Source organism: Streptomyces sp. NBC_00210 (assembly GCF_045160975.1).
Lineage (GTDB): Bacteria > Actinomycetota > Actinomycetes > Streptomycetales > Streptomycetaceae > Streptomyces.
This window is the reverse complement of the sequence record NZ_CP108120.1, coordinates 6,143,171-6,200,841: the sequence shown is the minus strand read 5'-3', so window position 1 is coordinate 6,200,841 and position 57,671 is coordinate 6,143,171. Positions and strand designations below refer to the sequence as shown.

The window sequence follows — 57,671 nt, the reverse complement described above, 5'->3', positions numbered from 1 at the left end:
CCGGGCGAGCGCGCAGACGACGTTGTTCGCCCAGTCCGGATGGACCTCGAAGAAGTCGCCGTCGTCCACGACCTCCTCGATCACCCGCCGGATGTCGTACGACTGCCGGGGAGCGGCCGGCACCAGATCCACGAGGGATTCGGTGCGCCGGTCCACCGGGTCGGTGGCCGGTTCGTGCGGGGGCAGCTCGCGGTTGTTGGACGGCAGGAGCGACAGCAGATGCCGTACGTCCGCCAGGCAGCTCTCCTCGTCGTCGTACGCGAAGGTCGCCACTCCGGACACGCCCGCGTGCACGTCGGCGCCGCCGAGGGCGTCCTTGGAGACCTTCTCTCCGGTGACGGTCTGCACCACGTCGGGTCCGGTCAGAAACAGCTGGGAGGTGCCGCGCACCATGAAGACGAAGTCGGTGAGGGCGGGGCTGTAGGCGGCGCCGCCCGCACAGGGGCCGAGCACCACGCTGATCTGCGGGATGACCCCGGACGCCTTGGTGTTGCGCCGGAAGATGCCGCCATAGCCGGCCAGCGCGGTGACGCCTTCCTGGATGCGGGCGCCCGCGCCGTCGTTCAGGGACACCAGCGGCGCCCCGGTCGCGATGGCCATGTCCATGATCTTGTGGATCTTCGTGGCGTGGGCCTCGCCCAGCGCGCCGCCGAAGATGCGGAAGTCATGGGCGTAGACGAAGACCGTACGGCCTTCCACTGTGCCCCAGCCGGTGATGACACCGTCGGTGTACGGCTTCTTGGCGTCCAGGCCGAAGCCGGTTGCCCGGTGTCGGCGCAACTGCTCGACCTCGTTGAACGACCCCTTGTCGAGGAGCAGCGCGATGCGCTCACGCGCCGTCAACTTTGCCTTGGTCTGTTGGCGTTCGGTGCCAGCCGGGTCTCCCTTGCGTATCTCGGCCTTGAGTGCGACGAGTTCCTCGACCCGTTCCTTCGTGGTCACTCATGCCTCCTGGTGAGCGCGTGCCGTGATGGCGTCCAGCAGACGGTGCACATGCGCCAGTTCCCGCCGCGTAGTCCCGCTGGCGGCGACATAACCGTCGGGACGCAGGAGCATGAAGCCCTTGGCCGGGCCGCCCGGGAGCCTGCCGTGCACCACGAGATCCGGTCGTTCGGCGGCGATCCGGCTTGCCCGCACGGCCAGTTCGCCGTCCTCGGCGCCCGATGTGCACAGCTGGAAGACGTCCCTCGGCCCGGCGGCGGGCCCGGCCAGGTGGTGCGGTGTCCGCTCGCCGGGCCGGGCGAGGCGGGCCGCGCGCACGGCGAGGGCGCGGGCCACACCGCCGGGCGGGTCCGCTCCGTACAGGGACTGCGGGTAGTGGATGCGCCGGCCGGCGATCAGCGGCGCGAACCAGCGGCGCAGCACGCCCGTCGACTCCAGGCCCCGCCAGACGGCGTTGCGGGCGACGGCCGCCCAGGGCGGCAGAGTGAACATCCGGACGAACTGCTGGGTGTTGTGCACGATCTGCTCGGCCGCCGACCGCCGTTCGGTCTCGTAGCTTGCGAGCACGCAGCGGCTGAGCCTGCCGTCCAGCACCCCGGCCAGCTTCCAGGCGAGATTGCGTATGTCCTGAAGCCCGAGGTTGAGTCCCTGGCCGCCGACCGCCGCATGCGTGTGGGCGGCGTCCCCGACCAGGAAGCAGCGGCCCTGCCGGAACCGCACGGCGATCCGCTCCTGGCTGGCGAACTTCGAGATCGCCGTGAGCCCGGTCAGCCGCAGCCCGGGCGCGCACCGCTCGTCCAGGAGTTCCTGCACGGCTTGGGCGCTCGGTTCGAAGTCGTCCGACACGGGAAAGCCCGCACGCGCCAGGCCGTTGTTCATCGGGGCGAACACCAGGGAGCCGGTGCGGCCGAAGTAGTAGTGGACGTCGCCCGGTGCGTAGTCGCCGTCGAAGTTGCCCTCGGCGATGAGGAAGGGGCTGCGCACGGGCGAGCCGGGAAAGTCGATGCCGAGCGCGTCGCGGACCGTGCTGCGCACCCCGTCCGCCGCGATCAGCCAGTCGGCTTCGATGAGCTGAATCTCGCCGTCCGCGTCCTGCGCCTTGACGATGACGCCGTCGTCCGTCACGGCCACACCGATGACGGTGACGGAGCGCTCGACGGTGCCGCCGAGTTGCCCGAGACGTTCCTCGAGGAGTGCGTTGGTCTGCTCCTGCGGCAGGAGCAGAGGTTCGTTGGGACGGCCGAGCCGGACGCGCAGTCCCCGGCCGCCCGCCAGGTGGTAGATCATCTCCCTGACCCGGGTTCCGCGGCGCTCCGCCTCCTCGAGCACGCCGAGTTCCGCGAGTACGTCAAGTGCCGGGGGCCACAGCTGGAGGGCTCGCGACCCGGTGGCCGGGTCCGCGCCGGCGTCCACCAGCCGCACCTCGACGCCGCGCATCCGCAATGCGCAGGCCGCGGCCAGGCCGCACGGGCCCGCTCCCACGATCAGCACGGGAGTCCTACGCCTCATCACACACGCTCCTTCGCCGTAGCCGAACTCTTCGTCCTCCGTCCGCGATTCCGGGCCGGAGGCTCACGTCGGGTGGTGGGGGTTCGAGGCATCGAGCCAGTCCCGCACGGCGCGGGCGGTGTGCTCGGCGCTCTGCTCGATCATGGTGAAGTGGTCCGCCGGCACCTCGACGGCGTCATGCGTCCGTTCCCAGACGGCCCGCCAGGCCTCGCCGCCGGGCTGGCCGGGCACCGGGACACCGGCCCTGACCAGCAGGGTGGGTGCCTCGACCGGGACGTACCGCCACTCCTCGAGGAGACCGAGGTAGCTGCCCATCGCGGTCAGGCGCGCGTCGTCGAGTGGGGTGAGTTCGCTCGCCCGCGCCGCCATCCCCGCGAGCACCACGGGCGCGACCTGGACCGGCTCGCCGGGCAGCGGCGCGGAGGTGTCCAGGAGCACCACGGCGGAAACCTTCGCCTCGTCGCTCTCCAGGCGGCGCGCCACGAGGTGCGCGAGCAGTCCGCCGGAGGAGTAGCCGACCAGGCCGTACGCTTCCTCGCCCGCCCGGCGCCGCACGGCCTCGGCCAAGGCGTCCACCAGGGCGTCCAGCGAAGCCGGCAGTCGCTCATCGGCCGTGAACCCGGGCAACGGCACGGCGTGGACGCTCCGTTCTCCGCGGAAGGGTGCGGCGAACCGGGCGTACTGGTGAGCGCCCATGGTGGCCATCACCGTGGGCAGGCAGAACAGCACGGGGCGCCCGCTGCCGCCCGACGCGAGCGGAACGGGTTCGGGGATGTCGCCGGGCCCTGGCGTGGTGAAGGAGGGACGGCTTCGGCCCAGTTCGACGAGCCGCCGGGTGAACTCACCGGTGACGCCTCGCTGTACGGCGTCGAGGAGCTGGTCCCGCAAGGAGGACGCCGACGAGAGCGCGGGCGACGGGTGGGAGGGGGGTGGGGTGTCGCGGGTGGCCCGGGCGCCGGACGTCGCCGAGGTGCCGGAAGCCTCCGGGTTCTCGGGTTCGCTGCCCGCGAATTGCTCGTACAGATGGCCCGCCAGGGCCTCCGGGGTGCGGTGGTCGAGAATCGCGCGGGCCTTCAGTGGCAGTCCCGTCGCGGCGGCGAGACGGTTGCGGAGTTCGACCGTGGTGAGGGAGTCCAGGCCGAGTTCCAGGAAACCTCGGTGCGGTTCGACCGCCGCGGCGTCGGCGTGGCCGAGCACCACGGCGACCTCGGAACGGACGAGGTCGCGCAGGGCGGGGAGACGCTCGCTGTGCTCCAGCGCCGCCAGCCGTTCCGGGGACACCGCCGCGGCCGTCGTACCCGTCGCGGCCGCCGCCCTGAGGCGTACGACGTCGGGGACCGAGCCGATCAGGGGGTCGGGACGGGTCGCGTCGAAGGCGCGCAGATAGCGCTCCCAGTCCAGGGCCGCGACGACCGCCGTCGGCTCGTCCCGGCCCAGGACGTCGAGCAGAGCGTCCGCCGCCGACCGCGGATCCATCGGAGGGATGCCACGCCCGGTCAGCCGCTCCCGCCGCACGGGCTCGGCGTCCGGCTCCTCCCAGGGGCCCCAGGCCACGGACGTGGCCGGCAGCCCCGCGCCGCGCCGGTGTGCGGCGAGCGCGTCGAGGTAGGCGCTCGCGGCCGCGTGGCCGCCCAGACCGGCCCCGGTGCCGAGCGTGGCCGCGAGGGAGGAGAACAGCACAAAGGCCGCGGGCCGGTGCTCCAGGGTGAGCCGGTGCAGGTTCCACGCGGCCCGGGCCTTGCGGTCGAGCAGGAGCTCCAACTGCCCCGGCTCCAGCCGGTCGAGCGGGATCTCGGCGCGGATCTCCGCGGTGTGCACGACGGCGCTCAGCTTCCGCCCCTCGGGGACGGTCCGCAGCAGCGCGGCCACCGCATCCGCGTCACCCGGGTCGCAGTCGGCCACGGTCACCAGCGCTCCGAGCTCCCCCAACTCCCGCTTCAGTGCGTCGAGTTGTGCATGCGGCGGAGCCGCGGCCTGGGTGAGCAGCAGATGGCCCGCGCCGAGAGCGGCAAGCCGCCGGGCCACCTCGGCCCCGGGGCCCGACGTGCCGTCCGTGACGAGTACGGTCCCCTCCGGCGGCGACCACGCGGGCTCCTGGCCCGGCGCGCCCGCAGCCAGGGGGACGAGCCTGGGAACGTAGACCCCGGAGGCACGGACGGCGAACCGGTCCTCCGGGCCCGCCCCGGCAAGCAGCCGGACGAGCCGCGAGGCGGTCCGTTCGTCGATCACGGCCGGCAGGTCGACGAGGCCGCCCCAGATCTTGGGGCTCTCCAGCGCAGCCGCCCGGCCCAGGCCCCACACCGGGGCCTGCTGCGGGCGGGTCAGCGGATCGGAGTCCGCCACGGAGACGGCCCCGCTGGTCACCGACCACAGCGGCGCCTGCACACCGACGTCGGCCAGTGCCTGGAGCAGGGCCAGCGTGGCGGCGGTGCCCGGGTGGCCGAAAGCGTCGTCGGCGTCGGCCGCCCTCTCCTCGAGCGGCAGCAGCGACAGCACTCCCGTCGCGGCGGCCTCCGCCCGCTGTGCCGCCTGCCGCAGCAGGGCTGCCAGCCGCTCCCGCCGGGTGCCCGGCCCGGACGACACGTCCACCGCGATCCGTACAACGCGCGCGCCCCGGGCCTCCAGCGCCCGGACGAGCACGGCGGCCGTACCGTCCGCGCCGCCGTCCCGGCCGTCGCGCACGCCCTCGTTGCCCTCCTGGGCCGCAACGACCAGCAGCCACACCCCCGACAGGGCGCCCGCCGCGAGCTCCCCCACCGGCTGCCAGCGCACCCGGTGGTGCCAGGAGCCGGCCTCGGAGCGCGCGGCCCGGCGACGCCTCCAGGTGGCCAGCGCCGAGCGCAACCCGTCGAGCGCACCGCCGGGTTCGATCCCCGTGAGCCGGGCGAGGTCCGCACCGTCCGCGCTCTGCACGGCAGCCCAGAACTCGGCGTCGGCCGCGTCGCCGGACACCGGCGCCTCGTGCTGGGCCGGGTCCGCCCAGTAGCGACGACGCTGGAAGGCGTACGTCGGAAGCTCCACCGCCGGTCCGGCCGCACCGCGCAGGAGCGGGGTCCAGTCCACCGGCAGGCCGCGTGCGTACGCGCTCCCCAGCGCGGTGCAGAAGCGTTCGAGGCCGCCCTCCCCGCGGCGCAGCGTCCCAAGGACCAGCGCCGAGCTGTCGCCCTCCAGGGTCTCGGCCACGGCAAAGGTCAGTACCGGGTGCGGGCTGATCTCGCAGAAGGCCCGGTGCCCGTCGTCGGCGAGGGCGCGGGCGGCCCGGTCGAAGCGCACGGTGTGCCGCAGATTGCGGTACCAGTAGCCGGCGTCGAGGCCCGCGGTGTCCACGGCGCCGCCCTCGACCGACGAATAGAACGGGATCGTCGAGGGCTTCGGCCCGAGATCGCGCAGCGCATCGGTCAACGTGGCGCGGACCGCCTCCACATGAGCCGAGTGGCCGGCCTGAGCCGCAGGCAGCCGCCGGGCGCGGACCCCCTCGCTCTCGCACTCGGCGAGCAGTTCGTCGCAGGCGTCCGCGGCGCCGGAGACCACCACGGACGAGGGGGCGTTGACCACGGCGATGTCCAGGCGCCCGTTCCAGCGTTCAAGGCGCGCGGCCGTCCGCTCGGCGGACTGGGCGACGGACACCATCCCGCCGGAGGGCAGCGACGCCAGCGCGCGGCTGCGGGCGGCCACCACCCGCGCCCCTTCCTCCAGGGTCAGCGCGCCGACGACGCACGCCGCCGCGACCTCGCCCTGGCTGTGTCCGACCACGGCGGCCGGCTCCACTCCGTGCGCGCGCCAGAGCGCGGCCAGGGACACCATGACGGCCCACAGCACGGGCTGGACGACCTCGACCCGTTCCAGGAGCGCGGCGTCCGTGAGGGCCTCTCGGGGCGAGAAGTCCACGAAGGGGGCGAGGGCCGTAGCGCACTCCTCGAAGGCGGCGCGGAAGACCGGGGAGGAAGCGAGGAGCGACTCGGCCATGCCCACCCACTGCGACCCGTGCCCGGGAAAGACGAACACCGCGCCGTCCCGGTGCTGCGCCGCTCCTTGGACCACCTGGGCGGAGGGTTCGCCGGCGGCGAGTGCTTCGAGGCCCGCGGCCAGTTCGTCCCGGTCCTTGCCGAGCACAACCGCGCGGTGCTCGAGCGCCGACCGACTCATCGCCAGCGCATACGCCACCTCCGCCGGCGTCTGCTCAGGATGCGCCGCCAGATGCGCCAGCAACCGCCCGGCCTGCCCCCGCAACCCCGCCTCACCGGCCGCCGACACCAACAACGGCACCACCGCCGGCGCACCCGACTCCCCCTGCTGCAAAGCCTCTTCAGCAGGCGCCTGCTCCAAAATCACATGCGCGTTCGTGCCGCTCATGCCGAAGGCGGACACCGCAGCCCGCCGCACCCGCCCACTCTGCGGCCACTCCCGCTGCTCGGTCAGCAGTGCGACACTGCCCGCCTCCCAGTCCACGAACGACGACGGCGCGTCGACATGCAACGTCCGCGGCAAAACCCCCTCCCGCAGCGCCATCACCATCTTGATCACACCGGCCATCCCGGCGGCGGCGAGCGTGTGGCCCACGTTGGACTTCACCGAGCCCAGCCACAACGGCTCGCCCGCGGGCCGCTCCTGTCCGTACGTCGCCAGCAGCGCCTGTGCCTCGATCGGATCACCCAGCCGCGTCCCCGTCCCGTGCGCCTCCACCGCATCCACGTCCGCCGCGCCGAGCCGGGCATCCCCGAGTGCCGCGCGGACGACCCGGCGCTGGGCCGAACCGCTGGGCGCGGTCAGCCCGTTGCTGGCGCCGTCCTGGTTGAGGGCGCTGCCCCGCACCACCGCCAGCACCCGGTGCCCGTTGCGCCGCGCGTCGCTGAGGCGCTCGACGACCAGCACCCCGACGCCCTCAGCGAAGCTCGTGCCGTCGGCTGCCTGGGCGAAGGCCTTGACCCGGGCATCGGGCGCGAAGCCGCGCTGCCTGCTGAAGTCGACGAACGACGACGGGGTGCTCATGACCGACACCCCGCCGACGAGTGCGAGCGAGCACTCGTCACCGCGCAGGGCGCGCACGGCCAGGTGCAGGGCGCTCAGCGAGGACGAGCAGGCGGTGTCGACGGTGACGGCGGGCCCTTCCAGACCGAAGGTGTACGCCACCCGGCCCGAGAGCACACTGCCCGAGACGCCGGTGAGCCGATAAGGCTCGATCTCCGCGGGGACCGTGTGCAGCAGGGCCTGGTAGTCGGTGGCGGCGCAGCCCGCGTAGACGCCGGTGCGGCTGCCGCGCAGCTCCGCTGGATCGATACCGGCCCGCTCCAGCGCCTCCCACGACGTCTCCAGGAACAGCCGCTGCTGCGGATCCATGGCCAACGCCTCCCGCGGACTGACCCGGAAGAACTCGGCGTCGAACTCCCCCGCGTCGTAAAGGAATCCGCCCTCCCGCACATACGACGTTCCCGCCCTGTCCGGGTCGGGGTCGAAGAGGCCTTCCAGATCCCAGCCGCGGTCCTCCGGAAACCCGGACACCGCGTCCCCGCCCGACACCACCAGCTCCCACAGGTCCTCCGGCGAGCGCACCCCGCCCGGGAACCGGCAGCTCATCCCGACGATCGCCACCGGCTCACCGGTGCGCTCCTCGGCTTCGCGCAGTCGGCGACGCGCGTCGTGCAGTTCGACCGTGGCGCGCTTGAGGTAGTCACGGAGCTTGTGTTCGTCAGACATTGCGGTCCTTGTCGGTCTGGGTGCCGAGTGCGTTGTCTATGAGGGCGAAGAAGTCGTCGTCCGACGCGGTCTCCAGGCGCTCGGCGAGGTCGTCGGCCTCCGGGGCCTCGGCCGGAGCGGGCGCGCTCTCCTCCTGCTCGTCGCCATCGGTCGTGAGGAGGGTGCGCAGATGGTCGGCGAGGGCGGCCGGAGTCGGATGATCGAAGATCACCGTGGCCGGCAGGTCGAGCCCGGTGGCGCGGCCGAGCCGGTTGCGCAGCTTGACCGTGGCGAGCGAATCGAAGCCCAGGTCCTTCAGCGCCCGCTTGGCCTGGACGGACTCCGTCGTGGGGTGGGCGAGGACGGCCGCGATCTCGGTGCGGACGAGGTCCAGGATGCGGCGGCCGCGGTCGGGCTCGGGCAGGTCCGCGAGCCGCGGCTGCTCGGGGGCGGTTTCGTCCGCTTCCGGTGCGGCGGTGGTCTGCGGGCCCGCGGCCGCGTCCGGGCGGTGCAGCCAGTAGCGACGCCGCTGGAAGGCGTACGTGGGCAGTTCCACCGGCCGACCGCCGGGGCCGCCGAGCAGCCGGGCCCAGTCGAGCGGCGCCCCGTGCGCGGCGGCCTCGGTGAGCGCCCGGAGCAGCGAGGAGTCCTCCGGGTGACCGCGGCGCAGCAGCGGGGCGAGCACCGGTTCGGCGTCCCGCGTGCCCGGCGCCGTCAGGCAGTCCTGCCCCATGGCCGCGAGCACGGCGTCGGGCCCGAGCTCCAGGTGGACGGTGACGCCTTCGGACTCCAGGAACCGCATGCCGTCGAGGAAGCGGACGGTCTGCCTGACCTGCCGCGCCCAGTAGTCGGGGGAAGCGATCTCCTCGGCCGTGAGCAGACGTCCGGTGACGTTGGAGACCACGGGGATGTGCGGTGCGCCGAAGTCGAGCTTGCCGACGACGCGGCGGAACTCGGCGAGCATGGGCTCCATGAGGGGGGAGTGGAAGGCATGGCTGACCGCAAGCCGGCGCGTCTTGTGTCCTCGCCCGGCGAGCACGTCCGCGGCCCGGGTCACCACCTCCTCGTCGCCGGACAGCACCACGGAGGCGGGTCCGTTGACCGCGGCGACCGAGGCCCGGTCCTCGTGTCCGGCCAGTACGCCGACGACCTCGTCCGCGCCGGCGCGCACCGACACCATGGCGCCGCCCGGCGGCAGCGCCTGCATGAGCCTGCCGCGCGCGGCGACCAGGGTGCAGGCGTCCCGCAGGGACAGGGCACCGGAGACATGGGCCGCCACGATCTCCCCGACGGAGTGGCCGAGCAGGAAGTCGGGGCGTACTCCCCAGGAGGAGATCAGCCGGAAGAGCGCGACCTCCAGGGCGAACAGCGCCGCCTGGGTGTACGCGGTGGCGTCGAGCGCCTCGGCCGCCTCGGTGCCGGGCCGGGCGAACAGCACGTCGAGCAGGGGCCGCTCCAACTCCGGGTCCAGGGCCGCGCACACCTCGTCGAGCGCCGCGGCGAAGGCCGGGAATGCCTCGTACAACTCCCGTCCCATGCCTGGCCGTTGGCTGCCCTGGCCGGTGAACAGGAGGGCGAGTCTGCCGTCGGGGTCGGCATCGCCGCGCAGCACGCCCGGGGAGGGTTCGCCGGCGGTGAGTGCTTCGAGGCCCGCGGCCAGTTCGTCCCGGTCCTTGCCGAGCACGACCGCGCGGTGCTCGAGCGCCGACCGACTGATCGCCAGTGCGTACGCCACCTCCGCCGGCGTCTGCTCAGGACGCGCCGCCAGATGCGCCAGCAACCGCCCGGCCTGCCCCCGCAACCCCGCCTCACCGGCCGCCGACACCAACAACGGCACCACGGCCGCACCTGACTCCCGCTGCTGCAAAGCCTCTTCAGCAGGCGCCTGCTCCAAAATCACATGCGCGTTCGTGCCGCTGATCCCGAAGGCGGACACCGCAGCCCGCCGCACCCGCCCACTCTGCGGCCACTCCCGCTGCTCGGTCAGCAGCGCGACACTGCCCGCCTCCCAGTCCACGAACGACGACGGCGCGTCGACATGCAACGTCCGCGGCAAAACCCCCTCCCGCAGCGCCATCACCATCTTGATCACACCGGCGACGCCCGCCGCGGCCTGGGTGTGGCCGAGGTTGGACTTCACCGAGCCGAGCCACAGCGGCTCGCCCGCGGGCCGCTCCTGTCCGTACGTCGCGAGCAGCGCCTGTGCCTCGATCGGATCACCCAGCCGCGTCCCCGTCCCGTGCGCCTCCACCGCATCCACGTCCGCCGCGCCGAGGCGCGCGCCTGCGAGGGCCTGCCGGATCAGGCGCTGTTGGGCGGGGCCGTTGGGGGCGGTCAGCCCGTTGCTGGCGCCGTCCTGGTTGAGGGCGCTGCCCCGCACCACCGCCAGCACCCGGTGCCCGTTGCGCCGCGCGTCGCTGAGGCGCTCGACGACCAGCACCCCGACGCCCTCCGACCAGCCGGTGCCGTCGGCGGCCTGGGCGAAGGACTTGCAGCGGCCGTCGCCGGCGAGGCCCTGCTGGCGGCTGAACTCGACGAAGGTGCCGGGCATGGCCATCACCGTGACACCGCCGGCCAGGGCGAGCGTGCAGTCGCCCTGACGCAGTGCCTGCACGGCGAGATGCAGGGTGACGAGCGAGGACGAGCAGGCGGTGTCGACGGTGACGGCGGGCCCTTCCAGACCGAAGCTGTACGCCACCCGGCCCGAGAGCACACTGGACTGGCTGCCGGTGAGACGGTAGCCCTCCACGCCTTGGGTGGCGGCGTGCAGCGGCGGGCCGTAGTCGTGGTAGAAGGACGCGGCGTAGACGCCGGTGCGGCTGCCGCGCAACTCCGCTGGATCGATGCCGGCCCGCTCCAGCGCCTCCCACGACGTCTCCAGGAACAGCCGCTGCTGCGGATCCATGGCCAACGCCTCCCGCGGACTGACCCGGAAGAACTCGGCATCGAACTCCCCCGCGTCGTAAAGGAATCCACCGCTTCGCGTATAGGAGGTCCCGGGTCGTTCCGGGTCGGGGTCGAAGAGGCCTTCCAGATCCCAGCCGCGGTCCTCCGGAAACCCGGACACCGCGTCCCCGCCCGACACCACCAGCTCCCACAGGTCCTCCGGCGAGCGCACCCCGCCCGGGAACCGGCAGCTCATCCCGACGATGGCCACCGGCTCCTCGGCGGACGCGCGCAACTCCTGGTTCTCCTGCCGCAGCCTGGCGGTCTCCTTGAGCGCTTCTCGCAGCGCCTGGACCACTGCTTCCGGGGACGTGCCCGTCATGCTCTTCCCTTCCTGTGCGTTCACCGAACTCACCGTCCGTGCCGCGCCGTCGGCCGCCGTCACGTCCCCAGTCCCTCGCGGGCCAGGCGGATCAGGTCATCGACGTCGAGGCCGTCGATGAGGTCCGCCGTCGGTCCGGCGGTCTCCCCGTCCGGCTGCCGGGTCTCCTGCGCCGGTCCGTGCCCGCCGCTGTCAGCGGACGGGTCCTGTGCGTGCCGCGTCGCCGCTTCCTCCTGCTCCTGCTCCTGCTGCGCCGGCAACTCGGCGCCGATCCGGTGCGCGAGTGTCTGCGGCGTCGGGTGGTCGAACACCAGCGTCGCGGGCAGGCGCAGGCCGGTCGCGCGGGCGAGCCGGTTGCGCAGCTCGACCGCGGTCAGCGAATCGAAGCCGAGTTCCTTGAACTCCCGCCTGCTGCCGATGTCCTGGGGGCTGTCGTGGTCCAGAACGGCCGCGGCCTCGGCGCGGACGAGGTCGACGAGCGCCTTCTCCCGCTCGGCCGCGGTCAGTCCGGCCAGGCGCCGGGCCAGCGGGTTTCCCTCGTCGGCCGCGGTGGCCACGGCGGCGGTCCGCCGGGGTTTCGGCCGTACGAGTGCGCGCAGCGGGGCGGGCAGCTCCGCGGCCGCGCGGCTGCGCAGCGAAGCGAGGTTCAGCCGGGCCGGTACGGCGCCGGACCGTCCGGTGGACAGAGCGGCGTCGAGGAGCTCCATGCCCTCCTCGCCGGTCAGGGCCGTCATGCCCGAGGTGCGGGCGAGCCTGGCGCGGTCGGCCTCGCTGAGGGCGGCTTCCATTCCTCCCTGCGCCCACAGGCCCCATGCCAGCGAGGTGGCGGCCAGGCCGCCTGCCCGGCGGTGCTGGGCGAGGGCGTCGAGGTAGGCGCTGGCCGCCGCGTAGTTGGCCTGGCCGGGGCCGCCGAGCAGGCCCTGGACAGAGGAGAACGACACGAAGGCCGTGAGCCCCAGGTCCCGGGTGAGTTCGTGCAGCCACCAGGCGGCCTCGGCCTTGGGGCGCAGCACGGCCGCGATCTGCTCGGGGGTCTGCGCGGCGAGCACCCCGTCGTCGAGCACGCCGGCGGTGTGCACCACGGCCGTCAGGGGCTGGGACGCCGGAATGTCCGCGAGCAGCCGGCGCAGTGCCTGGGGGTCCGCGACGTCGCAGGCCACGATCTCCGCGTCGGCGCCCAGCGCGGCGAGTTCCCCCTTGAGGTCGGCGGCGCCCTCGGCGGCCGGTCCCGAGCGGCTGGTCAGCAGCAGCCGCCGTACGCCGTGTTCGGCGGCCAGGTGCCGGGCCGTGAGCCTGCCGAGGGCGCCGGTGCCACCGGTGATCAGCACGGTGCCGTCCGGGTTCCAGGGCGCGGCGTCCGCGCCGGGCGACGCCCGGACGAGCCGGGGCACGGCAGCCCTGCCCTCACGCAACGCGATCTGGGGTTCTTCGCCGCCTGCCGCCGCCGACAGCGCGGCCCACGACGCGGCCGTGCCGTCCACGTCGAGGAGCGTGAAGCGGTCCGGGTGCTCGGACTGCGCCGACCGCAACAGGCCCCATACGGCGGCGCGCGGCAGGTCGGTCACGTCCTCGTGGTCGGCCGTGGCGACCGCTCCACGGGTGACGACGACCAGGCGTGCCGAGGCGCGGCGTTCGTCGGCGAGCCAGGACTGGAGCAGGGCGAGGGTGGAGGTGACCGCCCTCCGCAGGGCCTCGGCCTCGTCGTGCCCTCCAGCGGCGGCGTCGCCGCCGCACACCGCGAAGGCGAGCTCCGTGTCGGCAGGCAGCTCGTCGAGCCCGGCGTGCCCGGCCACGTGCGCACCGGTCGCCGCAACGGCCTCGGCGAGGCCCAGGCCGTCCGGTCCGACGACCGCCCAGCGCCCGCCGTCCGTGGCCGGCGGCACGGACAGGGGCACCCAGTCCAGCCGGAACAGGGCGTCGCTCACCGTGGAACGGCTCAGCTGCTCCGCCGAAACGGGCCGCCGCGCCATCGACGCGACCCGCGCGAGCGGGTTGCCCGCAGCGTCCGCGAGGTGCAGCGAGACGCTGGACGGCCCTGCCGCGGCCAACCGCAGGCGGGCCCGGGTCCCGCCGGTGGCGTACAGCCGCACCCCGCTCCAGGCGAACGGCAGTTGGGTGTCCCCGGTGCTGGGCAGCGCACCGAGCTCGATGGCGTGCAGGGCGGAGTCGAGCAGCGCGGGGTGCAGCCCGAACCGGGCCGCCCGCTCGGTCTCCCCGTCGGGCAGCGCGAGTTCCGCGAAGACCTCGCCGCCGCGCCGCCACACGGAGCGCAGCCCCTGGAAAGCGGGGCCGTACTCGTATCCGCCGGCGGCGAGCGCCTCGTACCAGCCGTCGAGCGGGACCGGCTCGGCACCGCGCGGTGGCCACTGACGCAGCTCGGCGATCCCTTCGGCGTCCGCCTCGTCCGGGCCGCCGGGCGCGAGGACTCCGGTCGCGTGCCGGGTCCAGGGCAGCTCCGGTGCGTCCGCGTCGGGGCGGGTGTGCACGCTCAGCGGGCGGCACCCGGACCCGTCGGCGGCGCCCACCGTGATCTGCAGGTGGAGGGCGCCGTCGGCCGGGAGCACCACGGGCGTCTCCAGGGTGAGTTCGTCGAGCAGGGCGCACTCCGCCCGGTCGCCGGCCTGCAGGGCCAGTTCCACGAGTGCCGCGCCCGGCAGCAGAACCGTGCCGAGCGCCGCGTGGTCGGCCAGCCAGGGGTGGTCGTCCAGGGACAGCCGCCCGGTCAGCACCATGCCCTCGGCCTCGGCGAGCGGGACGACCGCACTCAGCATCGGGTGGTCGGCCGCCGCGAGCCCGAGCCCGGCCGCCGACGCCGGGGCGGCGGACTCCTGGGCCCAGAAGCGCTTGCGCTGAAAGGCATAGGTCGGCAGCGCAACCCGGCCGGCCTGCGCGCCGGGGAACGCCGGGCCCCAGTCGACGTCCACGCCGTGGGCCCATGCCTCACCGAGCGAGGTGAGTAGCCGGCTCTTCCCGCCCTCGTCGCGACGCAGGGTGCCGACCACCGCCACGCTCACGCCCTCGGCGTCCGCCGTTTCCTCGGCGCTCATGGTCAGCACGGGGTGCGCACTGGTCTCGACGAACACCCGGAACCCGTCGGTGAGCAGGGTGCGCACGGCCGACAGGAAGCCGACGGGACGGCGGCAGTTCTCGTACCAGTACTCGGCCGTCAGCTCGGGTCCCTTGACCACGTCGCCGGTGACCGTGGAGTAGAGCGGGACGGTGCCGAGCCGGGGGCGCACGAAGGAGAGCAGGTCCAGGATCCGCTCCCGCAGCGGTTCCACCTGGGGACTGTGCGAGGCCACCGTGGCGGGCACCACCCGGGCGCGCTCGCCCTGTTCCCGGAGCGCGGCGACCAGTTCTTCGAGCGCCTCGGTGTCGCCCGCGACGGTGACCGTCCCCGGGCTGTTCTCGCCCGCGACAGACAGCCGTGCGCCGTACGGAGCCAGCCAGGGCTCGGCCGCCGCGCGGGGCAGCGCCACGGAGGCCACCGCGCCGCGGCCGGTGAGCTCGTCCGCGAAGAGCTGCGAGCGCAGGACGACGATGCGTGCGGCGTCCGCCACGCTCAGCGCGCCCGAGACGCAGGCGGCGGCGATCTCGCCCTGCGAGTGGCCCACGACGGCGTCCGGGGTCACCCCGTGCGCCTGCCACAGTCCGGCCAGCGCGACGTGCACGGCGAACAGGACCGGCTGGACGACCTCGATCCGCTCCAGCGACGGGGCGCCCTCCTCCTCCCTCAGCACGGCGGCCACGGACCACGGCACATGGGCCTCGACGGCGGCCGCGGACCGGGCGAGCTGCCGGGCGAACTCCGGTGATTCGTCGAGGAGCCGGGCGGCCATCCCGGCCCACTGCGAGCCCTGTCCGGGGAAGACGAAGACGGTCCGGCCGGCGGCGTCGGCGGTGGCCTGCACGACCGAGGCGGCGGACTGCTCCTGCGCCAGCGCGTCCAGGCCCGCGAGGAACCCTTCCCGGTCCTCGGCGACCACGACCGCCCGGTGCCGGAAGGCGGACCGCGTGGTCGCGAGGGCCGTGGCGGTGTCCGCGAGCGGCAGGTCGGCGTCGGCCAGCCGGGTGCGCAGCCTGCGGGCCTGCTCCCGGAGCGCCGCGGGGTGCTGCGCGGAGAGCACCCACGGCTGGGGGCCGTCGGGCACGGCCGCCCGAGGACCGGGATCGTCCGCCGGGGCCTGCTCCAGAATCACGTGCGCATTGGTGCCGCTGATGCCGAACGAGGAGACGCCCGCCCGGCGCGGCCGCCCGAGGTCCGGCCACGGCATCCGCCGGGTCAGCAGCGAGACGGCGCCGGAGGCCCAGTCGATGTGCGGCGACGGCTCGTCGGCGTGCAGGGTCTGCGGCAGTTCGCCGTGGCGCATCGCCTCCACCATCTTGATCACCCCGGCCACGCCCGCCGCCGCCTGGGTGTGGCCGAAGTTGGACTTCACGGAGCCCAGCCACAGCGGCTCGCCCGCGGGCCGCTCCTGTCCGTACGTCGCCAGGAGCGCATGGGCCTCGATGGGGTCGCCGAGCCGGGTGCCGGTGCCGTGCGCCTCGGCCGCGTCGACGTCCGAGGCGGAGATTCCCGCGTTGGCCAGGGCCCGCCGGATGACCCGCTGCTGGGCGGGTCCGCTCGGCGCGGTCAGGCCGTTGCTCGCTCCGTCCTGGTTGGTGGCCGAGCCCTTGACGACGGCGAGGACCGGGTGGCCGTTGCGCCGGGCGTCGGAGAGCCGCTCCAGCAGGAGCATGCCCGCGCCCTCCGCCCAGCCGGTGCCGTCGGCCGCCGCGGAGAACGCCTTGCAGCGACCGTCGGGCGACAGGGCGCGCTGCCGGGTGAGCTCGACGAAGATGCCCTGCGTGGACATCACCGTCACCCCGCCGGCGAGCGCCAGCGTGGACTCGCCCTGGCGCAGCGACTGGCAGGCCAGGTGCAGGGCCACCAGGGAGGCGGAGCAGGCGGTGTCCACGGTGACGGCGGGCCCTTCGAATCCGAAGGTGTAGGCCACACGCCCGGAGACGACGCTGGGGGTGCTGCCGGTCATGAGGTAGCCCTCAGTGGCCGGTGTCCCTTCGTCGAGGCGCGGCCCGTAGTCCTGGAAGGTGGTGCCGACGAACACTCCGGTCGGCGTGCCGGCCAGGTTCTGTGGGGTGAGGCCGCCGCGCTCCAAGGCCTCCCAGGCGATCTCCAGGACGAGTCGCTGCTGCGGGTCCATCGCGGCGGCCTCGCGGGGCGATATCCCGAAGAAGGCCTCGTCGAACTCCGTGGCCCCGTGCAGGAATCCGCCTTCGCGCACATAGTGCTTGCCCGGTTCGTTGCCCTCGGGGTCGTAGCTGCCCTTGAGGTCCCAGCCGCGGTCCGCGGGGAAGGGCCCCACGACGTCGCGTCCCTCGGCGACGACCTGCCACAGGTCCTCGGGCGAGGCGATGCCACCGGGGTACCGGCAGCTCATCGCGATGATGGCTATGGGGTCGTCCGATGCGGCGGCCGCCGGCAGGGGACGTGCCGCCTCGGCCGTCGCGTCGGCGGACCCGAGGAGTTCGCCGCGCAGGCGGCCGACCACCGACTCGCCCGTCGGGTGGTCGAAGACGAGCGTGGACGGCAGCTTCAGACCGGTGGCCGCGGCGAGCCGGTCGCGGAACTCCACTCCCATCAGCGAGTCGAATCCGAGGTCCTTGAAGCTCTGGGCGAGGTCGAGGGTGTCCGGGGTGGCGTGCTCCAGGACGGTCGCGGCGTGTGCGCGCACCACCTGCGCGAGCAGTCCGTCGCGTTCGCCCTCGGGCAGGCCGAGCAGCTGCGCCGCGAACCCGGTGGCGGCGGGCTCCTCGGCCGCGCCGGGCGCGGCGGCCCGCCGGGGCAGCCTGCGCACCAGCCCGCTCAGCAGCGCCGGCGGCTCCTCGCGCACCGGGGTCCGGTCGATGTGGGTGAGCAGCAGCGCCGGCGCCTCGGCGGCCCGTGCCGCGTCGAGCCATGCCGGTACGGCGTACGGCAGTCGCGCCGGGGCGTCGTGGCCCGCGCCGGCCTCGGCGAAGGCCGGGGCCGGTACGGCCAGGGTGAGTGCGGGCAGCCCCTCGGCGCGCCGCCGCTGGGACAGCGCGGCGAGGAACGCGCCGAGCACCGCACGGTCCGCGGGTCCGTCCAGGATTCCGGCGTGCGAGGACAGCAGCACGAAGTCCGACAGGTGGCTGTCCCGGGTGAGTTCGTGCAGGTGCAGCGCCGCGTCCATGACCTGCTCGGCCGATGTGTCCGGCGGTTCCCACGCGTGGACGACACCGGTGAGCGGGTATTCGGCGGGCACCGCCGCCAGCAGCCGCTCCACCTGTTCGCGTACGGCGGGGTCGCAGTCCGCGACCACCGCCTGCACGCCGAGCCCCGACAGTTCGTCCACGAGCGCCCGCGCCGCCTCGTCATCCTCGGCGCCGGGACCGGCGAGCAGCAGCCGGCGCACGGTGCGCGTGCCGGCCAGGTGGCGGGCGACGGCCGCGCCGAGGCCCCGGGTGCCACCGGTGATCAGCATGCTTCCGCCGGACTCCCAGGGCGCTGTGCGCAGGGCGGCCCGGTCCACGGCGGTGAGCCGGGGCACGCTCACCCGGCCGCCCCGCAGGGCGAGCTCGGGCTCGTCGTACGACGCGACCGTGGCCAGCATCCGCAGCGAGCCGCGCCCGGCGCCGAGGTCGAGCAGGGTCAGCCGGCCCGAGTGCGCGGCCTGGTGGGCGCGGGCGGCTCCCCAGACCGCGGCCTGCGCCGGGTCGGCCGGGTTGTCCGCGGGGTCCACGGCCACGGCGCCCCGGGTGACGAGCACGAGGCGGGAGCGGGCCGAGGCCTCGGCGGCGAACCAGGCGTCGAGCACTTCCGTCGCCTCTCGGACGGCGGCGGAGGCGGGGTGGTGTTCGTCCCCTGGGGGAAGAGGGACGAACACCAGACCGGGGGCGGGCCGTTCGGGCGCCGCGGCGAGGAGGGAGGCCAGGTCGGTGTGGTGCTGCACGCCCCGGGTGCCGGAGGTGAGTGCCCCGGCCAGCCCCCAGGGATCGGTTCCGACAACGGCCCAGCGTTCCCCGGGCCCGGCGGGCGCCGGCTCGCCGTCGGCCGGGGCGAGTTCCTGCCACTGCACCTGGTACAGGTCGCCGTCCTGTACGGCGGCCGTGGCCAACTCCTGGGCGGAGTAGTTGCCGTGGGCCAGCGACTCGGCGGTCAGCACCGCCCGGCCCGCGGCGTCAAAGGCCGCGAGGGCGAACCCGTCGCCGTCGCCCCGCGGTGTCAGTCGTACCCGCAGCTGTTCGGCTCCGAAAGCGAGGAGCCGGACACCGCCCCAGACCATGGGCATCGTGGGTTGGTCGGGGGCGGTGCCGGACACTGTGGGGCGGCGGGCCGCAACGGCGGGGCGCAGCGCCGCGTCGAGCAGCGCGGGGTGCAGGGCGAACCGGCCCGCCTGCGTGCGCGGTTCGCCGTCGAGCGCGACCTCGGCGAAGAGTTCGCCGTCGCGCTGCCAGGCGGTGGTCGGTCCCTGGAAGGCAGAGCCGTGGTCGAGACCGCGCCGGGCGTTTTCCTCCGCCGCCGCGGTGAGGTCGAGGGCCTGCGCGTTCCGCGGTGGCCAGGGGCCGAGTTCGGGCTCGGCCGCGTCCTGCGCCGGGGCGAGCACACCGATGGCGTGCCGGGTCCACGGCGCCCCGGCGGGAGCACGGTCCGCGGCCTCGGGACGGGAGTGCACCGTCAGCCGGCGGTGCCCCGAACCGTCCGGGGCGCCCACGGCGACCTGGAGCTGGACCGCTCCGTCCGCCGGCAGGGCGAGCGGTGCCTCCAGGCGCAGCTCCGCCACGCGCTCGGCGCCGCTCTCCGCGCCCGCCCGCAGGGCGAGCTCGAGGTGTGTGGTCGGCGGTGCGACCACCGTGCCGTGCAGCCGCTGGTCGGCGAGCCACGGCTGGGTGAGCGCGGACAGCCTGCCGGTGAGCAGCAGTTCGCCCGCGTCGGCCCGGGCGACGACGGCGCCGAGCAGCGGGTGGTCGACGGGGCCCAGGCCCGCGGCGCCCAGGTCCCTGGAACCGGTGGGCGCGGTGAGCCAGTACCGCTCGCGCCGGAAGGCGTACGGGGGCAGCGGCACCCGGCGTCCGCCCGGGTCGGCGCAGACGCGTCGCCAGTCCACGGGGACACCGCGCACATGCAGTTCACCGAGGGCGGAGGTCAGGGTGCGCGGCTCCGCCTTGCCGGCGCGGGCGGCCGGTACGAACAGGCTGCCGTCCGTCGTCACACTGTCCCGGCCCATGGTGGACAGCACCCCGTCGGGGCCGATTTCGAGGTACACGCGTACGCCGTGCTCCTCCAGGGCCCGCATGCCGTCGAGGAAGCGGACCTCGCGCCGGGCGTGGCGGACCCAGTAGTCGGGCCCGGCCATCTCGTCGCCCGTCGCGATCCGGCCCAGCACGTTGGAGACCAGGGGGATGCGGGGGGTCAGGTAGGTGAGTCCGGCGGCCACGGCACGGAACTCGTCGAGCATCGGTTCCATGTGCGGCGAATGGAAGGCGTGGCTCACCCGGAGCCGTTTCGTCTTGCGGCCGTGTTCCCGCCACCGCTCGGCGAGGCCGACGACCGCGTCCTCGTCGCCCGCGACGACGACGGAGGCGGGCCCGTTGACGGCGGCGATCTCGACGCGTCCGGCGAGCGCTGCGAGGTCGGCGCGAAGCTCGTCCTCGGTGGCCTGCACCGACACCATGGCGCCGCCCGCGGGCAGTTGCTGCATCAGCCGGCCGCGGGCGGCGACCAGCGCCGCGCCGTCGGCGAGCGACAGGATGCCGGCCGCGTGGGCCGCGGCGAGTTCGCCGACCGAGTGCCCGAGGAGCACGGCGGGGGTGACGCCCCAGGCTTCGAGAAGGCGGAACAGGGCTGTCTCGTAGGCGAACAGGGAGGTCTGCGTGTAGACCGTCCGGTCGAGTACGCCGTCGTCCGCGCCGTCCGCCGCGCTGTCCGGGTCGAGCACCAGAGCACGTACGGACCGCTCGAGGTGCTTGTCGAGTTCCACGCAGGCCGCGTCGAAGGCGTCGGCGAAGACGGGGAAGTGCCGGTGGAGTGCCCGGCCCATGCCGGGGTGCTGGCTGCCCTGGCCGGTGAAGAGGAAGGCGAGTTGACCGCCCCGCCCGGTTTCCGCGCCCCGCCCGGCGCCAGGCGCGGCACGTTCGGCGAGCGCCGCCAGCAGCCCGGCGCGATCCCTGGCGGGCAGGGCGGCGCGGTGCGCGAAGTGGGTGCGCCCGGTGGCGAGGGTGTGCGCGGTGTCCGCGAGGGTGGTGCCGGGGTGGTCGGCGAGATGGCGGCGGAGCCTCTCCGCCTGCGCGCGCAGCACGGTCTCGTCCCGTCCGGAGAGCAGCACGGGGAGGGACACGGCGTCCGTGTCCTCGACGCTGACGGCGGTGGGACCCTCGGTGAGCACCACATGGCAGTTGGTGCCGCCCATCCCGAAGGAGCTCACCCCAGCGGTCAGCGCGCGGCCGGCGTCCGCGGCGAGCGGTCGCAGGGTGTCGTTGACCCGGAGCCGCAGGGCGTCCAGGGGGATGTCCGGGTGCGGTGTCGCGTAGTTGAGGCTGGGCGCGAGGCTGCGTTCGCGCAGGCACAGGATCGCCTTGAGCAGGCCGGCGATGCCCGCCGCGCCCTCCAGGTGCCCGATGTTGGTCTTGACCGAACCGACCAGCAGGGGCGAGTCCGCGTCCCGGTCACGACCGAGCACCGCGCCGAGCGCCGCGGCCTCGACGGGGTCGCCGACCGGGGTTCCGGTGCCGTGCAGCTCCACGAAGTCGACCGTGGCGGGGTCCACCCGGGCCTGCTCGTAGGCCCTGCGCAGGACGTCTTGCTGGGCCTCGCCGCGGGGCGAGGTGAGGTTCTCTCCCCCGCCGTCGTTGTTGACGGCGCTGCCGCGGATGACGGCGTGGACGGTGTCCCCGTCGGCGAGGGCCCGGGACAGCGGCTTGAGCACGACGAATCCGCCGCCTTCTCCGCGTACGTAGCCGTTGGCGCGCGCGTCGAAGGTGCGGGCGCGGCCGTCCGGCGAGAGTGCGCCGAAGCGTTCGGCGACGGTGAAGCCCTCGGGCGCGATGTTGAGGCTCACTCCGCCCGCCAGGGCCAGCGTGGATTCGCCGCTGCGCAGGCTCTCGCAGGCGAGGTGGACGGCGACCAGGGAGGACGACTGGGCCGAGTCGACGACCAGGCTGGGGCCGCGCAGTCCCAGGAAGTAGGAGAGCCGGTTGGCGATGATGCCGCGACTGAGACCGGTGATGGAGGTGTGGGTGACGGCCTGGTCGCCGTTCTGGTGGGCGATCTTGGCGTAGTCGTCCCAGATGGCTCCGACGAAGACGCCGCTGTCGGACTCCCGCAGGTCGGCGGGGACGATGCCGGCGTACTCGAGGGCCTCCCAGGCGAGTTCCAGCGCGAGCCGCTGCTGCGGGTCGATGCCCGCCGCCTCGCGCGGCGAGATCCCGAAGAACGCTGGGTCGAACTCGTCTATCCGGTCCAGGAATCCGGCACGCCGACGGTGTCCGTCGGCCGTGAGTCCGGGACGCCCGGCCGGCACCTCCGTGACGGCGTCCGTGCCGTTGGTCAGCAACCGCAGAAAGGCGTCCGGATCCGGTGCTCCCGGCAGGCGGCATGCGAGGCCGACAACGGCGATTGACTGATCGGACACCGCCCGTGCGGCCGCACCGGACCCGGCTTCGATGTTCATGTTTTCCTCTCGGTCTGTCTGGGGGATCTCGGTCTTTCCGGGTGAGGGAGCACGCGCAGGCGGCCTGCCCCCCGCGGGCGTCAGGTCACGTGTGCACGTGGAAGCGGCGGCCGGTCGTGCGGCCCAGGTCGCCTCGGTCGAGCGAGTCGGCGATGCGCTTGCGGCCCGTCACCGGCGAGGCGGGGCGGGGCGGGAGACGACGACGCGTACGTCCAGTCCCGCCTTGGCGCGGACCTCGGCGATGCCCGAGGCCATGAGGCCACTGCCGACGACGCCGACCCGGGTGATCGCCGCGGTCATGCCGTCACCGCCCGGCGCGGCAGTCCGGCGCCGAAGGCCATGCGCCGCCGAATCCGGCGAGCAGGACGAGATCAGGGTGCGATGTGGCCGCCGCGGTGCGCGTCGTCGATCGTGAGCGCGACGGAGGCGCTGCCGACATTGTGAGGACGGCGGTGCGGCGGCGTCTGAAGGTCCGGCCGGTTCGAATGCCGAAGGATTTACTGGCCTTCGATGACACAGGTCGGCCTTTCCCAGGAGGGTTGCGCGGAATGGAGTCACGCGGACTTTCGCCATGGCATCGGCGCTGTCAGACGACCGAGGCCACCATGCGTGCCTTTTCACCTACCGGTCGCAGGGGGTTGAGGCGTTGTTCGCCGATATGTTCACGGAGTTCCTGATCCGTGACACCGAGGCCTTCTTTGGGTGCCATGCAGAGAACGCCCACCTTTCCGGTGTGCTGATTCAGCTGCACGAGCCGTGCCGCCTCACCGACTTCGGCCAGCGGATACACCGAGGAAAGCACCGGCACCAGCTTGCCGAGTTCAAAGAGCCGATTGCACTCGGCCTTCTCCTGGAGGTTCGCCACGTGGCTGCCGATGATGCGTTTCAGGTTCATCCACAAATAGCGGTTGTCGAACTGGTGCTGATACCCCGTGCTCGACCCGCAGGTCACCACCACACCACCACGCCGGACCACGAACACCGACATCCCGAACGTGGCCTGCCCGATGTAGTCGAACGCCACGTGCGGATCCTCACCGACCTCACGCCGGATGGCCCGGCCGAGCCGCTTGCCCATCTCGATCGTCTGATCCGGGCTCGCCACGCCCCCGCCCAGACCGATCTCCGACCGGTCGATCACCACATCACAGCCCAGCTCCCGCACCAGCTGCGCCTTCTCCGGTGAACTCACCACCCCCACCGAGATACCACCGGCATTCCGCACCAACTGCACCGCGAAAGCACCAAGACCACCCGCCGCGCCCCAGATCAGCACCACATCACCCTGCTTGATCCGCGCCCCGTTCGCGCCCACCAGCATCCGGTACGACGTACCGGCACACAGAGTGATGGAGGCGGCCTCCTCCCAGGTGAGGTGAGCGGGCTTGGTGAGCAGCTGACTGGCCCGCACCACCGCGTAGTGGGCCAGGCCGCCGAAGTTCGTCTCGAACCCCCAGGCCAGTTGACTGGAGCTCAGCATGCTGTCGGAGTGGGTGGCGGGATCCTCGGAGTCCACATAGGCGCCGCTCATGACGACGTGGTCGCCGGCCTTCCAGCGCCGTACGCCGGCACCTGCCCGCACCACCACACCCGCACCGTCGGAACCCACCACGTGATACGGCCGGTCATGCCGCGCCGCAAAACCACCCTGCTTGCCCATCCGCGCCAGAAAATTGAACGTCGGCAGCGGCTCGAACATCGCCGACCACACCGTGTTGTAATTGATCGAACTCGCCATCACCGCGACCAGAACCTCATCCGGCGCCAGCTCCGGCATCTCCACCGGCCCCACCCGTAAAGAACTCCGCACATCCTTGTCCGAAGCCCCCCCGAACATACCGACGTCCTCCACCCGCAAATGCGCGGCAAGATACTCGGACGGCACCTCCGTGCGCATCAGCTCATCCGCTGGAGCGCCAGCCAGAACGGCATCGGACAACGAATCCACGATGAGCCTCCATTGCAGAGTGAGGACATGAAGTCGGCGACAGCCTAGGAAGGGATTACCCCTAGTCCCAACCCCAGGAATGGGTCACGGCACCCCTAACCTCGATTTTTCATGACGGCTCGTCAGCTCGGCGGCCACGTTCAGGGAGCTCAAGGAGGTGGGCAGTATTCCAAGCCGACCGCGAGCCGATCGGCACCAGCACGGTGGTGCGCCGGAAGTCGCGGTCTGCGACGCCCCGGGCCGAAGTGCGTGGCGATCGGCGGCACACGGCAGACGGCAGACGAGTCGGGCTGTACGCCGGGTTCTGTCGCCCGGTCGCCTCGCGGCGGCCGGGGAGACGGCCATCCATCTAGGACCGGCGTTGCCGCCGGCCTCGTGCGGTCTACCCGCGGACTCGGGCGGGCAGCCCTCGAACGTCCGCGCAGGGCCGCGTTTTACCGCGACCCCTCTTGACCTTGCTCCAGGTGGGGTTTACCTAGCCGCCTGGGTCACCCCAGGCGCTGGTGGTCTCTTACACCACCGTTTCACCCTTACCGAGGACCGAGGTCCCCGGCGGTCTGTTTTCTGTGGCACTGTCCCGCGGGTCACCCCGGGTGGGCGTTACCCACCACCTTGCCCTGTGGAGCCCGGACGTTCCTCGAGGAGATCCAGAAGATCTCCACGCGGCCGTCCGCCCGGCTCGTCTGCCGTGGTGACCATGCTACCTGGCAGGCCTGGGGTCGAGGCTCACGGTGCCGGTCGACCAGACTCCGCGCCCGGGCGAACCCGTCCCGGCCCGGCCGACTCACGCGGGCGCGAACAGCACCTTCGCCGAACCCGGGTCCGCCTGGGTGAGCCTGACCCGCAGCCGCTCCCCCAGCGGCAGTTCCGCCCCGCCGCCCTCGATCCGTGCCACCACCGCCGGATCCTCCAGGTGCACGGTGCCGACCGCCGGTTCGTTCTCCTTCACATCCACCACGAACCCTTCGAAGACATCGCCGACCCGCTCCCTCAGCAGCGCCGCCTCGACGATGTCGATGCACTCCCGCTCCACCGTGTTGGCGCGCTGCGAGCCCGCCGCCATCTCCTTCGGCAGCACCTCCAGCGCGGCCAGGGCCCACTGTGGCGGCTCCTGGCCCGCCACCGCCGCCACGCACAGTTCGCCCGCGTACCGGTCGACGAGCCGCCGCAGCGGCGCGGTGCAGTGTGTGTACTCGTGGGCCACCGCCGCATGGACCGCGGGTGAGGGCAGCTCGCCGCCCGTGAAGGCGCTGTAGCCCGCGCTGCGCAGCAGGGTGGTGCAGTCCTGCAGGAAGGCGGCATGGCGGGGGTTGTCCGGGTCCAGGGAGCGGACCAGCTGGGAGTACGAGACATGGTGCGGCCAGTCGATCCGCAGGGCCTCGGCCGAACGGCGCAGCCGCGCCACGGCGCCGCCCGGGGCGGTGGGCAGCGTACGCAGGATGCCGGTCCCGGCCGCGATCATGAGGTCGGCCGCGGCCATGCCTGTGAGCAGCGAGATCTGGGCGTTCCAGCCGTCGGCGGGGAGCGGGGCGCGGTATTCGAGGCAGTACACGCCGTCCCGCTCGACGATCTCCTGCTCGGGGACGTTGAGCGAGATCCCGCCGCGCTCGATCTCCAACTGCTCCCGCAGCAGCCCGATGTCCTTGAGCAGCGCCGGCGACTCCTCGGCGGTGCCCGCGTCGATCTGCCGCTGCACCCCCGCGTAGTCGAGCTTGGCCCGGCTGCGTACCAGCGCCCGCCGCACCTCGGTCGCGACCGTGCGGCCTTCGGCGTCGAGGTCGAACTGCCAGAGCAGCGCGGGTGCGGTCCGGTCGGGCAGCAGGCTGGCCGCGGCCTCGCAGAGCACGGCCGGATGGAGCGGGACCTTCTCGTCCGGGAAGTACAGCGTCTGTACGCGGCGGTGTGCCTCGGCGTCGAGCGCGCCGCCGGGTGCGACGAAGGCGGCGACGTCGGCGATCGCGTAGTGCACCCGGTAGCCCCGGCCGCGGCGGGCGAGGTGCATCGCCTGGTCGAGGTCGACGGAGCCCGGCGGGTCGATGGTGAAGAACGGGATGTCGGTGGCGTCGGCCTCGGGCAGGCGCGGGGCCCTGGCGGCGGCTTCCGCCTCGGCGAGGACCTCGGGCGGGAAGTCCTCCGGCACGTCGAGCGTCGTACGCAGCTCCCGGAGGGCGGCCCGCAGTGGAGCCTCGGCTGCGCCGGTCATGTGCACATGGCGGCGGGGCATGGACCGAGCGTATGGCGGGGTGGGGACCTTGGCACCCCGTACGCTGGCGCGGGGGCCGCACCCCCTGCCCCCGTACGTACGAAGGAGACTTGCCGTGCTCGTGCTGTTGCCGCCGTCGGAGGGTAAGGCCGCTTCCGGGCGCGGCGCTCCGCTGAAGCCGGAGTCCCTGTCGCTGCCGGGTCTTGCCGGAGCGCGCGCCGCGGTGCTGGACGAACTGGTCGAGCTGTGTGCCGCCGACGAGGACAAGGCGCGCGAGGTCCTCGGGCTGAGCGATGGGCTGCGCGGCGAGATCGCGAAGAACGTGGAGCTGCGGACCGCGGGAACCCGGCCTGCCGGGGAGATCTACACGGGTGTGCTGTACGACGCGCTCGGCCTGGCCACCCTGGAGCCGGACGCGCGCCGCCGGGCCCGGCAGTGGCTGCTGGTCTTCTCGGGGCTCTGGGGCGCGGTGCGGATCGGCGACCGGATTCCCTCCTACCGCTGCTCGATGGGGGTGAAGCTGCCCGGTCTGGGCGCGCTGGGTGCGTACTGGCGTGAGCCGATGGCGGCCGTCCTGCCCCAGGCGGCCGGTGACGGTCTCGTACTCGATCTGCGTTCCTCCGCGTACGCGGCGGCGTGGAAGCCGAAGGGGGACGTGGCGGGGCGTACGGCGACGGTCCGGGTGCTGCACTCGCAGCTGGTCGACGGGGTCGAGAAGCGGTCGGTGGTCAGCCACTTCAACAAGGCGACAAAGGGCCGGATCGTACGGAGCCTGCTGGAGGCGGGGGCCGCGCCGAAGTCGCCGGAGGCGCTGGTGGAGGCGCTGCGGGAACTGGGCTATGTCGTCGAGGCGCAGGCACCCGTGAAGGCCGGGAAGGCATGGGCGCTCGACGTCGTCGTCTCGGAGATTCACTAACGCGTTGCAGGGAGTGCAACGCTCGTTGCGTGATGCGCAGAGGGACCGGCAGGATGGGGGCATGACCTCCGTGCCCTCTGTCCTGGACCTTGCGCCCGTCGTTCCGGTCGTCGTCATCGAGGACGCCGCCGATGCCGTACCGCTCGCGCGGGCCCTGGTCGCGGGCGGTCTGCCCGCGATCGAGGTGACGCTGCGGACGCCGGCCGCGCTGGATGCGATCCGCGCGATCGCGGCGGACGTGCCGGACGCTGTCATCGGCGCGGGCACGGTCATCTCCGCCGAGGGCGTCGACGCGGCGGTGGCGGCAGGGGCGCGGTTCCTGGTGAGCCCCGGGTGGACGGAGCGGCTGCTGGACGCGATGACGGCGTCGGGCGTGCCGTTTCTGCCCGGGATCTCGACGAGCTCGGAGGTCGTGGCGCTGCTGGAGCGCGGGGTGGGCGAAATGAAGTTCTTCCCGGCCGAGGCGGCGGGCGGCACGGCATATCTCAAGTCCCTGGCGGGACCGCTGCCTCAGGCCCGCTTCTGCCCGACGGGCGGGATCTCGCTCGCCTCCGCGCCCGCGTATCTGGCGCTGCGGAACGTGGGCTGCGTGGGCGGTACGTGGATGCTGCCGGCGGACGCGATAGCGGCCGGGGACTGGGCGCGGGTCGAGACGCTGGCGGCGGAAGCGGCCGCGCTCAGGTGACGTCCGGGTCCCCGTGGTCCGTGAGCGGCCGGCATGCTCACCGTTCGCTGGGGGATGCGTTCTCCGGCGGCCACGGAGCCTTGGTGCTCTCGGCGCTGAGGCTGCCCAGCAGCGAAAGGGCCTGCTCGGACGGGCTGCCGGGGGCGGCCTGGTAGACGACCAGTTGCTGGCCCGGGGCGCTGTTGACGGTCAGCGACTCGTAGTCCAGCGTCAGCTCCCCGACCAAGGGGTGCCGCAAGCACTTGGTCTCGCGGGTCTTCTGGCGGATGTCGTGGCGGGCCCACAGCCGGCGGAACTCCTCGCTCTTCAGCGACAGTTCGCCGACCGTTTCGATCAGCCGGGCGTCGTCGTAGTCGGCACCGGCCGCCGACCGCAGTCCGGCGACGGTGTTGACCGCCACCCGCTCCCAGTCCGGATAGAACTCTTTCGCGTCCGGGTCGAGGAACACCAGCCGCACCAGATCCCCGCTGTAGGCGTGACCGTCGAACAAGGCGCGGCCCAGGGTGTTGTGGGCCAGCACGGTCAGGCAGCGTCCCAGCACCACCGCCGGAGTGCGGTGCCAGCCCTCCATCATGCGCACCAGGGTCGGACTGACCCGCTCTCGCCGTGTGCCCGGACGGCGTCGGCCGGAGGCTGGGCGCGCCAGCCGGTGCAGATGCGCCACCGCTTCCTCGTCCAGACCCAGCGCCCGGGCCAGCGCATCGACCACCTGCGCCGACGGATTCCGTTCCCGGCCCTGCTCCAGACGCATGTAGTAGTCGGTGCTGACCCCCGCCAGCAGCGCGACTTCTTCCCGACGCAGCCCCGCCACCCGGCGACGGCTTCCGGCCGGCAGCCCTGAGTCCTCGGGCCGCACGAGTGCACGGCGGGCACGCAGGAACTGCCCGAGCAGGTTCTCGCTGTCCATGTCCTTGACACTAGATCCGGTGCAAGGGGTACGGAAGCGCGGAAGGTGGGCGCGATACTCCTACGATCGCCGCGGAGGTGGCCCGGCGCGGGCTGCGCGCCGGGCCGTCCCGCTCAGCGCAGGTGCGACGCGCCGTCCCGCTCAGCGCACGTGCGACGCGTCGTCCCGCTCAGCGCAGGTGCGACGTGTCGTTCAGCAGGCGCAGCGACGCGGTGCCGTCCCGGTAGTACGCCACCGCCGAGATCGACGCCGCCGAGAGCTCCATCCGGAACAGGGATTCCGGCGGGGCGCCCAGTGCCAGGCGGACAAAGGTCTTGACCGGTGTGACATGGGTGACCAGCAGGACCGTACGGCCCGCGTAGCGGGCGATCAGCTTGTCGCGGGCCGCCGCCACCCGGCGCGCGACGGTGGCGAAGCTCTCGCCGCCTCCCGACGGCGCCACCTTCGGGGAGGCGAGCCACGCGGTCAGGTCGTCGGGGTACCGCTCCTGCACCTCCGCGAACGTCAGCCCTTCCCAGGCGCCGAAGTCCGCCTCGCGCAGACCGTCCTCGATACGGACGTCGAGGTTCAGCCGGGCCGCGACGGCCTCCGCGGTCTCACGGCAGCGCTTCAGCGGGGAGCTGACGATGTCCTGGATCGTGCCGCGCGCGGCGAGCGCGGACGCGACGGCCTCCGCCTGGTGGCGGCCGACCGGGGAGAGGGAGGGGTCGGTGCCGCCGCTGCCCGAGAAGCGCTTCTCGGGGGTGAGCGGGGTCTCGCCGTGCCGCAGGAGTACGAAGGTGGCGGGGGTGCCGAGGTCGGCGGGTCCCCAGCCGACGGCCGTGCTCTCCTCGGTGGCTTCGGCCGCCGCGGATCCTATTTCGGTCTCGGCCAGGGCCGATCGCCCGGCGCCCGGAACAGACGCGGATCCGGCCTCAGTCAGGGCCGTTCGCCCGCTGGCCGGCGCAGACGCTCCCGCGCCCACGGTCTCAGCCGCGTCGCCCAGCCGCGCGGACCCGGCGGACGGACGGCCCAGCGCCGCCCTCGCCTTCGCCGCGCCCGCCGCCGCGTCGCCCACCACACGCGCCGCCTCGGCATCACGCGTGTCGAGCTCCGCCGTGGAGCGCGACGGCTCCCACTGCTTGCCCTTCTTGCCCGCGTCCATCGCCTCGTTGGCGAGCCGGTCCGCGTGCTTGTTCCTCTCGCGCGGGATCCACTCGTACGTCACCCGGTCCCGCGGGAAGATCCGCCCCGCCTCCGCCGCCAGCGGCTTCATGTCCGGGTGCTTGATCTTCCAGCGGCCCGACATCTGCTCGACGACCAGCTTGGAGTCCATCCGCACCCGGACCGACGCCTCGGGGTCGAGCTCCTTCGCCGCCTTCAGCCCGGCGATGAGGCCCTTGTACTCGGCGACGTTGTTCGTCGCGATGCCGATGTACTCCGCCGTCTCCGCCAGCGTCTGGCCCGTCTTCGGGTCGAGCACGACCGCGCCGTATCCGGCCGGTCCCGGATTCCCCCGGGAACCGCCGTCGGCCTCGACGACGAACTCCCGCAGTACAGGCACTACAGCCCCGATTCGGAGGTACGGACCAGAATCCGGCGGCAGTTCTCGCAGCGCAGCACCGCGTCGGGAGCCGCCGCGCGGACCTCGTTCACCTCAGTGATGTTGAGCTCCAACTGGCAGCCCTCGCAGCGCCGCTGGTAGAGGCGGGCCGCGCCCACCCCGCCCTGCTGGACGCGCAGCTTCTCGTACAGCTTCAGCAGATCCGCCGGTACCGAGCCCGCCACGACCTCGCGCTCCTTGGTGGCCGACGCGACCTGGGCGTCGATCTCCTCCTGCGCGGCGTCCCGGCGGGCGGTCGCGTCGTCGACCTTGGCCTGCACGGAGGAGACCCGCTCGGTCAGCTCGGCGACCCGCTCCTGCGCGGACTCGCGGCGCTCCATGACCTCAAGGACGACGTCCTCCAGGTCGCCCTGGCGCTTGGCGAGCGAGACGATCTCGTGCTGCAGGTTCTCCAGGTCCTTGGGCGAGGTGACCGCGCCCGAGTCGAGGCGCTGCTGGTCGCGCACGGAGCGCTGGCGCACCTGGTCGACGTCCTGCTCCGCCTTGGTCTGCTCGCGGGCGGTGTCGCTCTCCTCGGTCTGCGCGGCGACCAGCAGGTCGCGCAGCTGCGTGAGGTCCTTGTTGAGCGACTCGATCTCGGCGTGCTCGGGCAGTGACCTGCGCTTGTGGGCAAGCTGCGACAGTCGTACGTCGAGTGCCTGGACGTCGAGAAGTCGGATCTGGTCGGCGGGCGCGGCGTTCAGTTGGGGGCTCCAGAGGAAGAGTGGTGGGAAGACCAGGGGTCGGTGACCGTGCGCGAGACATGGACCCGAAGGCCCCAGCCGTGCCGGTCGGAAATCTCGTCGAGCTGGGCGGCGGCCTGCTCGCACCAGGGCCACTCGGTGGCCCAGTGGGCGGCGTCGACCAGGCCCAGCGGTGAGTGCTGGGTGGCCTCGGAGGCCGGGTGGTGGCGCAGGTCGGCGGTGAGGAAGGCGTCCACGCCCGCGGCCCGTACGACGTCGAAGAGGCCGTCGCCGGAGCCGCCGCTGACCGCGACGGTACGCACCACGGCGTCCGGGTCACCCGCCATGCGGATGCCCTGCGCGGTAGGAGGCAGCCGCTTGGCGGCGCGTGCAGCGAACTCGCGGAGCGTCTCGGGGTGGTCGAGCTCGCAGATCCGGCCGAGGCCGGTTTCGGGTACGAGAGGGCCGGTGACCCGCAGGTCCAGCGCGCCCGCGAGGGCGTCGGACACGCCGGGGTCGGCGGTGTCCGCGTTGGTGTGCGCCACGTGCAGCGCGATGTCGTGCTTGATCAGGGTGTGCACGACCCGGCCCTTGAAGTGGGAGGCGGCGACCGTCGTCGTACCGCGCAGATAGAGCGGGTGGTGCGTCACGATCAGCTGGGCGCCGAGCTTGATCGCCTCGTCGGCGATCTGCTGGACCGGGTCGACGGCGATCAGTACGCGGCTGACCTCGGCGTCGAGGTCGCCGCAGACCGTGCCGACGGCGTCCCACTGTTCGGCCCGCTCGGGGGGCCACAGGGCATCGAGCGCGGCGATGACTTCAGACAGACGGGGCACGGAGGAAAGGCTACCTGTCCCCCGCGCCCCGGTGGCCTGGGCACCTGGGCCGGCTTCTTGACCAGGCCCCCCGAGCACAGTCGCCCGCTCCGCCTCAGGCGAACGCCGTCATGGACACCCGTATGTGTGAAGTGACGGTTCTTCTGTTGTTCGGCAGGAAGTGCGAAACCTAGCTTCGTCGCCGGAGGTGACCAGTCGATGACAGCCTGTGCCATTGAGACCGCCACGGAGGACGGAGCCGTGGGGAAGACGGGGATCACGGCGACTACGCGGCTCACGATCACCGCGAACGGCGCATACGCGGCCCGGCTCACCGGGGTCGGTGAGGCCCTGTACCCGGAACGGTGGACGCTCGACGGGCCCGAGCCCTATGCGGTGCCGCTGCCGCTGGACCAGCCCGAAGAACGCGACACCGAGGTGCTGCCGCTGGCCGACGGGAGGGTGCTGATCCGGCGGCGGGTGGCGGGACGGCACGCCTTCTCGCTGCTGTATCCGACCGGGCCGGGGACGGGTGAACTGCCGCTCGGCGAAATCGAGTCGGCCGGGCTGACGCTGCTTCCGCCGTCGCCGGACGGCGTACGTGCGTACGCGCTGGCGCCGGGTGCGACGTCGACCTCGATCTGGCTGGTGGCGGGCGGGACGTTCGGCCCCGAGTACGTCGCCGAGGTGCCGGGCCGCTGCTCCGGCGGGGTGTGGCTGGACCGTACGGGACGGATGCTGGCCCTCGACGGGCAGGTGGACGGCGGCCCGGTGAAGGCGGTGGCCGTCGATCTGGAGCGGGGCGGGGAGGTCACGCCGCTGCTCCAGATCACCGAGGAGAGCGACGACCGGCTGCTGCTGGCCGACGCAGACAGCGGGCTGCTGCTGATCCGCTCCAACGCGGCAGGACACGACCGGCTGGGCTGGGGCGTGCTGGGGAGTCGGCGGCCGGTGCGCTTTGCGGAGTGCCTGCGGCTCCCGGACTGCGCGGTGACACCGTTCGCGGTGCAGCCCGGCCAGGTACTGATGCCGGAGAGCTGCGCGGTGGCGCTGCGGATCGACGGGGCGGCGGGAAGCTGGCTGGGCGTATGGCGTCCCTCGGCGAAGAAGCTGCATCAACTGGCCGCGCCGGACGGATGGCTGGCGGGGGCGGGGCTGTGGAGCCGCGAAGGGGTGCTGCAACTGCCGTACGCGACGCGGGCGGTGCCGTGCGGGGTGGCGAGGATCGACGGACACGACATGATCACCGAAGGGAAGGACGTGATCACGGAACCGGCACCTGCGGAATGCGCAGGTGGGGAACCGTCGGAGGGTTCCGGGGCTGCCGCTGTGTGCAGACCGGTTCCTTTGCAGCAGGCGCCTTTCACCGGCCGTGCTGCCCCTGGTTAAACTCTCGGCTTTGCCACACGTAACTCAGCGATCTCAACGGGGGACTTCTCACATGTCTGAGGCTCGAACCGACACCATCGACGAGCGGCCGCAGAGGGCGATCGAGGCGGGCGGTGCCGGGAGGCACCGGGGTGGTGCGGCCAAGGAGAATGCGGCGACGCAGGTGCACGGCCGCCATCGCCGCCCTGCGGAGTCCGCGGCGGCCTGACCCACCGGGGCTCCGCCGCGAACCCCACTCCTCAATCGCCGGAGGGGCTGAATTTGCCCGTCCGGCGGTTGAGGACATGCGGCCGAAGGTCGCATATGGGCCCTAGTCTCGCTTCAGGGCCAGCACCTCCGTCGCCCCGAACGTCTCGTTCTCCGCGCGGCCCGCATAGTGCGACGTGAGCAGCCCGTCCAGCTCCTCGTAACTGAACGCCTCCTTCGAGGTGTCGAACTTCGCCGCCACCCTGGGCCGTTCGACGATCGCCACCATCCCGCCGTGCACAACCAGCAGCTGGCCGTTCACCCTGGCCGCCGCGGGCGAGGCCAGGTAGCCCACCAGCGGGGACACATGCTCCGGTGCCAGTGGGTCGAGACCGCCGTTCACCGGTTCGGCGAAGCCCGCGAAGACGTCCTCGGTCATCCGGGTCCTGGCGCGCGGGCAGATCACATTGGCGGTGACCCCGTACTTGGCCAGCGCCAGCGCCGTCGAGGTGGTGAGGCCGACGATGCCGCCCTTGGCCGCCGCGTAGTTCGGCTGGCCCGCCGAGCCCGCGAGGAAGGCCTCCGAGGAGGTATTGACGATCCGCCCGTAGACCGGCCCGCCCGCGGCCTTGGAGCGCTCGCGCCAGTGCACGGATGCGAAGTGGGTCGTATTGAAGTGGCCCTTGAGGTGGACGCGGATGACCGAGTCCCATTCGCTCTCGGTCATCGAGAAGACCATCCGGTCCCTGAGGATGCCCGCGTTGTTGACGAGGATGTCCAGCTTTCCGTAACTGGTGACGGCGAGTTCGACGAGTCCACGGGCGGACGCGAAGTCGGAGACGTCCCCGTGGTGGGCCACGGCGGAGCCGCCCGCCGTACGGATCTGAGAGGCGACCTCCTCGGCCGGGGTCGCCGACGCCTCCCCCGAGCCGTCGCGGCCCGGCCGTCCGTAGTCGTTGACGACAACGCTCGCGCCCAGGCGGGCGAGTTCGAGCGCTTCGGCGCGCCCGAGGCCACGGCCCGCCCCCGTGACGATCGCGGACAGGCCGTCGAGTGGCAGTGACATCGGAGCCCTCTCAGATCTCGATGCAGGTGCGCAGCGCCTCGCCCGTACGCATCTGCGCCAGCGCGTCGTTGATCTCGGCGAGCTGCACCCGGTGGGTGATCAGCCCTTCGAGGTCGATACGGCCCGCGCGCCACAGCGCGATGGCCCGTTCGTACGAGGTGAGCACGTCGCCGCCGCCGTACATGGACGGCAGGATCCGCTTCTCGTCGAAGAACAGCTCGAACATGTTGAGCTGGAGGAAGTCGTCCATGGCGCCCGCGCCGACGATGCACAGGGTGCCGCCGCGCCGGGTCGCCTCGTATGCCGTGCGGGCGGTGGCGGACCTGCCGACGACCTCGAAGACGTAGTCGAAGCCCTCGCCCGCGGTGATGCGCTGCTTGGCGTCGGCCAGCTCGTCGGGCGCGACGGCCTCCGTGGCTCCGAACCTCAAGCCGGCCTCGCGCCGGTTCGCGACGGGGTCCACCGCGACGATCTGGGCCGCGCCCTTGAGCCGCGCGCCCTGGATCGCGGAGATGCCGACGCCGCCGCAGCCGATGACGGCGACCGAAGAACCGGCGGTCACGTCCGCGGTGTTGATGGCGGCGCCGAGGCCCGTGGTCACTCCGCAGCCGATCAGCGCGGCGATGTCGAAGGGAACGTCGTCCGGGATCGGGACGGCGCACCCGGCGTCGACGACGACCTCCTCGGTGAAGGTGCCGGTGCCGGCGAAGCCGAACACGTCACCGCCGGGGCGTTTGAAGTTGGGGGTGCCCGCGTTCATGAAACCGGCCAGGCAGAGCTCGGTCTGACCGCGCTTGCAGGCGGGACAGACGCGGCAGGCGGGCAGCCAGCACAGCAGCACCCGGTCGCCCTGCTTGAGGGTGCTCACGCCGTCGCCGACGTCGACGATCTCCCCGGCGCCCTCGTGTCCGGGGACGAACGGCGCTGGCTGAGGCAGCACGCCGTTCATCGCCGAGATGTCGGAGTGGCACAGTCCGGTGGACCGTACCCGTATCTTCACCTTCCCCGGGCCGAAGCCCACCGCCTCGACATCGTCGAGGACTTCGAGCTTGTCCTGCCCTATTTCGTGCAGTACGGCTGCGCGCATGGTGCGGCTCCAATCACGAATGTTCGACGATGGTGTCGGCGAGCACCGGTGCGTCGTCCCGCTCGACCGCGGTGACCGACACCTGCACCTTGCTGCCCAGCCGCCACATCCGGATACGCAGGGTCTCGCCGGGGAAGACCACCCCGGCGAAGCGTGTGGTGTACGAGCGGACACGGTCGACGTCCCCGCCGAGCACGGTGTCGACGACCGCCTTGAGCGTCATTCCGTACGAGCAGAGCCCGTGCAGGATGGGCCGGTCGAAGCCCGCGCGCGCGGCGAACTCCGGGTCCGCGTGCAGCGGGTTGTAGTCGCCGGAGAGCCGGTAGAGCAGCGCCTGGTCCTCGCGGACACTCTTCTCGATCGTCTTGTCGGGCTCGCGTGAGGGGAGCTCGAGGCGGGAGGAGGGGCCGCGCTCGCCCCCGAAGCCGCCTTCGCCGCGTACGAAGATCTGGGCATCGCTCGTCCACAGCGGACCTTCGTCGTCGGCGGCCTCGGTGCGCAGGACGAGGATCGCGGCCTTGCCCTTGTCGTAGACGGCGGCGACGCGCGAGGTGGCGACCACCGTGCCGCTGACCGGGATGGGACGGTGCAGCTCGATCGTCTGTCCGCCGTGCAGTACGGCTGCCAGGTCGATGTCCAGGCCGGGGCCGAAGAGCCCGCCCACCACGCCTAGGCCCGCGCCCGCGACAGTGGCGAAACTCGGCAGCACATGCAGCTTTGACTCGAGCGTGTAGCGCAGCTCGTCGGGGTCCGTTGCGGGGACACCCGCGCCGACGCCGAGATGGTAGAGCTGGACGTCCTTGTGACCCCAGTGGATCTCGGTGCTGCGGGCTTCGGCCGCGACGGCTTTGGCGGCATCAATGGGCATGTGGAAGCTGCTCCTTGATGAGGGGAAGACCTCGGCGCGGCCGTCCGCACCGTCGGCCGCACCGAGGTCGTACGGGACCGGCCCGGGCGCCCGTTCTAGAACGCGTTCTAGGGTCGGTTGGCCCCTATGTATAACGCAGCCTCCAGTACATGTGAAGACCACTGACGCCATGTCAGAAGTGCTGGCACCGCGTCCCGTGCGCCCGGGACATTTGTCACTGCCGAGTCCGTACATGCGCATCTGCCGGGGGTCCGGCCCCGCTCCGTAGCGTGATCCACATGACGCAGACGCATCCTCAGACACCGGACACCGCAGGGGCGGTGAGCTTCGCCGGAGCGGCCAAGGTCTTCGGCGACGTACGCGCCGTCGACGGCATCGACCTCGCCATCCGGCGCGGCGAGACGGTCGCCCTGCTCGGCCGCAACGGCGCGGGCAAGTCCACCGCCATCAGCCTGATGCTCGGCCTGAACGAGTCCGACGCCGGCCGGGTCGAGATCCTCGGCGTCACGCCGGAGCAGGCGGTCGTCGCCGGCCGCGTCGGCGCGATGCTCCAGGACGGCCGGCCGATCCCGCGGGTGACCGTGCGCGAACTGGTCACCTTCGTGGCCCGCACCTATCCGCGGCCGCTGCCGGTCGCCGAGGCGCTCGCTCTTGCCGGACTCACCGAGCTCGCGGACCGCCGCGCCGACCGGCTCTCCGGCGGCCAGATCCAGCGCGTACGCTTCGCCGTCGCGCTGGCCGGCAACCCGGAGCTGATCATCCTCGACGAGCCGACCGCGGCCCTGGACGTCGAAGTGCGGCACGCCTTCTGGACGTCCATGCGCGGCTATGCGGCGCGCGGCAACACCGTGCTCTTCTCCACCCACTATCTGGAGGAGGCCGACGACAACGCCGACCGGATCGTCGTCATCGACCACGGCCGGGTCGTCGCCGACGGCAGCAGCGACCAGCTCAAGCGCTCGGTCGGCGGCAGTCTCGTCTCCTTCGACCTTGCCGGACGGGGTACCGAAGGACTGACCCTGCTCCCCGGCGTCATATCGGTGGAGATACGCGGGGACCGTGCCCGGCTGCGTACGGACGACTCGGACGCGACCGTCGTCGCGCTCGCCGGTCTGGGCGCGATCCGCGGCCTCGAAGTCGCCCCCGTCTCCCTCGAAGACGTCTTCCTCACCCTGACCGCCACGCGCGAACTGGAGACCGTGCGATGACCCTCGCCTACGTCAAGCTGGAAGTCCGCCGCACGCTGCGCGACACCGGATTCGTGGTCTTCGGCATCGGAATGCCGGTGCTGATGTATCTGCTCTTCACCAACATCGGCAACGACGCCTCCGACTGGAAAACGGCCTCCATGGTCGGCATGGCGGCATACGGTGCGCTCGGTGCTGCCCTGTCCACCGGCACCGGTGTCGCCGAGGACAAGTCGCTCGGCTGGCTGCGCCAGTTGAGGATCACCCCGATGAGCCCGCGCCAGATCGTCGCAGGGCGTGCGATCACCGGCTCGGTGGTGGTCCTGCCCTCCATCGTGGCCGTCCTCGCCGCGGGCGCGCTCGTCAACGGCGTCCGCCTGGACGCCTGGCAGTGGGCGGCCCTCGCCGTCGCGCTGTGGCTCGGCGCGCTCCCCTTCACCTTCCTCGGCATCGGCAACGGCTACCGGCTCTCCGCCCAGACCACCGGCGTCGTGAACGTCGCCTGCAACGTCGGGCTCGGGATCGTCGGCGGCCTGTGGTTCCCGGTCGAGCTGTTCCCCGGCTGGCTGCGCGCCCTGTCCGAGTACACCCCGACCAACCGGTTCGCCGAGCTGGGCCGCGCCCTGACCGACGGCACCGCCCCCGCGCTCACCACCGTGGCCGTGCTGATCGTGTGGGCCCTGCTGTTCGGTTCGTACGCGGTGGTCTCGTACCGTCGGTCCGCGAGGACGGCGTGACAGGAGCAACCATGTGCCGGAAGAAGTGGGACTGGAGGAGCCAGGCGTACACCGAGCGCATGGCCGCCTACAAGGCCGAGTGGCCGGCTCGGCGGGACGCCTGGCGCGACGGGAAGAAGCGGCGCAAGGACGCCCCGGAGGAGGGGGTTCCGCCCAACGGCTTCGCGATGCTGCCCTGGCTGCTCATGGGCATGGGAGCCTTTTCCAACCTCCTCCAGGGCAAGACCCCGAACCCCTGGATCGGCGGCCTTGGTCTGCTCGCCTTCAACTCCCTCTACATCTCTGTGGTGTTCCGCGCCTTCGTCAAGGAGGCGAGGGAGGCACCCTCCACCCGATGGATGCTTGTCGCCCTGGCCTGTGTCACCTCCTTCCTCGCCATCGCCTACGGCGGCGAGTGGCTGCTCTTCTTCCCGCTGCTCGGTCTGGCCGTCGGCTCGGTACTGCGCGGACGCAGGCTTCCCCAGGTGGTCTTCCCCCTCTGCCTCGCCGCCGGGGGCATCGCCGCCTGGCGCGACGGATGGGGCGCGGTCAACGTCGCGTACGGCACCTTCATCTCCTCGATGGTGACCGCAGCCGTTCTCGCCCTGTCCGAGACGGTCAGGGAACTGCGCGCCACGAAGGAGGAGTTGGCACGCAGCGCCGTGGAGAAGGAGCGGCTGCGCTTCTCGCGCGATCTGCACGACCTCCTCGGCCACACGCTGTCGGTGATCGTGGTCAAGTCGGAGGCCGCCCGCCGGCTGGCCCCACGTGATCTGGACGCCGCGATCGTCCAGATCACCGACATCGAGTCCGTCGGCCGTCAGGCCCTCACCGAGATACGCGAGGCGGTGACCGGCTACCGCGAAGGCAGCCTGGCCACGGAGCTCGACCGGGCTCGCGACATCCTCACGACGGTCGGCATCGAGCCGGTCGTACGGCAGTCGGGGCCGCCGTTGGAACCGCAGACCGAGGCGCTGCTGAGCTGGGTGGTCCGCGAGTCCGTCACCAACGCCGTACGCCACTCGAAGGCGTCGCGCTGCGAGATCGAGGTCACCGGGACCCCCGGCCGGGTCCGTCTGGTGATCACGGATGACGGCCGGGGCGTTGGCTCGGGCACGCCCGGCAGCGGGCTGGAGGGTCTGCGCGAACGGGTCGCGGCAGCGGGCGGCTCCCTGGAGGCGGGCGCATCCCCGCGCGGCGGCTTCCGGATCCGGGCCGAACTCCCGGCGGACGCCGTGCAGGAACCCGAAGCATCACCGGCACACGCCGAATGAGCTGGTCGGACGTACTCTTACGCCGTGGAAGAGATGCCCCGGGACCACCGGCCCGCCAAGTCCGTACGGGTCCTCCTCGCCGAGGATCAGGGCATGATGCGCGGCGCGCTCGCCCTCCTTCTCGGTCTTGAGGAGGACATCGAGGTCGTCGCCCAGGTCGGCCGGGGCGACGCCATCGTCGATGCCGCGCTCACCTCGCGGCCCGATGTGGCCCTGCTGGACATCGAGTTGCCCGGGTGCAGCGGTCTCGATGCGGCCGCGCAGCTGCGCGACGAGGTGCCCGACTGCCGGGTGCTGATCCTCACCACCTTCGGACGGCCCGGCTATCTGCGCCGGGCGATGGAGGCCGGGGCCGCGGGGTTTCTGGTCAAGGACGGGCCCGTCGAGGAGCTGGCCGAGGCGATCCGGCGGGTGCTGACCGGGGAGACCGTGATCGATCCGGCGCTCGCCGCGGCCGCGTTGAGCGCGGGGCCGAGTCCGCTGACCACGCGGGAGCGGGATGTACTGAACGCCTCGGTGGACGGGGCGACCGTCTCGGACATAGCGGGGGCGCTGCATCTGTCCGAGTCGACCGTACGGAACTATCTCTCCTCCGCGATCGGCAAGACGGGCACCCGCAACCGCATGGAGGCGGTACGGGCGGCACGCCAGCAGGGCTGGCTGTGAGCCACACCATCAACTTCGGCGGTCCACCAGGCCGACGGCGTGCCCCGCGCTGCCTGGCTCAGTTCCGGGAGGCGACCTTGCCCTCCTTGTCGTAGAGCGTGATGTGAAACGGGCCCGGCCGCTCCGGGATGGCCGCGGCATAGAACTTCTCAGAGACCCCCGGAACGGAAACGAGCCTGGGCCTCACCTTGGTCTGCTTGCCCCAGCCGATTTCCACCGCGCTGTACTGGCTTCCGACTTTGCCCACCCACACTCCCATGTAGTGGTCGCCGGCGCTGCCTGCACCGACGCTCGCGGCGCGGCCCGTGGAGGTGCCTTCGGGACTGACGAGGGACGTTGCGAACGTGTACCGCTCGTGACCCTTCATGTAGGAGGGGGCGTACCACATGGTGCCGAGGTGCAGGTCGTCGTCCTGAGCCGAGCCGGGCTCCGTGTTCCTGGCCGCCGTGGACGAACCCCGGGGCAGGTCCCCCCGTTCCTCCGCGAGCTGGATCTGCCGCACCGACTCCTCCTTGGTGCGCGGTGCCCCGTACACCGTGACCTCTGCCTTCCGCACCGCCCCGTCCGGGGACTTCAGCGACCCCAACGTCACTGTCAACGGCGTCAGCAAGCCGGGAACGGCCGGCGGGGCCGCCACTCTGTCCGCGCTCCGGATCCCCTCGCCGTCCGTCGCCACCGCCACCGCGAAGCCGCCCGCCGGAAGCAGCACGGCCAGTGTTGCCAGCGCTGCCACTCCGGCCCGGCGGCGCGCCCTGCGACGGCGGCCCCCGGCCATCACCGCCGCGGTGGGCAGCGGCCCGATCCTTACACTGTCCGCCGCCTCCGCCAGCGCCACGCCCAGCTCCATCTCCACCGCGCTCTGCCGCTCTTCTTCCATCACCAGGTCCCTCGGCTTCCGACTGCGTTCGCCAGCGCGGGTATGGCGCGCAATTTGGCGATCCCTTTGGCCGCATTGCTCTTCACGGCGCCCACGGAGCACCCCATGCACTCCGCCGCCTGCGCCTCGCTCAGGTCCTCCCAGTAGCGCAGGACCACCGCCTCGCGCTGACGCGGCGGCAGTTGGACCAGTGCACGCAGCAGCGCCGCCCGGTCGTCGGCCTGTGCGATGCGGTCGCCGCGCTCAGGCAGATCGGGGCCGATTCCGGTGTCGTCGTGCGCCGACAGGTACTCCTTGAGCCGCTTACGGTGCTTGCGGGCATGGGCGTTGACCATGACCCGTCTGACATAGGCGTCCCGGTCATCGGCGGCGCTCACCTTGCGCCAAGCCACATAGACCCGCTCCAGTGACGACTGGACCAAGTCCTCCGCCGCGTGCTGCTCCCCCGTCAACAGATAGGCCGTGCGCAGCAGCTTCGGCCATCGAACGGCCGCGAATTGCTGGAACTCCTCATCCAGCGTCTGCTTCTCCCCCATGGGCACCTCCTCACATACTGGAGTCCCTGAGGGATCGAAACCGTTGCCTCACCCCGCCGAAGGCCCTCACCCCGCCGAAGGCTCCCCCCGAGCCCTCACCCCGCCGAAGGCCCTCACCCCGCCGAAGTGCCCTGCGCGGGTGGTTCCTTCGAGGCAGCGGCGCCGGGCAGCCACAACAGCATCAGCACCGCCGCCGCCAGTAGCACACCCGTCCCCGTGCGGAACGCCAGCGCGTAACCGGCCGTCAGCGCCTGCGGGTCGGTGCCGCCCGCCGTACGGGCCGCCGCGACCGTGGAGAGTACGGCCAGCCCCAGTGCACCGCCCATCGTGCGGGAGGTGTTGATCAGCCCCGAGACCAGGCCCGCATCGCCCGGTGCCGCGCCCGCGGTGGCCAGGGCCGCGAGCGGTGTCGCGGCGAGGCCGACGCCCACCATCATCAGGATGCCGGGGCCGAGGATCGAGGCGGAATAGGTGCCGTCCGCGGTCATCGTGGACTGCCAGCCGAACCCGGTCGCGGCGACCAGCGCCCCGATGACCGCGACGTTCCTGCCACCGGCCCGCACCATCAGGCGGGGCGCGAGCTTCGAGCCGACGATGACGCTGACCGAGCTGGGAATGAGCGCCAGGCCGGCTTGCAGAGGTGTGTAGCCCAGCACGTTCTGCGCGTACACCGTCATGAAGAACCACATGGCGAAGGACGCCGAACCGCACACCAGCATGGCCACGTTCGCCGCGGAGACCGCCCGCGACCGGAACACCTTCAGCGGCATCAGCGGCACCCCGGTCCGCGCCTCCACGGCCACGAACGCCCCGAGCACAGCGAGCCCGCCGAGCAGCGGCAGCAGCGTGACGGGCGCGGCCCAGCCCGCCTGTTCGGTCTGCACGATGCCGTATGCGACCGTCGCGAGGCCGCCCGTGACAAGCACCGCGCCCGGCAGATCGAGCCTGCGGCCGCACCCGCGGACCTCCGCGTGCGAGCTATCCCCGGTACCCCCACCGTTGAGCCAGACGGCCGCACCCGCCAGCACGAGCACGCCGACCGGCACATTGATCAGCAACACCCAGCGCCAGGACAGCAGATCGGTGAGCACCCCACCGACGAGTCCGCCGGCCGCGCCGCCCGCCGCGCCCACCGCCGTCCAGGTGCCGATCGCCCGGGTCCGCGCCGGACCCGGCGGCACGGCCGCCGTCACGATGGTGAGGGTCGCCGGCGCGAGCACCGCCGCGCCGAGCCCCTGGACGGCCCGCGCGACGAGCAGCTGCCAGCCCTCCTGGGCGAGCCCGCCCGCGACGGACGCGGCCGTGAAGAGTCCGAGCCCCACGAGGAACATCCGCTTGCGGCCGAAGATGTCCGCGGCCCGCCCGCCGAGCAGCATGAACCCGGCGAAGGCGATGGAGTACGCGTTGAGGACCCACTGCAGGCCCGTCGTCGTCAGCCCGAGGTCCGCGCGCATCGACGGCAGCGCCACATTGACCACGGACACGTCGAGCACGACGAGGAACTGCCCGGCGCACGCGGCAAGGATCACCGCCCAGGTACGGGCGGGCCGGGCGGTGGCTGTCGGTACGAGGGGCTGGCGGGCGTCTGAGCGGGCTTGGACCATGGGCGTCATGGTCGCAGCCGCCCAGCGGCCCGTACATCAGGAATTCGGTGTATGAGACAGAAGCCCTGCAGACCTAGGACTTCCGCAGCAGGGTGACCACTGCCGCCCCGCCGAGCCCGATGTTGTGCCCGAGCCCCACCCGTGCGCCCGTCACCTGCCGCGGGCCCGCCTCGCCCCTCAGCTGCCGTACCAGTTCGGCCGCCTGGGCAAGACCGGTCGCGCCGAGCGGATGGCCCTTGGAGATCAGGCCGCCGGAGGGGTTGACCACCCATCGGCCGCCATACGTCGTCGCCCCGCTCTCCACGAGCTTGCCCGACTCTCCGTCCGCGCACATGCCCAGTGCCTCATAGGTGAGCAGCTCGTTGATGGAGAAGCAGTCGTGCAGCTCGATCACGTCGACGTCCTCGATGCCGAGCCCGGAGTTCGCGAAGACCTGCCGCCCGGCGGCCCGGGACATCGGTTTGCCGACGACGTCGATGCAGGATCCGGAGGCGAAGGACTCCTCGGTGTCGGTGGTCATGGCCTGGGCGGCGATCTCCACGGCCCGCCCGTGCAGCCCGTGCCTCACGAGGAAGCGTTCGGAGACGACCACGGCGGCGGCCGAGCCGTCCGATGTGGGTGAGCACTGGAGCTTGGTCAGCGGCCGGTGGATCGTCTTGGCGGCCAGGATCTCGTCGACCGAGTAGACGTCCTGGAACTGGGCGTCGGGGTTGTTCGCCGAATGCCGGTGGTTCTTGGCGCCCACAGCGGCGAGCTGCGCCTCCGTCGTCCCGTACCGCTCCATGTGCTCGCGGGCGGCGTTGCCGAAGATCTGGGCGGTGGGCGGACTCATCTCGAAGCCGTGCGCGGCCGCCATGACCCCGTAGTGCCTTGCGACGGGCGACGTCTTGAAGTCACCACCGTCAGAACCGGCGCCCAGCGCGCCGCGGGTCATCTTCTCGAAGCCGAGCGCCAGTACGCAGTCGCTGATACCACCCTCGACGAACTGCCGCGCCATCATCAGCGCCGTCGAGCCGGTCGCGCAGTTGTTGTTGACGTTGTAGACGGGCACGCCGGTCAGGCCGAGTTCGTACGCGGCCCGCTGGCCCGCCGTCGAGGCCTGGAAGCAGTAGCCGACGGGCACCTGCTCGACGAGGTCGTACGAGATCCCCGCGTCGGCCAGCGCCTGCGTCCCCGCCTCCTTCGCCATGTCCCAGTACTGCCAGTCGCGGGTCTCCGGCTTCTCGAACTTCGTCGTACCGACACCGACGATGTACGCCTTCATGTCTTCCCCTCAGTCCCTGGGCATGCCGAGGATGCGCTCGGCGACGACGTTGAGCTGAACCTGTGTGGTGCCGCCCGCGATGGTCAGGCAGCGCGACATGAGAAAGCCGTGCACGGCCGGCGCACCGGCTCCTTCGCACAACGCGCCTTCGGGCCCGAGCAGTTCGAGGGCGAGCTCGGCGACCTTCTGCTGGTGGGCGGTCTGGACGAGTTTGCGTACGCTCGCGCCCGCCCCCGGCTCCAGGCCCGACACCTGCTGCAGGGTGGTCCGCAGCCCGATGCAGGCGAGCGCGTGCGCCTCGGCGGCGAGGGCTCCGATGCGGGCCCGGCAGGCCCCGTCCACGTCGGGCGCCCGCGCGATCAGCGCCTCGAGTCCCGTGTCGAAGGTCAACTGGTCGGCCATGTGCACGCGTTCGTTGCCGAGGGTGTTGCGGGCGACCTGCCAGCCCTCGTCGACCCGGCCGACCACGGCGTCGGGCGGAAGCAGCGCCCCGTCGAAGTACACCTCGTTGAAGAGCGAGTCCCCGGTGATCTCCTTCAGCGGCCGGATGTCGATCCCCTTGGTGTTCTTCATGTCCACGAGGAAGTACGTCAGCCCCTCATGCTTGGGAGCCGCCGGATTCGTGCGGGCGAGCAGGATCCCGTGGTCGGCACGCTGGGCTGCGCTCGTCCACACCTTCTGGCCGGTGATCAGCCAGCCGTCCGCGGTCCGTTCGGCCCGCGTGCGCAGCGACGCCAGATCGGACCCGGCGCCCGGCTCCGAGAACAGCTGGCACCACCGCAGCTCGCCGCTCAACGTCGGCCGCAGGAACCTCTCCTGCTGCGCCGGACTTCCGTACGCGATGAGCGAGGGCACCACCCAGGTCGCGATCCCGAGGTCGCCGATCTTCACCCCGGCGGCCCGCAACTCCTCCTGCACGACGAGCTGCTCGACGGCTCCGGCGCCGAGGCCGTACGGCTTCGGCAGATGCGGGGCGGCGTACCCGGTGGGGGCAAGAGCCCGGCGTACGGCAGCGGGATCGAGACCCCGCACGCCCTCGGCCGCCGCCCGGGCCGCACTCCGGTACCTCGCCGCCTCGGCGGGCAGCTCGAGACGCAGTTCGCGCCGTGCCCCCTCGGCCGCGAGCCGGACGGCCCGCAGCCGGTGGTCGTCGCCGGGCGCCAGCAGCTGGCGCGCGACAAGTGCCCGGCGCAGATACAGATGGGCGTCGTGCTCCCAGGTGAAGCCGATCCCGCCGAGCACCTGGATACAGTCCTTGGCACAGGTGTACGCGGCGTCCAGGGCGGCCCCCGCGGCGAGCGATGCCACCAGGCCGCGTACGCCCGGGCTCTCGTCCACCGCGCGTGCCGCGTCCCACGTCAGCGCCCGGGCCTGCTCGACACGTACGAGCATGTCAGCGCAGAGATGTTTGACCGCCTGGAACTGTCCGATGGGCCGCCCGAACTGCTCACGGACCTTCGCGTACTCGGCGGCGGTGTGCAGCGCCCAGGCGGCGGTGCCGCATGCTTCGGCCGCGTACAGCACGCAGGCGAGATCCCGTACGAGAGCGGTGTCGATCTCCAGTACACGGTCCCGGGGCACGGTCACGCCGTGCGCGGTGACCTCGGCGGTGGGCCGGGTCGGGTCGGCGCTCTGGTGCACTCGGACGGTGAGCGCAGCCGCGTCCACCGCGAGCCGGCCCGTCGGGGTTTCGAGTACGAGCAGATCGGCGTGCCCGGCGCCGAGGACGGGCGGGGCGGTGCCGTCGAGCCGGTAGCCGTCCCGAGTCCGGGTGGCGGTGAGCGTCCCGGGACCGAGCGCGACGGCCGCGATGCGCTCCCCTCGCGCGAGTGTCCCGGCCAGATCGGCTCTGCCCGCGCGGGCCAGTACGGCGGAGGCGAGCACGCACGGCAGGTACGGTCCCGGCAGCGCCGCGCGCCCCGTTTCCTCCAGGACGACGGCCAGGTCGAGCAGCGTGCCGCCCCCGCCCCCGCACTCCTCGGCAAGATGCACGGCGAGCAGCCCTTGTTCGGTGGCGCCGTCCCAGTAGCCGGGGCGGCCGACCCCGCCGGAAGGCATGTCGAGGAGCTTGCGCACCTCTTCGGGTGGCACGGCACGTGCCAGCCAGCCGCGTACGGACCGGGCCAGCTCCCGCTGCTCTTGCGTGATTCCGATGCCCATGCGCGCAGACTAGAACACGTTCCAATCTGACGGTAGGTCAGGTGACGGCGTTCTTGGAGTGGCGCCGTGGTGCTCGGCCGAGGCGCCAAGGCTCAGATCGACCAACCCTGACCGGCCGAATCACCCTCGGGCCGCGTTGCGTACGCTGATCGGGCCGTCCCCACGACGGCTGAATCCTTTTGCGTACGACAGGAGTACCGGTGGCCAGTCCCACCCCTACGGCTTCCGATTCCGCTGTCACCCCACGGCATCGCCTGCGCGCGTGGATGCTGGAGGGCCTGTCCGACATGGCCAGGCACCAGCAGGGGCCTCAGGCCGAGACGGAACCCGCGCCCGCGCACAAGGGGCAGCGATGGTGGCGAGTGATGTGCCTGACCGGCGTCGACTACTTCTCCACGCTGGGCTATCAGCCGGGCATCGCCGCGCTCGCGGCCGGGCTGCTGTCGCCGGTGGCCACGATCGTTCTGGTGATCGTGACCCTGGCGGGCGCACTGCCGGTGTACCGGCGGGTGGCGGAGGAGAGCCCGCACGGCGAGGGCTCGATCGCCATGCTGGAGCGCCTGCTGTCGTTCTGGAAGGGCAAGCTGTTCGTTCTGACCCTGCTCGGCTTCGCGGCCACCGACTTCCTGATCACCATCACCCTGTCGGCGGCGGACGCCTCCACCCACCTGGTGGAGAATCCGCATGTGCCCAGCGTGCTGCAGGGACAGCAGTTGGTCGTCACGCTGGTGCTGGTCGCCCTGCTGGGCGCGGTGTTCCTCAAGGGCTTCCTGGAGGCGATCGGCGTAGCGGTCGTCCTGGTCGGCGTGTACCTCGCGCTCAACGTGGTCGTCGTGGTCGTGGGCCTGTGGCACGTCGCCACCGCCTCGCACGTCGTCACCGACTGGTCCAGCGCCCTGACGGCCGAGCACGGAAACGTGGTGGCCATGGTCGGAGTGTCGCTGCTGGTCTTTCCCAAGCTGGCGCTCGGCCTGTCCGGCTTCGAGACCGGCGTGGCGGTCATGCCGCACGTCGAGGGCCACCCCGTCGACACCGAGGAGAAGCCCGCTGGACGTATCCGCGGCACGAAGAAGCTGCTGACCACCGCCGCGCTGATCATGAGCGTGTTCCTGATCGCCACCAGCTTCATCACCACCCTGCTCATCCCGCAGAAGGACTTCGAGCCGGGCGGCGAGGCCAACGGGCGCGCGCTCGCATATCTGGCGCACGAGTACCTCGGAGGGGGCTTCGGCACCGTCTACGACATCGCGACCATCGCCATCCTGTGGTTCGCCGGCGCCTCCGCCATGGCCGGACTGCTCAACCTGATGCCGCGCTACCTGCCCCGCTACGGCATGGCCCCGCACTGGGCGCGCGCCGTGCGCCCGATGGTGATCGTCTTCATCCTGGTGGCGTTCCTGGTCACCTGGATCTTCGACGCCGACGTCGATGCCCAGGGCGGTGCCTACGCCACCGGCGTGCTGGTGCTGATCTGCTCCGCGGCGATCGCGGTGACCATCGCTGCCCGCCGCGCCGGGCAGCGCAACTGGACCATCGGCTTCGCGGTCATCTCGGCGGTCTTCCTCTACACCACCGTTGTCAACGTCATCGAGCGGCCCGACGGTGTGAAGATCGGCGCCTGCTTCATCGCCGGGATCATCCTCGTCTCGCTGATGTCCCGGCTCGCCCGCGCCTTCGAACTGCGCGTCACCAGCGTGACCCTGGACGACATGGCCGAGCGGTTCGTGCGCGACATCGCCAGCCGCAGGATCAGGTTCATCGCCAACGAACCCGACAACCGCGACATCACCGAGTACCGCGACAAGATCCAGCAGATCCGGGCCGACAACGACGTCCCTGCCCAGGAGGACTTCGTCTTCGTCGAGGTGACCGTCCTCGACCCCTCGGAGTTCGAAGCCGGTCTGAACGTACGCGGCGAGGTTCTGCACGGCCGCTACAGGGTCCTGACCCTGGAGTCCTCCTCCATCCCCAACGCCCTGGCCGCCCTGCTCCTCCACGTCCGCAACACCACCGGACAGCACCCGCACATCTACTTCGAATGGACCGAGGGCAACCCCTTCACCAACTTCCTCCGCTTCTTCCTCTTCGGCCAGGGAGAAGTCGCCCCGGTCACTCGCGAAGTCCTGCGCGAGGCCGAACCCAACCGGTCGAAGCGCCCTCGCGTCCACGTCGGCTGAGCGGCGCTACGACAACCAAGCGTGGGCGCACGCTTCCGGGTTCGGGAGCGTGCGCCCGGCATCAGCGCTCGAAGCGGTATCCCATGCCCGGCTCGGTCACAAAGTGCTTCGGGTGCGAGGGATCGGCCTCCAGCTTGCGCCGCAACTGGGCCATGTAGACCCGCAGATAGTTGGTCTCGGTGCCGTACGACGGACCCCAGACCTCCTGGAGCAGCTGCTTCTGGCTCACCAGCCGCCCGGCGTTGCGTACGAGCACCTCCAGCAGATGCCATTCGGTCGGCGTCAGCCGCACGTCGCGCCCGTCGCGGTGCACCTTCTTCGCCGCGAGATCGACGGTGAAGCCATCCGTCTCGACGATCACCACATCGTCGTCCCCGCCGCCGACCGGTTCGGCCCTGCGGACCGCGGCGCGCAGCCGGGCCAGCAGCTCGTCCATGCCGAAGGGCTTGGTGACGTAGTCGTCGGCGCCGGCGTCCAGCGCCTCGACCTTCTCGTCTGAGGTGTGCCGGGCGGACAGGACCAGGATCGGGATCCGGGTCCAGCCGCGCAGGCCCCTGATCACCTCAACGCCGTCCATGTCGGGCAGACCGAGGTCGAGCACCACGGCATCGGGGTGGCGGGCCGCCGCCAGCTTGAGCGCGGTCGCACCGTCGGGAGCCGCGTCCACCTCGTATTTGCGCGCCTTCAGATTGATCACAAGGGCCCGCACGATCTGCGGCTCGTCGTCGACCACGAGCACCCGGGTCATTGCCGGCCCGCCTTTCTCCACTGTCGTCTCTGCACTGGTCCGCCCGGTCATGAGGTGCCCCAGGCGGGAAGTTCGGGGCTGACCGGAGCGAGGCCGGGCGCCGCGCCGAGGGTGAGGACCATCGTCATGCCGCCGCCGGGGGTGTCCTCGGCGGTGAGGGTGCCGCCCATGGCCTCGACGAAGCCGCGCGCGACTGCGAGGCCGAGGCCCACTCCGGCACCGCGTGGAGCGTCACCGTAGCGCTGGAACGGCTCAAAAATCCGCTCCTTTGCGTCATCGGGGACGCCCGGTCCGCGGTCCGCGACCCGCAGTTCGACCCGGTCGCCCAGGGCGCTCGCGGACACGGCGACGGGTGTGGCGTCGGGGCTGTACTTGACGGCGTTCTCAACGAGGTTTGCGACTGCCCGCTCCAGCAGTCCCCGGTCGACGGCCACCATCGGCAGCGTCTCCGGGATGTCCAGTTCGACGCTCTGAACGGGCACCGAGACGAGCGCCATCGGGACGACCTCGTCCAGGTCGGTCACCCGGATCAGCGGGGCGACCGTGCCGGTCTGCAGCCGGGACATGTCGAGGAGGTTGCCGACGAGATGGTCGAGCCGGTCGGCGCCGTCCTCGATGGCTGCGAGGAGCTCCGCCTCGTCCTCCTCGGACCACTCGACGTCGTCCGAGCGCAGGGAGGTGACCGAGGCCTTGATCGAGGCGAGCGGGGTGCGCAGGTCGTGGCTGACGGCGGCCAGCAGGGCGGTGCGGATGCGGTTGCCCTCGGCCAGCTCGCGGGCCTGCGCCGCCTCGCCGACCAGACGCTGGCGGTCCAGTACGACGGCGGCCTGGGCGGCGAAGGCGGAGAGCACGCGGCGGTCCTCGGCGGGCAGGACCCGACCCGAGAGCGCCAGCGCCAGGTGGTCGCCGACGGGCATGTCGACGTCCGCGTCCTCCGGCCGTACGACCGCGCGGGGGCCGACGCTCCCGGTGCAGGTCCATGGCGAGACGTCGCTCTCCCGCTCCAGCAGCGCCACCGACTCCATGCCGAAGGTCTCCCGTACCCGCTCCAGCAGTGCCTCCAGGCTTGTGTCGCCGCGCAGCACACTGCCGGCCAGGAAGGAGAGGATCTCGGACTCGGCACGCAGCCGCGCGGCCTGGTGGGTGCGGCGTGCGGCCAGGTCGACAACGGAGGCCACCGAGATCGCCACCGCCACGAAGATCACGATGGCGACGATGTTCTTGGGGTCGGCGATGGTCAACCTGTGCAGCGGCGGGGAGAAGTAGTAGTTCAGCAGCAGCGAGCCGAAGGCCGCGGAGGCCAGCGCCGGCAGCAGCCCGCCAACCATGGCCGCGGCCACGGTCAGCGCCAGGAAGAGCAGCATGTCGTTGGCGAAGCCGAGGTCCGCAACCATATTGGTCAGCAGCACCGTCAGCAGGGCGGGGCCGGCCACGCCCACCAGCCAGCCCCAGATGATCCTCGAGCGGCCGAGCCGCGCCCCGCGTGCGACCGGCAGGCCGCGCCCCTTGGCTGCCTCTTCGTGGGTGACGATGTGGACGTCGAGATCGGGTCCCGAGTCTCGGGCGACGGTGGCGCTGACGCCGGGGCCGAGGATGTACTGCCACGTCCTGCGGCGGCTGACGCCGAGCACGATCTGGGTGGCGTTCACCCCGCGCGCGAACTCCAGCAGGGCGGACGGGACATCCTCCCCTATGACGTGGTGGAAGGTGCCGCCGAGGTCCTCGACGAGGGTCCGCTGGACCGCCAGCTCCTTGGGCGACGCGGCGGTCAGCCCGTCGCTGCGGGCGATGTAGACCGCCAGAACCTCGCCGCCGGCGCCCTTCTCGGCGAGGCGGGCAGCGCGCCGGATGAGCGTGCGGCCCTCGGGGCCGCCGGTGAGTCCGACGACGATGCGCTCGCGGGCCTGCCAGGTCGTACGGATGTTGTGCTCGCCGCGGTACTCGCGGAGATACTCGTCGACCCGGTCGGCGACCCAGAGCAGGGCCAGCTCGCGCAGGGCGGTGAGATTTCCCGGGCGGAAGTAGTTGGAGAGGGCCGCATCGAGCTTGTCCGGCTTGTAGATGTTGCCGTGAGCCATCCGGCGGCGCAGCGCCTGGGGGGACATGTCGACCAGCTCGATCTGGTCGGCCCGGCGGACCACCTCGTCGGGTAGGGTCTCCCGCTGCCGTACGCCGGTTATGGACTCGACCACGTCACCGAGCGACTCCAGGTGCTGGATGTTCACCGTGGAGACGACGTCGATACCCGCGTCCAGGAGCTCCTTGACATCCTGCCAGCGCTTGGCGTTGCGCGAGCCGGGGACGTTGGTGTGCGCGAGTTCGTCGACGAGGGCGACGGCCGGGTGGCGTTCCAGGACCGCGTCCACGTCCATCTCGGTGAAGGCTGTGTCCCGGTACTGGATCTCACGCCGCTCGATCTGTTCCAGGCCGTGCAGCATCACCTCGGTGCGCGGCCGGTCGTGGTGCTCCACGAAGGCGACCACACAGTCGGTGCCGCGCTCGATACGTCGGTGTGCCTCGGAGAGCATCGCGTACGTCTTGCCGACGCCCGGTGCCGCACCGAGGTAGATCCGAAGCTTGCCGCGTGCCATTGTTCCGATCTTCGTGGTTGTGCGGACACTTCACATCTCGAAGCGGTAGCCCATGCCCGGAGCGGTGATGAGATACCTGGGATGTGAAGGGTCTGCTTCGAGTTTGCGCCTCAGCTGGGCCATGTAGACGCGGAGGTAGTTGGCCTGCGTGCCGTAGGTCGGGCCCCACACCTCCTGCAGGAGGTGCTTCTGGGTGACAAGTCTCCCGCGATTTTGGATGAGGATTTCCAGCAGGTGCCATTCGGTCGGGGTGAGGCGGACGTCGCGCCCGTCACGCTTGACCTTCTTCGCCAGGAGATCGACGGTGAAGTCCTCGGTCGTGACGATCACCGACTCGTCGGTGGGCGTCGCAGTGGCCGTTCGGCGGGATGCGGCCCGCAGCCGGGCCAGGAGCTCGTCCATGCTGAACGGCTTGGTGACGTAGTCGTCGGCGCCCGCGTCGAGTGCTTCGACCTTCTCGTCGGAGGTCCGGCGGGCGGAGACCACCAGGATCGGCACCCGGGTCCAGCCGCGAAGGCCCTTGATCACCTCGGTGCCGTCCATGTCGGGCAGCCCGAGGTCCAGCAGTACGACGTCCGGGCGGCGCGCGGCGGCGAGCCGAAGGGCCGTTTCCCCGTCGGGTGCGGAGTCCACCTCGTACTTGCGTGCTCTCAGATTGATCTCGAGAGCCCGTACGAGCTGCGGTTCGTCCTCCACCACCAGCACCCGGGTCATCGGTGTGCCGCCTTTCTGTGCGCGAGGGTTGTGCGGTCCTGGACCGAGGCGGGAGCCGACGACCCCAGGAGAACCCGGTGGCCTCGGACTCCCGCCTGCTGCCATAACAAGATCACTTCTCGATGAGTTCCTTGAGCGCGATGTTGAGCTGAAGGACGTTCACCGTCGGCTCACCCATGAAACCGAGGATCCGGCCGTCGGTGTTGTCCGCGACGAGCTTGTCGACCTGGGCGACGGAGAGATGGTTCTTCTCCGCGACCCGGTGTACCTGGAGCTTTGCGTACGCCGGGGAGATGCCGGGGTCCAGGCCGGAGCCGGAGGAGGTGACGGCGTCGGCCGGCACGTCCGAGGGCTTGACCTCGTAGGTGGCGGTGGAGTTGTCCGCGATCACGGCGTCCTGGGCGGTGACGACCTGGGCGCAGAGACTGCCTTCCTCCATCTTCTTCGGATCCGTCGGGCAGCGGCCGTCCTTCGCCCCGTTGTCGCCGGACCGGTTGGTCGCGCCGGACAGGATCAGCGAGTACTGCGTGTTGACGCTGTTGGTGCCGAGGCCGTTGGACGGGCGCGGCTGGAACCACTTCAGGTCCGGGACCGCCGCCTCCTCCGCGTCGTTCGGGTCCTTCTTCGGCAGGTCGTACCGCTGCCCGATTAGTGAGGAGCCGACGACCTTGCCGTTCGACTTGATCTCGGAGCCGTTGGCCTTGTCGTTGAACAGGGCCTGCGCGACACCGGTGACGGCGAGGGGATAGAGGATGCCCGTCACCACGGTCAGGACGAGGAGGGCACGGAGCGCCGCCCCGACCAGCCGTGCCGTGCTGCTGACAGAGTTGTTCATGACGTCACCCGATGCCAGGGATGAGGGAGATGAGCAGGTCGATGAGCTTGATGCCGATGAACGGGGCGATCAGGCCGCCCAGGCCGTAGATCCCGATGTTGCGGCGGAGCATCTTGTCCGCGCTGGTCGGCCGGTACTGCACACCCTTCAGGGCGAGCGGCACCAGCGCGATGATGATCAGCGCATTGAAGATCACGGCGGACAGGATCGCCGACTCCGGCGAGGACAGGTTCATGATGTTGAGCTTGTCCAGGCCCGGGTAGACCACCGCGAACATCGCAGGGATGATCGCGAAGTACTTCGCGACGTCGTTGGCGATCGAGAAGGTCGTCAACGCGCCCCGGGTGATGAGGAGTTGCTTGCCGATCTCGACGATCTCGATCAGCTTCGTCGGGTTGGAGTCGAGGTCCACCATGTTCCCGGCCTCCTTGGCGGCCGAGGTACCGGTGTTCATCGCCACACCGACGTCCGCCTGAGCGAGCGCGGGCGCGTCGTTCGTACCGTCACCGGTCATCGCGACGAGCTTGCCGCCGGCCTGCTCGCGCTTGATGAGCGCCATCTTGTCCTCGGGGGTGGCCTCGGCGAGGAAGTCGTCCACGCCCGCCTCCTCCGCGATCGCCTTGGCGGTCAGCGGGTTGTCGCCCGTGATCATGACGGTCTTGATGCCCATGCGGCGCAGCTCGTCGAACCGCTCGCGCATGCCGTCCTTGACGACGTCCTTGAGGTGGATGACACCCAGCACACGGGCGCCCTTATCGTCCTCGACCGCGACCAGCAGCGGAGTGCCGCCGGCCTGAGAGATCGTGTTGGCGGCCCGGTCGGCGTCGTCGGCCACCTGGCCGCCGTGCTCCCTGACCCACGTGAGCACCGAACCGGTCGCGCCCTTGCGGACCTTGCGGGCCTCACCGTTCTCGGAGAGGTCCACCCCGCTCATGCGGGTCTGGGCAGTGAAGGGCACCCACTCCGCATGCTCCAGCTCGCCCTGGTGACGCTCCCGCAGGCCGTACTTCTCCTTCGCCAGGACCACGATGGAACGGCCCTCGGGCGTCTCGTCGGCGAGCGAGGACAGCTGGGCGGCATCCGCCAGCTCGGCCTCGGTGACACCCTGCACCGGTACGAACTCGGCGGCCTGGCGATTACCGAGCGTGATGGTGCCCGTCTTGTCGAGCAGCAGCGTGGAGACGTCACCGGCTGCCTCGACCGCCCGGCCGGACATCGCGAGCACATTGCGCTGCACGAGCCGGTCCATGCCCGCGATGCCGATCGCCGAGAGCAGCGCGCCGATGGTCGTCGGGATCAGGCAGACCAGCAGCGCGACCAGCACGATCATGGTCTGTTCGGCGTGCGCGTACTTCGCGAACGGCTGCAGGGTGACGACTGCGAGCAGGAAGACGATGGTGAGGGACGCGAGCAGGATGTTGAGCGCGATCTCGTTGGGCGTCTTCTGCCGGGCGGCGCCCTCGACCAGGTTGATCATGCGGTCGATGAAGGTCTCGCCCGGCTTCGTCGTGATCTTGATGACGATCCGGTCCGACAGCACCTTCGTACCGCCCGTGACCGCGGACCGGTCGCCGCCCGACTCCCGGATGACCGGAGCGGACTCACCGGTGATGGCCGACTCGTCGACGGAGGCGACACCCTCGACGACGTCACCGTCGCCGGGAATGATGTCACCCGCCTCGCAGACCACCAGGTCCCCGATGCGCAGGTCGGTGCCGGGCACCCGCTCCTCGGTCGTGCCGGTCAGGCGCCGGGCGACCGTGTCCGTCTTGGCCTTGCGCAGGGTGTCCGCCTGCGCCTTGCCGCGGCCTTCGGCCACCGCCTCCGCCAGATTGGCGAAGATCGTGGTCAGCCAGAGCCAGGCGGCGATGGCCCAGCCGAACCAGTCGGTCGGGTCCAGACACGCGAAGATGGTGGTCAGTACGGAGCCGACCAGGACCACGAACATGACCGGGGACTTGATCATGACGCGCGGGTCGAGCTTGCGGACGGCGTCCGGGAAGGACTTGAGCAGCTGCTTGGGGTCGAAGAGACCCCCGCCGACGCGGCCGGGCTCGGTCTTGTGACCGGTCGGTACATCGGAGTGCGGCGCCCGGGTCGGAGTGACAGTGGACATGGAGCCGGGCTCCTCTTGCTTCTTTACGTTGGTGGTCATGACGCCAGCCCTTCGGCGAGCGGACCCAGCGCCAGGGCCGGGAAGTAGGTCAGACCGGTGATGATCAGGATCGTGCCGACCAGCAGCCCGGTGAAGAGCGGCTTGTTGGCCCGCAGGGTGCCGGCGGTCTCCGGGACCGGCTTCTGCTCGGCGAGCGAGCCCGCCAGCGCCAGCACGAACACCATCGGCAGGAACCGGCCGAGCAGCATCGCCAGACCGAGGGTGGTGTTGAACCACTGCGTGTCCGCGTTCAGACCGGCGAAGCCCGAGCCGTTGTTGTTGCCGGCCGAGGTGTAGGCGTAGAGGATCTCGGAGAAGCCGTGCGCACCGCTGTTGGTCATCGAGTCCACCGGGGTCGGCAGCGCCATCGCCGCGGCGGTGAAGCAGAGCACCAGCGCCGGGGTGATGAGGATGTAGCAGGCCGCCAGCTTGATCTCGCGGGTGCCGATCTTCTTGCCGAGGTACTCGGGCGTACGCCCCACCATCAGGCCCGCGATGAACACCGCGATGATCGCCATGATCAGCATGCCGTAGAGACCGGAACCCACCCCACCGGGCGCGATCTCACCCAGCTGCATGCCCAGCAGGTTGAGGCCGCCGCCCAGACCGGTGTTCGACGAGTGGAAGGAGTTGACCGCACCCGTCGAGGTGAGCGTCGTGGAAATCGAGAAGATCGCCGAGGTGCTGATGCCGAAGCGGGTCTCCTTGCCCTCCATCGCCCCGCCCGCGGCCTCGAATGCCGGACCGTGGTGTGCGAACTCCGTCCACATCATGAGCAGCACGAAGCCGAACCAGATGGTGACCATCGTGGCGAGGATCGCGTAACCCTGCTTGATCGAGCCGACCATCCTGCCGAACGTGCGGGTCAGCGCGAACGGGATGAGCAGGATGAGGAAGATCTCGAACAGGTTCGAGAAAGCGTTGGGGTTCTCGAAGGGGTGCGCCGAGTTGGCGTTGAAGTAACCGCCACCGTTGGTGCCGATCTCCTTGATCGCCTCCTGCGAGGCGACCGCGCCACCGTTCCACTGCTGCGAGCCGCCCATGAACTGGCCGACCTCGTGGATCCCGGCGAAGTTCTGGATCGCGCCACAGGCGACAAGTACGATCGCGCCGATCACCGAGAGCGGGATCAGGATGCGGACCGTGCCGCGCACCAGGTCCGCCCAGAAGTTGCCCAGCTCACCGGTCCGCGAGCGGGCGAAGCCCCGCACCAGAGCCACCGCCACCGCGATACCCACCGCGGCGGAGACGAAGTTCTGCACCGCCAGGCCGCCGGTCTGCACGACGTGGCCCATGGCCTGCTCGCCATAGTACGACTGCCAGTTGGTGTTCGACACGAACGACGCGGCGGTGTTGAACGCCTGGTCCGGGTCGATGGAGGAGAAGCCGAGCGAGCCGGGCAGACTGCCCTGCACCCGCTGGAGCAGATAGAGGAACAGGACACTGACCGCGGAGAAGGCGAGGACGCCGCGCAGATAGGCGGGCCAGCGCATCTCGGCATTGGGGTTGGCGCCGATGGCCTTGTAGATCCACTTCTCCACCCGCAGATGCTTCGTGGAGGAGTAGACGCGGGCCATGTAGTCGCCGAGCGGACGGTATGCCAGCGCCAGCGCCGCGATGAGCGCGAGCAGCTGGAGCATACCGGCGAGGAAGGGGCTCATATCTGTGCTCAGAACCTCTCCGGGTACACAAGGGCGAGGACGAGGTAGCCCAGCAGGGCGACGGCCACGATCAGGCCGACGATGTTCT

At 71.8% G+C, this 57,671-nt stretch carries 36 protein-coding genes and 1 other RNA gene (2 of these 37 running past the window's edge); 9 read left to right on the top strand and 28 right to left on the bottom strand.

The features are described from left to right. The 9 genes from OG729_RS28000 to OG729_RS27960 all read right to left on the bottom strand — a co-directional run. Positions 1–942 carry the 5' portion of an acyl-CoA carboxylase subunit beta gene (locus OG729_RS28000; protein ID WP_405808599.1) on the bottom strand. Its footprint begins 606 nt before the window's first position, so only the first 942 of its 1,548 coding nucleotides appear in the window; the start codon lies at positions 940–942; its stop codon lies beyond the left edge, outside the window. Further along, the gene (locus tag OG729_RS27995; protein ID WP_405808598.1) at positions 943–2,451 is read right to left on the bottom strand and encodes an FAD-dependent monooxygenase; all 1,509 of its coding nucleotides are present in this window, start codon (positions 2,449–2,451) and stop codon (positions 943–945) included. It lies immediately after the preceding gene. A 63-nt stretch (positions 2,452–2,514) separates the two neighbouring features. Continuing rightward, positions 2,515–8,145: a type I polyketide synthase gene (locus tag OG729_RS27990; protein WP_405808597.1), complete on the bottom strand. Its 5,631-nt coding sequence runs from the start codon at positions 8,143–8,145 to the stop codon at positions 2,515–2,517. After that, positions 8,138–11,368 carry a type I polyketide synthase gene (locus tag OG729_RS27985; protein ID WP_405811322.1) on the bottom strand — a complete coding sequence of 1,077 codons (3,231 nt, stop codon included), beginning with the start codon at positions 11,366–11,368 and terminating at the stop codon, positions 8,138–8,140. Before OG729_RS27985 ends, OG729_RS27990 begins: the two co-directional genes overlap by 8 nt. Positions 11,369–11,451: 83 nt before the next feature. After that, positions 11,452–22,083 carry a type I polyketide synthase gene (locus tag OG729_RS27980; RefSeq protein ID WP_405808596.1) on the bottom strand — a complete coding sequence of 3,544 codons (10,632 nt, stop codon included), beginning with the start codon at positions 22,081–22,083 and terminating at the stop codon, positions 11,452–11,454. Between the two features lie 168 nt (positions 22,084–22,251). Next, positions 22,252–22,383, bottom strand: coding sequence for a 3-hydroxyacyl-CoA dehydrogenase NAD-binding domain-containing protein (locus OG729_RS27975; protein WP_405808594.1), 132 nt, complete (start codon positions 22,381–22,383; stop codon positions 22,252–22,254). A 286-nt stretch (positions 22,384–22,669) separates the two neighbouring features. After that, complete coding sequence (gene ccrA, locus OG729_RS27970; RefSeq protein ID WP_405808592.1) at positions 22,670–24,031, bottom strand: crotonyl-CoA carboxylase/reductase; 1,362 nt, start codon at positions 24,029–24,031, stop codon at positions 22,670–22,672. Positions 24,032–24,308: 277 nt separating this feature from the next. Further along, positions 24,309–24,713, bottom strand: an RNA gene (rnpB, locus tag OG729_RS27965) — RNase P RNA component class A. A gap of 102 nt (positions 24,714–24,815) precedes the next feature. Further along, the gene (locus OG729_RS27960) at positions 24,816–26,255 is read right to left on the bottom strand and encodes an RNB domain-containing ribonuclease (RefSeq protein ID WP_405808591.1); all 1,440 of its coding nucleotides are present in this window, start codon (positions 26,253–26,255) and stop codon (positions 24,816–24,818) included. Positions 26,256–26,349: 94 nt separating this feature from the next. Between OG729_RS27960 and yaaA the strand changes: the two genes are divergently transcribed. Together yaaA and eda are read left to right on the top strand one after the other, a co-directional pair. Beyond that, positions 26,350–27,150 (top strand): peroxide stress protein YaaA, encoded by an 801-nt coding sequence (yaaA, locus tag OG729_RS27955; protein ID WP_405808589.1) that lies wholly within the window; start codon positions 26,350–26,352, stop codon positions 27,148–27,150. Between the two features lie 61 nt (positions 27,151–27,211). Then, positions 27,212–27,835, top strand: coding sequence for a bifunctional 4-hydroxy-2-oxoglutarate aldolase/2-dehydro-3-deoxy-phosphogluconate aldolase (gene eda, locus OG729_RS27950; RefSeq protein WP_405808588.1), 624 nt, complete (start codon positions 27,212–27,214; stop codon positions 27,833–27,835). A gap of 37 nt (positions 27,836–27,872) precedes the next feature. Here eda and OG729_RS27945 read toward each other — a convergent pair whose 3' ends face one another. The 4 genes from OG729_RS27945 to OG729_RS27930 form a co-directional block, all read right to left on the bottom strand. Beyond that, positions 27,873–28,742 (bottom strand): helix-turn-helix transcriptional regulator, encoded by an 870-nt coding sequence (locus OG729_RS27945; protein ID WP_405808587.1) that lies wholly within the window; start codon positions 28,740–28,742, stop codon positions 27,873–27,875. Positions 28,743–28,911: 169 nt separating this feature from the next. Continuing rightward, the gene (locus OG729_RS27940) at positions 28,912–30,276 is read right to left on the bottom strand and encodes a bifunctional RNase H/acid phosphatase (RefSeq protein ID WP_405811320.1); all 1,365 of its coding nucleotides are present in this window, start codon (positions 30,274–30,276) and stop codon (positions 28,912–28,914) included. Positions 30,277–30,284: 8 nt separating this feature from the next. Beyond that, positions 30,285–31,028: a C4-type zinc ribbon domain-containing protein gene (locus OG729_RS27935; protein WP_360874874.1), complete on the bottom strand. Its 744-nt coding sequence runs from the start codon at positions 31,026–31,028 to the stop codon at positions 30,285–30,287. Continuing rightward, positions 31,025–31,843, bottom strand: a complete 819-nt coding sequence (locus OG729_RS27930; protein WP_405808585.1) for a Nif3-like dinuclear metal center hexameric protein — start codon at positions 31,841–31,843, stop codon at positions 31,025–31,027. Before OG729_RS27930 ends, OG729_RS27935 begins: the two co-directional genes overlap by 4 nt. Positions 31,844–32,041: 198 nt before the next feature. On the opposite strand from OG729_RS27930, the gene OG729_RS27925 reads away from it, so the two are divergent. Beyond that, positions 32,042–33,211 (top strand): hypothetical protein, encoded by a 1,170-nt coding sequence (locus tag OG729_RS27925; RefSeq protein ID WP_405808583.1) that lies wholly within the window; start codon positions 32,042–32,044, stop codon positions 33,209–33,211. 52 nt (positions 33,212–33,263) lie between these two features. Continuing rightward, positions 33,264–33,419: a hypothetical protein gene (locus OG729_RS27920; protein WP_360874833.1), complete on the top strand. Its 156-nt coding sequence runs from the start codon at positions 33,264–33,266 to the stop codon at positions 33,417–33,419. Positions 33,420–33,521: 102 nt separating this feature from the next. Here the strand turns inward: OG729_RS27920 and OG729_RS27915 are convergent, their stop codons facing one another. From OG729_RS27915 to OG729_RS27905, 3 genes are read right to left on the bottom strand one after another with little or no spacing between them, the layout of a single operon-like run. After that, complete coding sequence (locus OG729_RS27915; RefSeq protein WP_405808581.1) at positions 33,522–34,463, bottom strand: 3-oxoacyl-ACP reductase; 942 nt, start codon at positions 34,461–34,463, stop codon at positions 33,522–33,524. A 10-nt stretch (positions 34,464–34,473) separates the two neighbouring features. Continuing rightward, on the bottom strand, positions 34,474–35,550 hold the full coding sequence (locus OG729_RS27910; RefSeq protein WP_360874828.1) for a Zn-dependent alcohol dehydrogenase: 1,077 nt from the start codon (positions 35,548–35,550) through the stop codon (positions 34,474–34,476). A gap of 13 nt (positions 35,551–35,563) precedes the next feature. After that, complete coding sequence (locus OG729_RS27905; RefSeq protein WP_360874825.1) at positions 35,564–36,418, bottom strand: MaoC/PaaZ C-terminal domain-containing protein; 855 nt, start codon at positions 36,416–36,418, stop codon at positions 35,564–35,566. A gap of 278 nt (positions 36,419–36,696) precedes the next feature. Here OG729_RS27905 and OG729_RS27900 point away from each other — a divergent pair, with 278 nt between their 5' ends. Genes OG729_RS27900 through OG729_RS27885 form a run of 4 tightly spaced genes read left to right on the top strand, consistent with a single transcriptional unit; the run spans position 36,697 to position 40,261 of the window. After that, positions 36,697–37,626, top strand: coding sequence for an ATP-binding cassette domain-containing protein (locus tag OG729_RS27900; RefSeq protein ID WP_405808578.1), 930 nt, complete (start codon positions 36,697–36,699; stop codon positions 37,624–37,626). After that, a complete protein-coding gene (locus tag OG729_RS27895) occupies positions 37,623–38,342 on the top strand; it encodes an ABC transporter permease (RefSeq protein ID WP_405808577.1) in 720 nt (239 codons plus the stop codon). The genes OG729_RS27900 and OG729_RS27895 overlap by 4 nt, the downstream gene beginning before the upstream one ends. An 11-nt stretch (positions 38,343–38,353) precedes the next feature. Further along, positions 38,354–39,595: a sensor histidine kinase gene (locus tag OG729_RS27890; protein WP_405808575.1), complete on the top strand. Its 1,242-nt coding sequence runs from the start codon at positions 38,354–38,356 to the stop codon at positions 39,593–39,595. 33 nt (positions 39,596–39,628) lie between these two features. Further along, complete coding sequence (locus OG729_RS27885; RefSeq protein WP_405811318.1) at positions 39,629–40,261, top strand: response regulator; 633 nt, start codon at positions 39,629–39,631, stop codon at positions 40,259–40,261. A gap of 58 nt (positions 40,262–40,319) precedes the next feature. Here OG729_RS27885 and OG729_RS27880 read toward each other — a convergent pair whose 3' ends face one another. From OG729_RS27880 to OG729_RS27860, 5 genes are all read right to left on the bottom strand, one after another. Beyond that, positions 40,320–41,138, bottom strand: a complete 819-nt coding sequence (locus OG729_RS27880) for a hypothetical protein (protein ID WP_360874813.1) — start codon at positions 41,136–41,138, stop codon at positions 40,320–40,322. Continuing rightward, complete coding sequence (locus OG729_RS27875; RefSeq protein WP_360874811.1) at positions 41,138–41,674, bottom strand: SigE family RNA polymerase sigma factor; 537 nt, start codon at positions 41,672–41,674, stop codon at positions 41,138–41,140. The genes OG729_RS27880 and OG729_RS27875 overlap by 1 nt, the downstream gene beginning before the upstream one ends. A 113-nt stretch (positions 41,675–41,787) precedes the next feature. Continuing rightward, positions 41,788–43,287 carry an MFS transporter gene (locus tag OG729_RS27870; RefSeq protein WP_405808573.1) on the bottom strand — a complete coding sequence of 500 codons (1,500 nt, stop codon included), beginning with the start codon at positions 43,285–43,287 and terminating at the stop codon, positions 41,788–41,790. Positions 43,288–43,351: 64 nt separating this feature from the next. Next, positions 43,352–44,542, bottom strand: a complete 1,191-nt coding sequence (locus OG729_RS27865) for a lipid-transfer protein (RefSeq protein ID WP_405808571.1) — start codon at positions 44,540–44,542, stop codon at positions 43,352–43,354. 9 nt (positions 44,543–44,551) lie between these two features. Next, positions 44,552–46,702 (bottom strand): acyl-CoA dehydrogenase, encoded by a 2,151-nt coding sequence (locus tag OG729_RS27860; protein ID WP_405808570.1) that lies wholly within the window; start codon positions 46,700–46,702, stop codon positions 44,552–44,554. Positions 46,703–46,968: 266 nt separating this feature from the next. Here OG729_RS27860 and OG729_RS27855 point away from each other — a divergent pair, with 266 nt between their 5' ends. Continuing rightward, positions 46,969–48,879, top strand: coding sequence for an amino acid transporter (locus tag OG729_RS27855; RefSeq protein ID WP_405811316.1), 1,911 nt, complete (start codon positions 46,969–46,971; stop codon positions 48,877–48,879). A gap of 61 nt (positions 48,880–48,940) precedes the next feature. Here OG729_RS27855 and OG729_RS27850 read toward each other — a convergent pair whose 3' ends face one another. The 7 genes from OG729_RS27850 to kdpF all read right to left on the bottom strand — a co-directional run. Then, on the bottom strand, positions 48,941–49,627 hold the full coding sequence (locus OG729_RS27850) for a response regulator (RefSeq protein WP_405808569.1): 687 nt from the start codon (positions 49,625–49,627) through the stop codon (positions 48,941–48,943). A gap of 47 nt (positions 49,628–49,674) precedes the next feature. Next, positions 49,675–52,218: an ATP-binding protein gene (locus OG729_RS27845; protein ID WP_405808568.1), complete on the bottom strand. Its 2,544-nt coding sequence runs from the start codon at positions 52,216–52,218 to the stop codon at positions 49,675–49,677. 30 nt (positions 52,219–52,248) lie between these two features. Then, positions 52,249–52,932 carry a response regulator gene (locus OG729_RS27840; RefSeq protein WP_405808567.1) on the bottom strand — a complete coding sequence of 228 codons (684 nt, stop codon included), beginning with the start codon at positions 52,930–52,932 and terminating at the stop codon, positions 52,249–52,251. A gap of 112 nt (positions 52,933–53,044) precedes the next feature. Continuing rightward, entirely contained in the window at positions 53,045–53,767 is a 723-nt protein-coding gene (locus tag OG729_RS27835) for a potassium-transporting ATPase subunit C (protein ID WP_405808566.1), read from the bottom strand. Positions 53,768–53,771: 4 nt separating this feature from the next. After that, entirely contained in the window at positions 53,772–55,922 is a 2,151-nt protein-coding gene (gene kdpB, locus OG729_RS27830) for a potassium-transporting ATPase subunit KdpB (protein ID WP_405808565.1), read from the bottom strand. Beyond that, positions 55,919–57,583: a potassium-transporting ATPase subunit KdpA gene (kdpA, locus tag OG729_RS27825; protein WP_405808564.1), complete on the bottom strand. Its 1,665-nt coding sequence runs from the start codon at positions 57,581–57,583 to the stop codon at positions 55,919–55,921. The genes kdpB and kdpA overlap by 4 nt, the downstream gene beginning before the upstream one ends. Positions 57,584–57,591: 8 nt before the next feature. After that, positions 57,592–57,671: the 3' portion of a K(+)-transporting ATPase subunit F gene (gene kdpF / locus OG729_RS27820; protein ID WP_063801986.1), read on the bottom strand. 10 nt of this gene lie beyond the right edge of the window; 80 of the gene's 90 nt are visible here — the last part of the coding sequence; its start codon lies beyond the right edge, outside the window; its stop codon occupies positions 57,592–57,594.

Bases quoted from the DNA above. Each gene is read 5' to 3' on its own strand.
- OG729_RS27990 (WP_405808597.1), bottom strand. From the start codon at position 8,145: ATGTCTGACGAACACAAGCTCCGTGACTACCTCAAGCGCGCCACGGTC.
- OG729_RS27855 (WP_405811316.1), top strand. From the start codon at position 46,969: ATGCTGGAGGGCCTGTCCGACATGGCCAGGCACCAGCAGGGGCCTCAG.
- OG729_RS27975 (WP_405808594.1), bottom strand. From the start codon at position 22,383: ATGACCGCGGCGATCACCCGGGTCGGCGTCGTCGGCAGTGGCCTCATG.
- OG729_RS27925 (WP_405808583.1), top strand. From the start codon at position 32,042: ATGACAGCCTGTGCCATTGAGACCGCCACGGAGGACGGAGCCGTGGGG.
- OG729_RS27890 (WP_405808575.1), top strand. From the start codon at position 38,354: ATGTGCCGGAAGAAGTGGGACTGGAGGAGCCAGGCGTACACCGAGCGC.
- OG729_RS27880 (WP_360874813.1), bottom strand. From the start codon at position 41,138: ATGGAAGAAGAGCGGCAGAGCGCGGTGGAGATGGAGCTGGGCGTGGCG.
- OG729_RS27910 (WP_360874828.1), bottom strand. From the start codon at position 35,550: ATGCGCGCAGCCGTACTGCACGAAATAGGGCAGGACAAGCTCGAAGTC.
- OG729_RS27945 (WP_405808587.1), bottom strand. From the start codon at position 28,742: ATGGACAGCGAGAACCTGCTCGGGCAGTTCCTGCGTGCCCGCCGTGCA.
- OG729_RS27920 (WP_360874833.1), top strand. From the start codon at position 33,264: ATGTCTGAGGCTCGAACCGACACCATCGACGAGCGGCCGCAGAGGGCG.
- OG729_RS27995 (WP_405808598.1), bottom strand. From the start codon at position 2,451: ATGAGGCGTAGGACTCCCGTGCTGATCGTGGGAGCGGGCCCGTGCGGC.
- OG729_RS27885 (WP_405811318.1), top strand. From the start codon at position 39,629: ATGCCCCGGGACCACCGGCCCGCCAAGTCCGTACGGGTCCTCCTCGCC.
- OG729_RS27895 (WP_405808577.1), top strand. From the start codon at position 37,623: ATGACCCTCGCCTACGTCAAGCTGGAAGTCCGCCGCACGCTGCGCGAC.
- eda (WP_405808588.1), top strand. From the start codon at position 27,212: ATGACCTCCGTGCCCTCTGTCCTGGACCTTGCGCCCGTCGTTCCGGTC.
- OG729_RS27870 (WP_405808573.1), bottom strand. From the start codon at position 43,287: ATGACGCCCATGGTCCAAGCCCGCTCAGACGCCCGCCAGCCCCTCGTA.
- kdpA (WP_405808564.1), bottom strand. From the start codon at position 57,583: ATGAGCCCCTTCCTCGCCGGTATGCTCCAGCTGCTCGCGCTCATCGCG.
- OG729_RS27850 (WP_405808569.1), bottom strand. From the start codon at position 49,627: ATGACCCGGGTGCTCGTGGTCGACGACGAGCCGCAGATCGTGCGGGCC.
- OG729_RS27835 (WP_405808566.1), bottom strand. From the start codon at position 53,767: ATGAACAACTCTGTCAGCAGCACGGCACGGCTGGTCGGGGCGGCGCTC.
- kdpB (WP_405808565.1), bottom strand. From the start codon at position 55,922: ATGACCACCAACGTAAAGAAGCAAGAGGAGCCCGGCTCCATGTCCACT.
- OG729_RS27900 (WP_405808578.1), top strand. From the start codon at position 36,697: ATGACGCAGACGCATCCTCAGACACCGGACACCGCAGGGGCGGTGAGC.
- OG729_RS27840 (WP_405808567.1), bottom strand. From the start codon at position 52,932: ATGACCCGGGTGCTGGTGGTGGAGGACGAACCGCAGCTCGTACGGGCT.
- OG729_RS27905 (WP_360874825.1), bottom strand. From the start codon at position 36,418: ATGCCCATTGATGCCGCCAAAGCCGTCGCGGCCGAAGCCCGCAGCACC.
- OG729_RS27960 (WP_405808591.1), bottom strand. From the start codon at position 26,255: ATGCCCCGCCGCCATGTGCACATGACCGGCGCAGCCGAGGCTCCACTG.
- OG729_RS27845 (WP_405808568.1), bottom strand. From the start codon at position 52,218: ATGGCACGCGGCAAGCTTCGGATCTACCTCGGTGCGGCACCGGGCGTC.
- OG729_RS27875 (WP_360874811.1), bottom strand. From the start codon at position 41,674: ATGGGGGAGAAGCAGACGCTGGATGAGGAGTTCCAGCAATTCGCGGCC.
- OG729_RS27865 (WP_405808571.1), bottom strand. From the start codon at position 44,542: ATGAAGGCGTACATCGTCGGTGTCGGTACGACGAAGTTCGAGAAGCCG.
- OG729_RS27915 (WP_405808581.1), bottom strand. From the start codon at position 34,463: ATGTCACTGCCACTCGACGGCCTGTCCGCGATCGTCACGGGGGCGGGC.
- OG729_RS27860 (WP_405808570.1), bottom strand. From the start codon at position 46,702: ATGGGCATCGGAATCACGCAAGAGCAGCGGGAGCTGGCCCGGTCCGTA.
- OG729_RS27980 (WP_405808596.1), bottom strand. From the start codon at position 22,083: ATGAACATCGAAGCCGGGTCCGGTGCGGCCGCACGGGCGGTGTCCGAT.